This is a genomic window from Pseudomonas retamae (genome assembly GCF_043496865.1).
GTDB classification, from domain to species: domain Bacteria; phylum Pseudomonadota; class Gammaproteobacteria; order Pseudomonadales; family Pseudomonadaceae; genus Aquipseudomonas; species Aquipseudomonas retamae.
The window spans coordinates 56671-114341 of record NZ_JBIEIL010000003.1 but is presented as its reverse complement, the minus strand read 5'-3'; the positions used below and the strand labels follow the sequence as shown (position 1 = coordinate 114341).

The window sequence follows — 57671 nt, the reverse complement described above, 5'->3', positions numbered from 1 at the left end:
CAAGGAAGCCCCCTAAGTGAAATCCCTCCTTGCACTGTTTGCCCTCGTCGCCCTGCCGGTCATGGCCGCTGAGCCGACCCTGTACGGGCGTTACGAATACATCGCGCTGCCGGAAATCGGCGGTGAAGTGCTCAAGGCCAAGATGGACACCGGTGCGCTGACCGCCTCGCTGTCGGCCAAGGATATTGAAACCTTCACCCGCGATGGCGACGACTGGGTGCGTTTCCGCCTCGCCACCAAGGACGCCAGCAACAAGGTCTACGAGCACAAGGTCGCGCGCATCAGCAAGATCAAGAGCCGCTCGGACGAAGAGGACGAGGGCGAAAGCACCGACGTCGCCAAGCGCCCGGTAGTCGATCTGGAACTGTGCCTGGGCAACGTCAAGCGCACTGTCGAAGTCAACCTGACCGACCGCAGCCACTTCAACTATCCGCTGCTGATCGGTGCCAAGGCGTTGCGCGAGTTTGGCGCCGCAGTGAATCCGGCGCGGCGCTTCACCGCCGACAAGCCGGACTGCTAAGTGGTCTCATTGACGTAACGTCAGGCTTGGGGCACCGTTCGCGCACTTAACCCACAGGCTCGGATGCCATGCCCCATATCCTGATTGTCGAAGACGAAGCGGCGATTGCCGATACGCTGATTTTCGCCCTGCAGGGCGAAGGCTTCAGCACCACGTGGCTGAGCCTCGGCGCGGCAGCGCTTGAGCATCAGCGGCAGACGCCGGCCGATCTGATCATTCTCGACATCGGCCTGCCGGACATCAGCGGCTTCGAGACCTGCAAACAGCTGCGGCGCTTCAGCGAAGTGCCGGTGCTGTTCCTCAGCGCACGGGATGCCGAGATCGATCGTGTGGTTGGCCTGGAAATCGGCGCCGACGATTATGTGGTCAAGCCGTTCAGCCCGCGTGAAATCGCCGCTCGGGTGAAGGCAATCCTCAAACGCGTGGCGCCGCGCCCGGCGATCGAAGGTGCTTCGGCGCTGTTTCGCATCGATGCAGATCGGGTGCAGATCATCTATCGCGGCCAGACCCTGAGCCTGACCCGTCACGAATTCCGACTGTTGCAATGCCTGCTCGAACAACCCGAGCGGGTGTTCAGTCGTGAGCAACTGCTCGACGCCTTGGGCGTGGCAGCGGATGCCGGTTACGAGCGCAGCATCGACAGCCACATCAAAAGCGTGCGTGCCAAACTGCGCCTGGTGCGCGCCGACGCCGAGCCGATCCAGACCCATCGCGGCCTCGGCTACAGCTACAGCCCGGGGCACAGCTGATGTCGTTGGGGCTGCGGATTTTTCTGGTGTATGTGCTGTTCGTCGGCCTGACCGGGTATTTCGTGCTCAACACGGTGATGGAAGAAATCCGCCCCGGCGTGCGCCAGTCCACCGAGGAAACCCTGGTCGACACCGCCAACCTGATGGCGGAAATCCTGCGCGACGACTTCAAGGCCGGCACCCTCAGTGAAAACCGCTGGCCGCAACTGCTGCGCGCCTATGGCGAGCGCCAGCCGCAGGCGACGATCTGGGGCTTGCCGAAGAATCAGGTCAACCACCGGATCTACGTGACCGACGCCAAAGGCATCGTCGTGCTCGACTCCAGCGGCGTCGCGGTCGGCCAGGATTACTCGCGCTGGAATGACGTCTACCTGACCTTGCGCGGCGAGTACGGCGCGCGTTCGAGCCGCAGCGACCCTGACGATCCGAACTCCTCGGTGATGCACGTCGGCGCGCCGATCCGCGACAACGGCAAGATCATCGGCGTGGTTACTGTGGCCAAACCGAACAGCTCGTTGCAGCCTTACGTCGATCGCACCGAGCGGCGCTTGCTGGTTTACGGCGCCGCGCTGATCGGCCTCGGCCTGTTGTTCGGCGCGTTGCTGTCGTGGTGGCTGAGCCGCGCGCTGCACCGGCTGACCGGTTACGCCCAAGCGGTGAGCGAAGGCCGGCGTGTGGAAGTGCCGCATTATCGCGGCGGCGAACTGCAACAGCTTGCCACTGCAGTGGAGCAGATGCGCACGCAGTTGGAAGGCAAAGCCTACGTCGAGCGCTATGTGCATACGCTGACCCACGAGCTGAAAAGTCCGTTGGCGGCAATTCGTGGTGCGGCGGAGTTGCTGCAAAGCGATATGCCTCCCGTCCAGCGCCTGCGCTTTGTCAGCAACATCGACAGCGAAAGCGCGCGGATGCAGCAGCTGATCGAACGCTTGCTCAATCTGGCGCAGGTCGAACAACGCCAAGGCCTGGAAGAGCGTGTGGCAGTGCCGCTGGCGCTGTTGGTCGCAGAGTTGCTGCAGGCGCAGGCTGCGCGGATCGAGGGCAAGCAGATGCGTGTCGAGCAAGCGATTGGCGAGGATCTGTTGCTGATTGGCGAGCCGTTTCTGCTGCGCCAGGCGTTGGGCAATCTGCTGGAAAACGCTTTGGATTTCACTCCCGCGCAAGGGTTGTTGCGCTTGAATGCCGAGCGGGTTGGCGAGCAGATCGAGGTGCGACTGTTCAACGAAACCACGCCGATTCCCGATTACGCCTTGCCGCGTCTGACCGAGCGCTTCTACTCATTGCCGCGCCCGGACAGTGGGCGCAAGAGCACCGGGTTGGGGCTTAATTTCGTTGAAGAAGTGGTCAAGTTGCATGGTGGTGCGCTGCGTATCGGCAATGTCGAGAGCGGGGTGGAGGTAGTGTTGCGCCTGCCTTGAGACCGAGTCGCGGCCTTCGCGAGCAGGCTCGCTCCCACAGAGAAGTGCATTCCAAAGTGGGAGTGAGCCTGCTCGCGATAGGGCCGGTACATTCTCCACACAATCTCCATACTTTCCCCATAAACCACCCACACCGGCACAACAGACTCTGCCCATCCAAACAGGGAGAGTCCCATGAACCGAAATCTGACCATCAAGCTCGGCGCCATCGCCCTGCTGATCCTGCTGTTGCTGATACCGCTGCTGATGATCGACGGCGTCATCGACGAGCGCCAACAATTACGCGACGGTGTACTCGATGACATCGCCCGCAGCTCCAGCTACAGCCAGCAGCTGAGCGGGCCGGTGATGGTGGTGCCGTATCGCAAGGTGGTGCGCACCTGGAAAACCAACGAAAAAACCAATCAGCGTTTTGAGGAAGTCGGCGAACAACGTGGGCGCTTGTACTTCCTGCCGGAGCGTTTCGAACTCGACGGCCAGGTGGAAACCGAGCTGCGCAAGCGCGGCATTTATGAAGCGCGGCTGTTTCACGCGGACAACCGCATCAACGGTCATTTCGCCCTGCCAGCGCAATTGGGCATCAAGGAGAACTTCGCTGATTACCAGTTCGACGCGCCGTTCCTGGCGGTGGGCATCAGCGATATCCGGGGCATCGAAAATGCCCTGAAACTGGAAGTCGATGGCCAGCGCCTGGACTTTGTCCCAGGGTCGGAAGTGGGCTGGATCGGTGAAGGCGTGCATGTAACGCTGCCAGCGCTGGACACCGGCAAAACCACCCAACTGAGCTTTGCCTTCGACCTGCGCCTGCAAGGCACCGGCTCGCTAAAAGTGTTGCCTGTGGGCAAAACCAGCAGCGTCAGCCTCAAGGCCAACTGGCCGCACCCAAGCTTTGTCGGCAACTTCCTGCCGGCCAAGCGTGAAATCAACGATCAGGGTTTCAGCGCCGATTGGCAGACCTCGTTTTTCTCCACCAACCTGCAAGAAGCGATGGACCGCTGCATCGTCGGCGACTGCGATGGGCTGAACGGCCGCAGCTTTGGCGTCAGCTTCATCGACCCGGTCGACCAGTACCTGAAAAGCGACCGAGCGATCAAATACGCCTTGCTGTTCATCGTCCTGACCTTCGCCGGTTTCTTCCTCTTCGAAGTGCTCAAGAGCCTCGCGGTGCACCCGGTGCAGTACGCGTTGGTCGGTGTGGCGCTGGCGTTCTTTTACCTGTTGCTGCTGTCGCTGTCGGAACACATCGGCTTCGCCCTGGCGTATCTGCTGTCGGCCAGTGGTTGCGTGTTGCTGATCGGCTTTTACGTCTGCCATGTGCTGCGCAGCGTGCGTCACGGTTTGAGCTTCTCCACCGGGCTGGCAGCGTTGTATGGCCTGCTCTATGGATTGCTGAGCGCTGAGGATTACGCGCTGCTGATGGGCTCGCTGCTGCTGTTCGGATTGCTTGGGGTGTTCATGGTGCTGACGCGCCGGCTGGACTGGTATGCGATCGCGCAGAAACCGGCGAAGCCGCTGGAGTTTGATCTGGGGGTGGTGGAATGAGCGGGTTGAGAGCTGAGCGCAGGGAAGTGGCGGTTCTGCTGACACTGATTTTTGCAGCGCTGCCACCGAAACCGAGCTGGTGCATTCGCGAGCAGGCTCGCTCCCACATTGGTTTTATGTTGCTACCACCATGGCATGAACAACGCAATTCAACTGTGGGAGCGAGCCTGCTCGCGAAGAGGGCGGAACAGGCGCCGCCAATTTAGGGCTTGGGCATTGTCGCGACCATGGAAGGCCGCTGACTCACCTCAAAATACCAATCGCCCAGTTGTGGATTGGCCGCGCGCCAATCCATGTCCGGGAAACGCAGATCCAGATAACCCAGCGCACAGGCGACGCTGATCGCGGCCACGTCGAAGTGGCTGGTCAGTTCGGCAATCGCCTCGTTTTCCAGCACGGCGAGGGCGCGGCGGATCTTGTCGCGCTGCGCATCGAGCCACTGCTCCCAGTGTTTTTCCACCGGGCGCAGGACGGTTTCGTAACGCACCATCACCGAGGCGTCCATGATCCCGTCGGCCATCGACGCCAGCGTCAGCCGCCGCCAGCGCGCCGCACCTTCACGCGGGATCAGCGGATTGCCGACGTGCTGCTGGTCGAGGTATTCAAGGATCACGCGGCTGTCATGGATGACATTGCCATCGGCCAGACGCAGGGCGGGAATCTTGCTCAACGGGTTGTCGGCGATCAGCGCCGGGTCCGGACTGACCGGGCTGAGCACACAGTCTTGCAGCGCCACGCGATCCTGCTGCCCGGTTTCGTGGAGCAACACCATCACTTTGCGCACGAACGGGGAAAGGGTGTTGTGGTAAAGGGTCATGCTGGGAGCGGACATGGGCAAGGTCTCGATCAGGACAATGATGGCGCAGCATAGCCTGCTCGAGTCCAGCGCAGAACCCATGTGGGAGCGAGCCTGCTCGCGAAGGCGTCGGGACAGTCGACTTTGATGTTGAATGTCAGGGCGCTTTCGCGAGCAGGCTCGCTCCCACATTTGAAATACGTTCCCCTGTGGGAGCGAGCCTGCTCGCGAAGAGGCCTTGGCAGGCGATATAAAATCACCCGCGCTGCAGCAATCCCTTGAGCGCCAGAAATGCCGGCACACCCAGCCCGACCCAGCTCAACGCATCCCAGATGCCGTCCCCCAGCAATGCCGCAAACAACCCCGCCGCACTGAGCAGGGCGATCACGATCGGTGTGCTGAAGACCTTCCAGAAACTCGACTGACGCGGCTTCATGCCGAGGCCTCCGCGGTTTCCGTCACCCGGTTCGCCGCTTTGCGCCGCACTACCCACAGGTATACACCGCTGGCCAGCACGATGATGGTCAACACATCGAGCGTGGCCCACAGGATCTTCATCGGCATGCCGCCGTAGTCACCGAAATGCAAAGGCTGCGACATGCCCATGGCGTCCATGTACCACGGGCGTTCGGCCACGGCGGTAACCTGCAGAGTGGTGGCGTCGATCAGCACTGGCGTCAGCAGATGCGAAGTCAGGTGCGTGCCGCCCTTCATGAATACCGCGTAATGGTGTTCGCTGGAAAAGCGTGTGCCGGGGAAGGCGATGAAATCCGGCTTCATGCCTGGCGCGACTTCAGCGGCAATGTCGAGTAGGCGCGTGGCTGGCGCCAATTGCGTCAGCGGCGGCGCGTCGCGGTACGGCGCAATCAGCGTGGTCAGCGCGTCGTTGCGCCACGCCGCGATCAGCAGGTCGGCGCAGGCGCTGATCACTCCGGTCACGCCCACCACCAGGCACCACGTCAGCGTCACGATGCCGATCAGGTTATGCAGGTCGAGCCAGCGCAGCCGCGTGGATTTGTCCTGGCGCACGGTGCCGAATTTCAAGCGACGCATGAACGGCAGGTACAGCACCGTCCCGGACACGATCGCCACGACAAACAACAACCCCATGAACGCCAGCAGCAGTTTGCCCGGTAACCCGGCGAACATGTCGACGTGCAGGCGCAGGATGAACAGCATCAGGCCGCCGTTGGCCGAGGGTGTTTCCAGCGCCTCGCCGGTGCGCGCATCGAGCATGAAGGTGTGCGACGAGTTCGGTTCGGTGTCCGCGGTTTTCGCCATGATCGCGAACGCCGCATTCGGCTCTTCGTCGTCATAACCGAAGTACTGCATGACTTCGCCGGGCCGATGCTGCTGCGCGGCGTCGACCAGTTGCTGCAGGTTGAGCTGCGGCGTGTCGGCCGGCATTTCGCGCAACTCGGGAGCGTTGCCGAGCAGATGATCGATCTCGTGGCTGAAAATCAGCGGCAGACCGGTCAGTGCCAGCATCAGCAGAAACACCGTGCAGATCAGGCTGGTCCAGGTGTGAATGAACGACCAGCGGCGGATGGTTTTACTTTTCATTGCATGACCTTCAAAAACACCGAAGCCGTCCACCGCGGACGGCCTGGTAATGGGGCCCGTTTCAGCTCACGCGCTTACCACTTGTAGGTGGCGCTGGCGACGACGCTGCGTTGGTCGCCGTAGTAGCAATAGAAGCTGTCGCAGGTGGAAATGTAGTCCTTGTCGAACAGGTTGGTCGCGTTGACCGCCAGCGACGCGCCTTTGAGGCTGTTGTCGAGGCGACCGAGGTCGTAATGCACCGAAGCGTCGAACACCGTGTAGGCGTCGGCCTTGCCCAGCCAGGTGTTGGCCTTGTCGCCGTAGGTGTTGCCGGTGTAACGCACGCCGCCGCCAATGCCGAAGCCGTCGAGCACGCCGCTGTGCCAGGTGTAATCGGTCCACAGCGAAGCTTGCTGGTTAGGCATCAGTTGCAGGCGATTGCCCTTGTCGACGCCATTTTGCACTTCCGACTTGGCCAGGGTGTAGGCGGCGATGACTTTCAGGTTGTCGGTCACGTCGGACACCGCTTCCAGCTCCAGACCTTTGACTTTGACTTCGCCGGTCTGGCTGGTGATCGAGACGTTGTTGACGAAGGTGTTGACCGAGACGTTCTTCTGGGTGAGGTCATACACGGCGGCGGTCAGCAGGGTCTTGCTGCCCGGCGGCTGGTACTTGATGCCCAGTTCCCATTGCTTGCCTTCGGTGGGTTTCAGCGAACCGGTGGACGTGGCGTCGGCACCGGTGGTTGGCTGGAACGACTCGGCGTACGACAGGTACGGCACGAAACCGTTGTCGAACACGTAGCTGAGGGCCGCGTTGCCGCTGAATTTCTTGTCGCGCTGGGTATTGGTGGCATCGCCCTTGTTGATGAATTGCGTGCTGGTGTGCACCCAGTCTTCACGGCCACCGAGGGTCAGGCGCCATTGATCGAGGGCCATTTGATCCTGCACGTACAGGCCGGTCTGGTAGGTTTTCTGGTCGTAGTCGTAAAACGCCGTGGAGCGCGCCGGGCGGACGATCGGCTGGCCGTAGATCGGGTTGTTGACGTTGATGTCCGGCGCGGTGCCGAAAATCGACGTGTAGTTGGTGTTGCTGCGCTGGTGATCCAGACCCAGCAGCAGGGTGTGGCGGATATAACCGGTGGCGAAGTCGGCCTGGAAACTGTTGTCCACGGCGAACTGGCTGATGTCTTCATCGGCATTGGTGGTACTGCGACCGACGTTACCTTGCTCGTCCACGGTGAACCCGACAAACGATGGGTTGTAGCTGTTGACCGTTACGGTCTGGAACGACAGGTCGGACTTGGTATAACGCAGGTTCTGCTTGAACTGCCAGACGTCGTTAAGGCGATGTTCGAAAGCATAACCGAGCGCGTAATAGGTGCGGTCGTAATAGTCGTAGTCGGGGTCACCCAGGTTTTTATGGTGGGAAATCTCGCCGAACGGCATGTTGATTTTCGTGCCCTGGATTGGATAGAACTGGCTGGTGACACCGGTATCGTCACGCGTGAACTGGGTCAGCAGAGTGAGCCGCGTATCGTCGTCCATGTTCCAGGTCAGGCTCGGCGCGATGTTGTAACGCTTGTTGTCGATGTGGTCGATCTGCGTATCGCTGTCGCGTACCACGCCGCTGATGCCGTAAAGAAACTGCCCGGCATCATCGATCTTGCCGGTGCTGGCGAAGTTGATCTGACGGTGATTGTCGCTGCCATATTGCAGTTGGATTTCGTTGCTCGCTTCAGCACTCGGGCGGCGGCTGACCATGTCGAGCAGGCCGCCCGGCGGGGTCTGGCCGTACACCGAGGAGGCCGGGCCGCGCAGCAGGGCGAGGCGGTCGAGGTTCCAGGTTTCCTGTTTCGGGTTGGCGTACACGCCTTTGGGCAGCGGCAGGCCGTCGAGGAATTGGGTCGGTTCGAAACCGCGCACGCGCAGCCAGTCGGCGCGGGTGTCGCTGCCATAGCTGCTGGCGGTGATGCCCGGCATGTAGCGCACGGCATCGTCGAGGCTGTGCACGCTGCGGTCGTCCATTTGCTGACGGGTCGCCACCGAGATCGAGCGCGGTGCTTCGACCAGTGCGGTGTCGGTCTTGGTCCCGGCGGCGGTGCGCGTGGCGGTGTAGCCCTCGACCGGGCCCCAGGCGGTTTCCAGATTGTCTACGCCGATGACCGAAGTTTCCGGCAGGGCCAGCGTGCCTTCAGGCACAGCGACCAGGGTGTAGGTGCCGGCGCTGCTTTGTTCCAGTTGCAGACCGGTGCCACGCAGGGCGGCGCGCAGAGCGCCGGCGGCATCGTATTGGCCGTTGACCGGTGCCGAGGTCTTGCCCGCCGCCAGTGCCGGATTCAGCGACAACGCCAGGCCGCCCTGACTGGCGATCTGGTTCAACGTAGTCGACAGCGACGCCGCCGGCAGGTTGTAGGCGCGCACGCTGGACGCTTGCTCGGCGGCGAGCAACGGGCTGCTGATCAGCGGGGCGCCGAGCGCGATGGCGACGGCCAGCAGACTGGGGCGCAACAAGGTGTCTAGCGAACGGGACATACGGCGGCTCCTGAATGGAAATATTTCTCAATTGCCTGTGTGCCGGACGAGATTGGAAAAGTGATAGGGCTGGGTGGAAATTCTTTTTTTGCTGGATATGGTTGTGCGGCTGATGGCGCCTTCGCGAGCAGGCTCGCTCCCACAGGTGATCGCATGCCAAAGTGGGAGCGAGCCTGCTCGCGAAGGCGGCTTGCCTGCCGGCGCATTACTCAGGCTTGATATCAGCCTTCGCCACGGTGACCCAATATGGCGTATGCCGTTCGATCTGCACTGGCAGGGTCGGCAGCAATGCGCTCAGGGCCTTGTCGGTATCGTGCAGCGGGAAACTGCCGGTAATGCGCAAGTCCGCCACCTCCGGCGCCACGCCCAGATGCCCGCGACGATAGCGCCCGAGTTCATGCAGCAGATCGCCGAGGCGCGCGTTATCGACCACCAGCATGCCGCGTGTCCAGGCATCGGCGCCGGGATTGAGCGCGGCGACCTGGCCAAGGCCATCGCGGCGCAGCAGCACTTGCTGGCCTTCGCGCAGAATCTGTTCCTGCGGATTGGCTTGCCCATGGGCGGCCACCGCCGACTGCAACACGCTCAACCGCGTGCCGTCTTCTTCTCGCTTGACCAGAAACCGCGTGCCCAAAGCACGCATGCTGCCTTCGCGGGTTTCGACAATGAACGGCCGCGCATCGCCATGACCGGTTTCGACGAGAATTTCGCCTTCCTGCAAGACGATCAACCGGCGCTGGTCATCGAATCGCACATCCACCGCGCTGTGGGTATTGAGATTGAGCACGGTGCCGTCCGCCAGGCGCACGGTGCGCTGCTCGCCAGTCGCGGTGCGCTGGTCGGCCAGCCAGTAATCGAGCGGCAGAAAGCGTTCACTGGCGAACAGCCCCAGACCGACAATCAACGCCACACTGGCCAGACCGCTGCCGAGTTTGCGCACGCGCCGACGAATGCCCTCGCGCGATTGCAGCAGGGCACTGCGCGCCGGACCTTTGGCCACGCTGAAACGCTGGTCGAGCATGCCCAACTGGCGCCAGGCGCGAGCGTGTTCTTCATTCGCCGCGTGCCATTTGGCGAACTCCTCGCGCTCCAGCGGGCTGCTCGAATCGAGGGTCAATTGCCAGGCAATCGCTGCATCCAGCACATGCGCCGGCACCGGCCGAGAACTGGCCGGGCTCATGTTGGCTCACCGTACAGGGCGATGTAGCACTGACGAATGCCTTGCGCCAGATACTGACGCACCCGCGGCACCGAGACGCCGAGGCGGGTGGCAATCTCGGCATGGCTGAGGCCATCGAGGCGGTTATACAGAAACGCGACGCGGGCCTTGGTCGAGAGCTTGCCGAGCAAGCGGTCGATGGCCTTGAGATCGTCGAGGATCATTTGCTGTTCTTCCACCGACGGTTGTTCGGCTTCGGGAATCAGCATCAATTCGGTGAGGTAGGCCTGTTCCAGCGCGGCGCGACGGAAATAGTCGAACAGCAGGCCCTTGGCGATCGCCACCAGAAAGGCGCGCGGCTCGCGCGGTGTCAGCAATTCATCGCGACCGAGCAGGCGCACGAAGGTGTCCTGGCTCAGGTCTTCGGCACGCTGCGGACAAGCCACATTGCGCCGCAGCCACGCCAGCAGCCAACCGCGATGGTCGCGATACAGCGCACCGACAAGCTGACTGTGAGGGCTTGGGACTGACGACACCGGACATCACCGATTGGGAAAGATTAACTAACGCGAATTGTTCGCGATTCTGGCAGAGGTGGGAATGGTTAGCAATTGGCCACTGGTCAGGTGAGGTCTGGAAAATCGCGTTATCGTTCTTCGCGAGCAGGCTCGCTCCCACATTGGAATGCGCTTCCCTGTGGGAGCGAGCCTGCTCGCGAAGGGGACTGGGCAGGCGCCGAAAGGTTAAAAGGAGGGCACCTGCTGCCGCCGCTTCCACTGACTCAAGCGCTGCTGCAAATTGCGCGGGCTGTGAATCTGCTGCGTCCGCGCGCGGCTGAACAGGATCAACGCCAGTTCCGCTGTCGCCAACGCATCGGCACTGGCGTTGTGTCGTTCGAACACCTCAAGCTTGAACCACTCGATCCAGTCATCCAGCCCGGCCTCGCGAATCTGTGCCTGCGGGCAAACCAGCGGGGCAATATCGGCCACGTCGAGAAACACATGCTGGAGTTTGTGCCCCAGATGCTCCTTCAAGGCACGCCCGAGCATGTGCTGATCGAACGGCGCATGAAACGCCAGCACCGGGCTGTCGCCGATAAACTCCATCAGTTCCAGCAACGCCTCGGCCGGATCGCTGCCGGCGGCAATCGCGCTCGGCGCCAGACCGTGGATCAACACGCTGGGGCTGAGCTTTAGTTCGCGACATTGCAGCGTGCGTTCGAACTGCTGGGCGAAATCGATCGCGCCGTCTTCGATGACCACGGCACCAATGGATAACACGCGATCCTTGTTCAGATTGAGCCCGGTGGTTTCCAGATCCAGCACCACCCAGCGCTGTTCACGCAGCGTGCCTTCGCTCAGCTCGGTGATCACTGGCAGTTGCGCGAGGCGTTGTTGCACCTGCGCCGACACCGACGGCCCGGCCGGACGCAGCCACGAGAACAGGCTCATAGCTGATACCGCAAGGTCAGGCTGCTTTGCAGGCGCTGGGCCTGACGCAGGGATTCACGCAGGATACGCCGGTCGAGATGGTTGAGGCTGTCCGGGTCGACGCGGTTGGAGTACGGCAGATTTTCCCGAGTCTGCAGTTGATGCTGTTGCATGCGCGTTTGCTGAATGAAGTGATACGCCTCTTCATACGCCGCGCCGTCGAGGGGGTCGATGACTTCTTTCACCACCAATTGGCGGAAGCGTTCGAGAGTGTTGTTGGCGTCGATGCCGTTGGCCAGCGCCAGCAGGCGCGCGCCATCGACGAACGGCGTGAGACCCTGAATCTTCAGATCCAGCGTGGCTTTTTCGCCGTTCTTGCGCGCCAGCACAAACTCGCGGAAGCGTCCGACCGGCGGCCGATTGCGCAGGGCGTTCTCGGCCATCATGCGCTGGAACAAGCGGTTGTCGCCGACCTGTTCGAGAATCCCGCGGCGCAATTGCTCGCAGCTTTTCTCATCGCCCCAGACCACGCGCAGATCAAAATAGATGCTCGAGCCGAGCAGGTTCTCCGGCGTTGCTTCACGAATGAACGCCGCGAAACGCCGCGCCCACTCCGCCCGCGACAGACACAGCTCGGGATTGCCGGCCATGACATTGCCTTTGCACAGGGTGAAACCGCATTGCGCCAGGCTGTGGTTGATCTGTTGAGCGATCGGCAGCAGCCTGCCGCGAATCTCCGCCGCATGTGCAGCATCGCGGGCGTCGAACAGAATGCCGTTGTCCTGATCGGTGTGCAGGGTCTGTTCGCGGCGGCCTTCACTGCCGAAACACAACCAGCTGAACGGCACGCCGGGGTCGCCTTTTTCCGCGAGCGTCAGTTCGATCACCCGGCACACGGTGTGATCGTTGAGCAGGGTGATGATGTGGGTGATCTGCGTCGAGGAGGCGCCGTGAGCAAGCATGCGCTCGACCAGTTGGCCGATCTCGCCGCGCAGGCTGACCAGTTGTTCGACGCGCTGGGCGCTGCGGATGGTCCGCGCCAGATGCACCAGATCGACCCGTTGCAGCGAGAACAGATCGCGCTCGGAGACCACGCCGCACAAGCGCTGATCCTTGACCAGGCAGACGTGCGCGATGTGCCGTTCGGTCATGGCAATTGCCGCGTCGAATGCACTGTGATCCGGCGACAGATAAAACGGTGCGCGGGTCATGTGGCGCTCGATGGCCTCGTTGAAATCACCGATGCCTTCGGCCACCACATAGCGCAGATCGCGCAAGGTAAAAATTCCCAGCGGCGCCTTGTGTTGATCGACCACGACGATGCTGCCGACCTGCTGCTCGTGCATCAGCTTCACCGCTTCGCGCAGCGGCGCGTCGGGCGCGCACGTCACTGGATGCCGCATCGCCAGTTCGCCCAGACGCGTGTTCAGCGAATATTGGGTGCCGAGGGTTTCCACGGCTTTCTGTTGCACTTGCTGATTGACCTGATCGAGCAGGCTGCTGACACCGCGCAAGGCGAAATCGCGAAACGGGTTGGAGAGAGCGAACAGTTTGATGAATGCCAGTTTGTTCAATTGCAGGCAGAAGGTGTCTTCGCCGGCCAGGTGCTCGGTGCGCGTGGCCCGCTCGCCCAACAGCGCCGCCAGCGGAAAGCATTCGCCGGTGGTGATCTCGAAAGTGGTTTCGGTGCCGCCCTTGGCGGTGTGCGGGCGTTCGCCGACGACCCGGCCCTGTTTGACGATATGGAAATGTTCGACCGGGCCGTCGGCGGGCTTGATGATGCTCTCGCCCTGGGCGTAAAACCGCAGCTGACATTGCTCGACCAGATAGGCGAGGTGGGCGTGTTCCATCTGATTGAAGGGCGGGAAGCGCTGGAGGAATTGCAGGGTGCCCTGAATGTTCTGCAAAACCGCGGTTTTCCCTGCCTGGGTGAAGGCGTCCGCTTTACTCATAACCATTACCGCAGTCTTTTTCGAATTGTTGTTGTCGGATCGTTGCGGCCATGGTCGACCCCTGCGCGCGGGGTGCCCATTGGACGTAAGTCTAGGTTTTGCCATCATCGGCATGGTTTCGGAGATGCCCTACGCAAACAGTCGGAAATTACCCTGTTCAGCCTCTTGGAAAAAAATCCGACGAAGTGCACATTGAAGCGCTGCCGGGCGATGTCAGACGACTGTGCCAGGTGATTGATTCGAATACTTAGAGAGCGCCATGTCCGACCACGATATTTTGAGCGATGCCGAGCGTGAAGCGCTCAGCGCAGTGATGCTCGAACCTGATCTGCCACCGCAGCGCGTATTGATCGTCGATGACGACAAGGACGCTCGCGAGCTGCTGTCGGAGATTCTTGCGCTCGATGGCATCCGCTGCCTGACGGCGGCCAGTGGTGAAACCGCGCTGAAGATGCTTGAAGAGAGGCCTTCGATCGGGTTGGTGATTACCGATCTGCGCATGGGCAATGTCGATGGCCTGGAGCTGATTCGCCAGGTGCGTGAGTCGGTGCGGGCGGCGATGCCGATCATCATTGTTTCCGGCGATGCCGATGTGAAGGACGCGATCGAAGCGATGCATTTGAGCGTGGTGGATTTTCTGCTCAAGCCGATTGATACGGAGAAGTTGTTGGGGTTGGTGAAGCATGAATTGGGCATTGAGCCCTGAATATTTGAGGATCAGAGATCGTTCGCAAGCGCAGCAAAGGAATGCGTCAATGGACGCTCCGCGTCCGCTGTTATGGGACGCGGAGCGTCCCGGGCTGCATTCCCACGCGGGAGCGTGGGAACGATCAGAATCCAATACACACCTCGGTCGGCTCCCTCTCCCTCCGGGAGAGGGCTGGGGTGAGGGTAGCGATCTTGCCGTTGACGCTAAACCTTCGCCGATCAAATAAACAAAAAGGCCCTGATCTCTCGATCAGGGCCTTTTTAATTTCCAGCATCAGCGCAACTTACAAACCATTCGCAGCCTTGAACTCACGACGACGACGGTGCAGCACCGGCTCGGTATAACCGTTCGGCTGCTTGGTGCCTTCGATCACCAGTTCGACCGCCGCCTGGAAGGCGATGTTGCTGTCGAAATCCGGGGCCAGCGGACGGTACAGCGGGTCGTTGGCGTTCTGCCGGTCGACCACGGGCGCCATGCGCTTGAGGCTTTCCATCACTTGCTCTTGGCTGACGATACCGTGGCGCAGCCAGTTGGCGATGTGCTGGCTGGAGATGCGCAGCGTCGCACGGTCTTCCATCAGGCCGACGTCATTGATGTCCGGCACTTTCGAGCAGCCGACACCCTGGTCGATCCAGCGCACCACGTAACCGAGAATGCCCTGGGCGTTGTTGTCCAGTTCGTTCTTGATCTGCTCCGGCGTCCAGTTCGGCTTGACCGCCAGCGGAATGGTCAGGATGTCGTCCACCGAAGCGCGGGCACGTTTGGCCAGTTCGGCCTGGCGGGCGAACACGTCGACCTTGTGGTAATGCAACGCGTGCAGCGCAGCAGCAGTCGGCGATGGCACCCAAGCGGTGTTGGCACCGGCCAGCGGGTGGGCGATTTTCTGTTCGAGCATCGCCGCCATCAGGTCGGGCATGGCCCACATGCCTTTGCCGATCTGCGCACGACCTTGCAGGCCGGTGCTCAGACCGATATCGACGTTCCAGTTTTCGTAGGCGCCGATCCACTTCTCGGCCTTCATGTCGGCCTTGCGTACTACCGGGCCAGCTTCCATGGAGGTGTGGATTTCGTCGCCGGTGCGGTCGAGGAAACCGGTGTTGATGAATACCACGCGCTCGCTGGCGGCCTTGATGCAAGCCTTGAGGTTGACCGTGGTGCGGCGCTCCTCGTCCATGATCCCGACTTTCAGCGTGTTGCGTTGCAGGCCCAGCACGTCTTCGATGCGACCGAACAGCTCGTTGGTGAACGCCGCTTCTTCCGGGCCGTGCATCTTCGGTTTGACGATGTACACCGACCCGGTGCGCGTATTGCGCCGCGACGTATTGCCGTTGAGGTTGTGCATCGCCGCCAGGCAAGTGACCAGACCGTCGAGAATGCCTTCCGGCACTTCGTTACCGTCTTTGTCGAGGATCGCGTCGATGGTCATCAGGTGACCAACGTTGCGCACGAACAACAGCGAACGCCCGTGCAGAGTCACTTCCCCGCCGTTCGGTGCGGTGTAGGTGCGATCCGGGTTCATGGTGCGGGTGAACGTCTGGCCACCCTTGGACACCGATTCCGCCAGGTCGCCCTTCATCAGGCCGAGCCAGTTGCGGTAGATAACCACTTTGTCGTCGGCATCGACGGCGGCCACGGAGTCTTCGCAGTCCATGATGGTGGTCAGCGCCGCTTCCATCAGGATGTCTTTGACGCCGGCGGCATCGGTCTGGCCGACCGGGGTGCTGGCGTCGATCTGGATTTCGAAGTGCAGGCCATTGTGTTTCAGCAGAATCGCGATTGGCGCATTGGCGTCGCCCTGGAAACCGATCAACTGAGCGTCGTCGCGCAGGCCGCTGGTGCTGCCGCCCTTCAAGGTAACGAGCAGTTTGCCGTCAGCGATTGTGTAGCCGGTCGAATCAACGTGGGAGCCGGCGGCCAGTGGCGCGGCTTCGTCGAGGAACGCGCGGGCGAAGGCGATGACTTTGTCGCCACGCACCTTGTTGTAGCCTTTGCCTTTTTCCGCGCCACCTTCTTCGCTGATTGCGTCGGTGCCGTAGAGGGCGTCGTACAGCGAACCCCAGCGGGCATTCGAGGCATTGAGCGCGAAGCGCGCGTTCATCACCGGTACAACAAGTTGCGGGCCGGCGGTGCGGGCGATTTCGTCATCGACGTTTTGCGTCGTGGCCTGGAAATCAGCCGCTTCTGGCAGCAGATAACCGATCTCTTGCAGGAAAGCTTTGTAGGCCACGGCGTCGTGCGCCTGACCTGCGTGCTGCTGATGCCAGGCATCGATGCGTGCCTGGAAGTCATCGCGTTTGGCGAGTAGGGCTTTGTTCTTCGGTGCCAGGTCGTGAATGACCTTGTCAGCACCTTCCCAGAATTGTTCGGCGGTGAGGCCGGTACCGGGAATGGCTTCGTTGTTCACGAAGTCGAACAGGACTTTGGCGACCTGCAGGCCACCGACTTGAACGTGTTCAGTCATTGCTTGCCTCACTCTGCTCAGCTATTTCGCTTTTCAGCTCTTCAATTTAAACAATGAAGCCTCTGGCCATTTAAACCACAAACCTGCCGACCAGTACATGCCATTGCTGGCGGCTGGGCTAGGACCAATCAACGGCTTGAGGGCCTTGCTGACGGGGCTTTCAGGGTTGCGAACAGGCCTGGGCGGACATCGATCCGGCGTTATGTAGTGCGCGCTGCGGCATACTACATGATGACTTGCGCTTGTGAAAATCAGACTAATTACGTCGTTCTGCGACCTCATGACGCATTGCGGTCACGTCGCGGAACGGGATGTTCTCAAAAAAGCATTGGATTGTTCCAGTTAAATATCAAAAGTTGTACACGATTTCTTTGCTCGGATATGTCGCTGGTGCGGCTGTTCGCGAGCAGGCTCGCTCCCACATTGGCAATGCGATCCCCTGTGGGAGCGAGCCTGCTCGCGAAAGCGCCAGTCCATCCAACGCAAGACAAGCCCTTGCCTATACTTGCCCTTCGATAACAAAAGTCATGCACAGAGGGCTGCGCCATGGACCATCTCGTACTCACCGTTTTCGCCCCGGACAAGCCCGGACAGGTCGAGCGCATCGCCCAATGCATCGCCGAGCACGGCGGCAACTGGCTGGAAAGCCGCATGTCACGGATGGCCGGGCAGTTCGCCGGGATCCTGCGCGTGGGCGTACCGGCAGAGGCTTACGATGAATTGGTTGATGCCTTACAAGCACTGACGGCGCACGGTATTCGTGTACTGGTTGCCGAAAGCGGCATCGAGCAATCCTGTACCTGGAAGCCGATCGCCATGGAGCTGGTCGGCAATGACCGCCCCGGCATCGTCCGCGACATCACCCGGCTGTTGAGCGAGCAGGGCGTCAATCTCGAAAGGCTGGTCACCGAAGTGCGTCCGGCGCCGATGAGCAGCGAGCCGCTGTTTCACGCCGAAGCGATTCTGGCCGTGCCGTTGACGCTGTCGCTGGATGTATTGCAGGCGCGCCTGGAAACCCTGGCCGATGATTTGATGGTCGAACTGGTGTTACGCACCGACGTTTGAGCCGTGCGGGTTATCCAGTTTAAACGTGCACCTGCCTGTGGATAACCTGTAGAGACCGAGCGCCACGCCACGTCCGCCGTGGCTTCGCGGTGATTGATCAAAAAACCGCCAGTATTCAGTAACTTGCGCACAAACGGCGGGGATCACGCTGTGGATAACCTTGGGAAGGAACGATACAGGCCACGAGAACCATGGCCTGTAGAGGTTTTTGCGTTTTTTGATCAGCTGCGCCGGCGCAAACTTATCCACGCATCGACGCTGTACACCGCCAGGCCCGCCCAAATGAAGATGAACGCGACCAGCGTGCTCGATGACAAGTGCTCTCCAAACAACAGCACGGCTTGCAACAACACCAGGGTCGGCGCGATGTATTGCAGGAAGCCGATGGTGGTGTAGGGCAGATGCCGGGTTGCGGCGTTGAAACACACCAGCGGCACCAGCGTCACCGGGCCGGCGGCCACCAGCCACCAGGCTTGGGAAGTAGTCCAGAATTCCGGTTGTACGCTAGTCGCGGTCTGGTTGAACAGCAACCACGCAATCGCAATCGGCACCAGCATCCAGGTTTCCACCACCAGCCCCGGCAAGGCTTTCACAGGTGCCTGTTTGCGAATCAGGCCGTAGAAACCGAAGGTCAACGCCAGCGCCAGCGACACCCACGGCAGACTGCCGACCTGCCAGACCTGCTGCGCCACGCCAACCGCGGCGAGCCCCACCGCCAGCCACTGCATGCGCCGCAGCCGCTCACCGAGGATCACCATACCAAGCAATACGTTGATCAACGGGTTGATGTAATAACCCAGGCTCGCCTCGAGCATGCGCCCGTTATTCACCGACCACACATAAGTCAGCCAGTTGGCTGCGATCAGCGTGCCGCTCAAGGCCAGAATCGCCAGACGCTTGGGGTTGTCGAGCAATTCGCGCAGCCAGCCCGGGTGTTTCCACACCATCAGCAGCTGCGCGCCGAACAGCGCCGACCACAACACTCGATGGATGATGATCTCGACCGCTGGCACTTCGGCGATGGCTTTGAAATAGATCGGGAACAGGCCCCAGATGATGTAGGCACTCAGGCCCAGAATGTACCCGCGACGCGGGTTGGCGGCTTGCATGCAGGATCCTTGCTTTGGCAGCTGACAAAGGAGGGATTGTAAGGAGATTTGTCTACGAATGCCGTACCGCAATGGTCGGGAAATTGTGAACGGCGGACAATTGTGGGAGCCTGCTCGCGAAGGCGTCATTTCAATCGACATCAGTGTTGAATGTCAGTCCGTACTCGCGAGCAGGCTCGCTCCCACAAGAATATTGGTGAATCAGAAGAGCTTCAGCGGTTCTTCATTCAGCGCCGCCAGTTGCTCGCGCAGCGCCAGTACCTGATCGCCCCAATAACGCTCGGTGCCGAACCACGGGAAGCTGTGCGGAAACGCCGGATCGTCCCAGCGTCGCGCCAACCAGGCGCTGTAATGCATCAACCGCAGGGCACGCAGCGGTTCGATCAACGCCAGTTCACGCGGGTCGAAATCGTGGAACTCGTTGTAGCCGTCCATCAGTTCCGACAACTGTCCCAGACAGTCCTGACGATCACCGGCGAGCATCATCCAGATGTCCTGCACCGCCGGGCCCATGCGGCAGTCGTCGAGGTCGACGATGTGAAACATCTCGTCGCGGCACATCATGTTGCCGGGGTGGCAGTCGCCGTGCATGCGGATGTTCTGGTGCGGGGTATTGGCATAGGCATCTTCGACGCGCTTGAGCAGGTCGCGAGCGACGGACTCATAAGCCGGCAGCAGGCTTTTCGGAATGAAGTTGCCTTCGAGCAGGGTGTTCAGCGAGGCGTGACCAAAGTTCTGCACGGCGAGGGCTTCGCGGTGTTCGAACGGTTTGGTCGCGCCGACCGCGTGTATCCGCCCAAGCAACTGGCCGAGGCGATACAGCTGATCAAGGTTGCCCGGCTCCGGCGCGCGGCCGCCGCGACGCGGAAACAGAGTGAAGCGGAAACCGGCGTGCTCGTGCAGGGTTGCGCCGTTGTGAACCAGCGGCGCGACTACAGGGATGTCTACGTTGGCCAATTCAAAGGTGAACTGGTGTTCTTCGAGGATGGCTTCGTTGGTCCAGCGCTGCGGACGGTAGAACTTGGCGATCAGCGGCTCGGAGTCTTCGATGCCGACCTGATAGACACGGTTTTCATAGCTGTTGAGCGCCAGAATGCGTGCATCGCTGAGAAAACCGATGCTTTCGACAGCATCGAGGACGAGATCAGGTGTGAGGGTTTCAAACGGGTGGGCCATGCTGACTCCTGCGCGCAGCAGGCTGCCGCGTCCGGCCCGGCATGGTAGCGCAGATGGCGGCGGGGAAGTTGGTTGGTGTCCTTGCTAATGCCATCGCTGGCAAGCCAGCTCCCACAGGTTTTGCGCAAGACCTTGTGGGAGCTGGCTTGCCAGCGATGAGGGTTTTTCAGGCGCCGACGATCCCGCCATCCTCACAGGTAATCGCCATCACCGACGACCGTGGCTTGCCATTGGGCAGATGCTCGGGGAAGGTCGAACCGCCGTTTTCGCCCGGATGCTGGATCCCGACAAACAGGGTTTTCTGATCTGGCGAGAAGCTGATCCCGGTCACCTCGCAACCTACCGGCCCGACCATGAACCGGCGAATCTCACCGGTTTTCGGATCGGCGCAGAGCATCTGGTTGTTGCCCATCCCGGCGAAGTCGCCGGCATTGCTCGAATCGCCGTCGGTGAGAATCCACAGGCGGCCGGCCTTGTCGAAACCCAGGCCATCCGGGCTGTTGAACATGTTCTGCGGGGTAATGTTCGACGAGCCGCCCTTCGGCGTCCCGGCATGCACGCCGGGGTTGCCAGCGACCACGAACAGATCCCAGGCAAAGGTCTTCGAGGCGTGATCGTCGCGGTCGGTGCGCCAGCGCAGAATCTGCCCGTAGACGTTCTTCTCGCGCGGGTTCGGGCCGCCCACTGGTTGGCCGTCCTCGCCACGTTTGGCGTTGTTGGTCAGGGTGCAATAGACCTGGCCATCCTTGGGGCTGACGACAATCCACTCCGGGCGATCCATGCGTGTCGCGCCGACGACGCTGGCCGCCAGGCGTGCATGAATCAGCACTTCGGCCTGATCGGCGAAACCGCTGCTGGCGTCGATGCCGTTCTTGCCGTGGGTCAGTTCGATCCACTGGCCCTGGCCTTTCGGATGATCAGGGTTGCCGTCACCGGCATCGAATTTGGCCACGTACAGGGTGCCGTGATCGAGGATGTCACGGTTGGCTTTGGCATTGCGGTGGTTGATGCGGTCACGGCTGACGAATTTGTAGATGAACTCGCCACGCTCGTCGTCGCCCATGTACACCACGGCGCGGCCGTCGTCGGTCTCGGCCAGCGCGGCGTTTTCGTGTTTGAAACGACCCAGTGCGGTGCGCTTGACCGGGGTCGATTGCGGATCGAACGGATCGATCTCGACCACCCAGCCGTGACGGTTCAGCTCATTCGGGTTCTTGGCCATGTCGAAACGCGGATCGTACGGGTGCCAGTTGATCTCGCGGCTGGCGGCCGTTACGCCGTAGCGTTTTTGCGCGGCGTCGAATTGCTGCTGGGCATTGCTGCTGCCAAAACAGTCGGTGAAGTTTTCTTCGCAGGTCAGGTAGGTGCCCCACGGCGTTTTGCCGTTGGCGCAGTTCTGGAACGTGCCGAGGACTTTCTTGCCGTGCTTGTCGGCGGCGGTTTTCATCAAGTCATGACCGGCCGCCGGACCGCTGATGCGCAGCGGCGAATTGCCGTGGATGCGCCGGTTGTAGCGTGAGCCCTGGACGAACTGCCATTGGCCGTTCTTGCGCTGCACCTCGATCACCGAGACGCCTTCACAGGCCAGCGCCTTGCGCACGTCTTCAGCCGACTGCGGCATGCCGCCGTGCGGGTAGAGGTAGCGGTAGTTGGTGTATTCGTTGTTGATCGCCATCAACGCGCGGTTGCGGTCATCCGGGAAGGCGAACAGGCTCATGCCGTCGTTGTTGTCGCCAAACTGCACTTCCTGTGCGGCTGCGGTGCCGTTGCCGCTCGGGTCGAAGGCCGGGCCGTTCTTGTGCAGTGGCTGGCCCCAACTGATCAGCACCGAAGACTTGTAGCCTTTGGGCAGGCTGATCGCGTCGCTGGTTGCGGCGGGAATGCTTTCAAAACCGAGCAGACGGCTGTTGCCGGCGCTGACACTGGCCGCCATCACGCTGCGGCTCAGCAGGTTGCCGCCCAGAAACATCGCGGCACCGCACAACGCACCGGCGCTGATGAAACCGCGACGGCTGAGGCCGACCATTTTTTCCAGATCGGTGGATTGGTTTTCTTCTAACAGGCTCATCTCAGGCTCCCTGCATGGTTTTGGCAGCCACCTTAATGAGCAACGATGACGCTTTCGTGGCAACGCCCGATCAGAGCGGCGTGCCGATCAGCACGTTGGTCGGCGAAAACTGCACGCGCACCGGCTGGCCGACGCCCAAGCCGCGCTCGCGCAACTCCAGCGAATCGGCCAGCGCGCAAAGGGTGTGGCCGTTGGGCAAAGAAATGCGCACTTCGCTGGGGCCGTCTTCGGCATCGAGAATCGCCTCGATGATGCCGTCGAGCAAATTGTGTCCCGGCGTTGCGCCTTGCTCGCGCCCGAGCAATTCCAGCCAGCCAGCCTTGATCAGCGCGACCACTGGCGTGCCGATCTGCAGCTCCAGGTGCAGGGTGCTGTCGTGAGTGATTTGCGCATCCAGGCACAGGCCTTCGGCCAGTTCGAGGCGGATCAGGTCGTTGCGGCCCTGACTGCCGATCGCTACCACCTTGCCGTGCAACTGATTGCGCGCGCTGGTTCTGAGCATCAGGCGCCCGAGCAGGTCCAGATCACTGGCGTCTTCGGCGGCTTCGAGCACTTGCGCCTGCAGGGCCTGCAGCTTTTGATAGAGGCGCAACACCCGTTCGCCTTCGCTGGACAGTTTGGCACCGCCACCGCCCTTGCCGCCGATAACCCGTTCGACCAGTGGTTTGTGCGCCAGGTTGTTCAGCTCATCGATGGCGTCCCACGCCGCCTTGTAACTCAGGCCCGCGCTTTTCGCCGCGCGGGTGATCGAGCCCTGCTCGGCGATGTGTTGCAACAGGGCGATGCGCTGCGGACGGCGCACGATGTGTTGGGAGAGGAGGGTGGGTAGGGACATTTGAGAATGCTTGGTCGGGTGATGTAGACAGAAATTGGCGGCTTGGAACGTTTGAGTCAAGCCACACATAGAACCCTGTGGGAGCGAGCCTGCTCGCGAAGGCGGTGTGTCAGCCGACAGCTGTGTTGGATGTGCCGACGCTTTCGCGAGCAGGCTCGCTCCCACTGGTGGGGGGCTCAAGAGCCCGGTTTTGGCGTGCGCGCGAGACAATACACATCGACCCGCGTGGCCCCGGCGTTTATCAATAACCGGGCCAGCGCCTGGGCGGTGGCGCCAGTAGTCAGCACGTCATCGATCAGCGCGAAATGCCGGCCGTTTACCGCTGCGTTTGGCGCCAGATCGAAGGCGTTGCGCAAATTGTGTTTGCGCGCATTGGCGTCGAGAGCCTGCTGCGCATCGGTCTCTTTGACGCGACGCAAGATCTGTTCATCGCAAGGCAGATTCAGCGACTTGCCCAGCCACCGCGCGAGCATGGTCGCCTGGTTGAACCCGCGTTGACGCAAGCGTTTACGCGCCAGTGGCACCGGCACCAACGCGTCGGGCCTTGGCAAATCTTCATCGAAGCGATGTTGCAGGTATTGTCCGAGTACGTCGGCGAGCAGGTGGCCAAACGGCCATTTCGAGTTGTGTTTAAAGCGCGTTACCAGAGCGTCCACCGGGAAGCCATACACCCAAGGCGCAACGACCTGCGCAAAGGCCGGAGGCTCTAGCAGGCATGCTCCGCACGTCAGACCGTCGGCAATCAAGGGTAAAGCGCAGCGCTGGCAATGGCTGCCGAGCCAGGGCAACTCGGTTTCGCAGGCCACGCAGATGGGCATTTCTGCTTCTGCGGGCTCATCACACAACAAGCAGGTCTGTACGTTTTTTAAACAGATGTAAACCGCTCCTTCGTATCGTGGTTGACAGCGCATGACACTTCCTTAAATATGCCGAACATCCGTGTAGCGCCTGTGGGTATTCCGTTCCCCGGCGCCAGCCAAGCATAACCAAGGAATTGCCCATGAGCGCGAGCACCACCGCCACCCTGCGTCACGATTGGTCTCTGGCCGAAGTCAAAGCACTCTTCGTACAGCCATTCAACGACTTGCTGTTCCAGGCACAAACGGTGCACCGCGCGCACTTCAACGCCAACCGCGTTCAGGTCTCGACGCTGCTGTCGATCAAGACTGGCGCCTGCCCGGAAGACTGCAAGTACTGTCCGCAGTCCGGTCACTACAACACCGGTCTTGAAAAAGAAAAGCTGATGGAAGTGCAGAAAGTCCTCGAAGAGGCGGCGCGCGCCAAAGCCATCGGCTCGACGCGCTTCTGCATGGGGGCCGCGTGGAAGCATCCTTCGGCCAAGGACATGCCCTACGTGCTGAAAATGGTTGAAGGCGTCAAAGCCATGGGCCTGGAAACCTGCATGACCCTCGGCCGACTGGACCAGGAGCAGACCGAAGCGCTGGCCAAGGCCGGTCTCGACTACTACAACCACAACCTCGACACCTCGCCGGAGTTCTACGGCAGCATCATCACCACGCGCACTTACAGCGAGCGTCTGCAGACGCTGGCTTACGTGCGTGAGTCGGGCATGAAGATCTGCTCCGGCGGCATTCTCGGCATGGGCGAGTCGCTGGATGACCGCGCCAATCTGCTGATCCAACTGGCCAACCTGCCAGAGCATCCGGAATCGGTGCCGATCAACATGCTGGTCAAGGTCGCCGGCACACCGCTGGAAAATGCTGAAGATATCGATCCGTTCGACTTCATCCGCATGCTCGCCGTGGCGCGCATCCTCATGCCGCAATCTCACGTACGCCTGTCCGCTGGCCGCGAAGCGATGAACGAGCAGATGCAGGCGCTGGCGTTTTTCGCGGGTGCCAACTCGATTTTCTACGGCGACAAGTTGCTCACCACCGCCAACCCGCAGGCGGACAAGGACATGCAGTTGTTCGCACGTTTGGGCATCCAGCCGGAAGCGCGCGAAGAGCATGCCGATGAAGTGCATCAGGCGGCGATCGAACAGGCGTTGGTGGAGCAGAAGAGCAGCGAGCAGTTTTATAACGCTGCCGTCTAAAACGGCGGAGTCGCTTTGAAGCAATGCAACACCCTGTGGGAGCGAGCCTGCTCGCGAAGGCGGCGTGTCAGTCACCTTTGATACTGAAGTTGACGGCCCCTTCGCGAGCAGGCTCGCTCCCACAGGGAATCTGTGTCATATGAAAAATCGAGGCCTGCATGTCTTTCGATCTCGCCGCACGCCTTGCCGCCCGTCGTGCCGACAACCTCTACCGCCAGCGCCCGCTGCTTGAATCCCCGCAGGGGCCGCAAGTGGTGGTCGACGGCAATCCGTTGCTGGCCTTCTGCAACAACGATTACCTGGGCCTTGCCAATCACCCGCAGGTGATCGAAGCCTGGCGCGCCGGGGCCGAGCGTTGGGGCGTTGGCGGTGGTGCCTCGCATCTGGTGATCGGCCATAGCGGTCCGCATCACGCGCTCGAAGAAGCGCTGGCGGACCTGACCGGTCGGCCGCGTGCGCTGTTGTTTACCACCGGTTACATGGCCAATCTCGGCGCTGTCACAGCGCTGGTCGGGCAGGGCGATACAGTGCTCGAGGACCGGCTCAATCATGCTTCGCTGCTGGATGCCGGTCTGTTGTCCGGTGCGCGGTTCAATCGCTATCTGCATAACGACGCGCAGAGCTTGGCCAAGCGTCTCGAGAAAGCCACCGGCAATACGCTGGTGGTCACCGATGGCGTGTTCAGCATGGACGGCGATATTGCCGATCTGCCGGCACTGGCCCGTGAAGCCAAGGCCAAAGGTGCCTGGCTGATGGTCGATGATGCCCATGGTTTTGGCCCGCTCGGCGCCACGGGCGCGGGCATCGTCGAGCATTTCGGCCTGAGCCCGGACGATGTGCCGGTGCTGGTCGGCACCCTCGGCAAGGCGTTCGGCACGGCTGGCGCATTTGTCGCCGGCAGCGAAGAGCTGATCGAAACCCTGATCCAGTTCGCCCGCCCGTACATTTACACCACCAGCCAGCCACCGGCGTTGGCCTGCGCGACGCTGAAAAGCCTTGAACTGCTGCGCAGCGAACACTGGCGTCGCGAGCATCTGCAGGCGTTGATCCGCCAGTTCCGCCACGGCGCCGAGCAGATCGGCCTGCAATTGATGGACAGCTTTACCCCGATCCAGCCGATCCTGATTGGCGATGCCGGACGCGCAGTGCGCCTGTCGCAGATGCTGCGCGAGCGCGGGTTGATGGTCACGGCGATCCGCCCGCCGACCGTGCCCGCCGGCAGCGCACGGCTGCGCGTGACCCTGACCGCCGCCCACAGCGAGGCGCAGGTGCAGCTATTGTTAGAGGGACTGGCCGATTGCTTTGCTCGGCTTTCGTCGGAGCCAAACCATGCGTGATCGTCTGATTCTGTTGCCTGGCTGGGGCCTTGGCATCTCGCCAATGGAACCTTTGGCGGCCGCATTGCAAGGGCTGGACGAGCATCTGACGGTCAGCATCGAGCCGTTGCCGGAGCTGGATTCCAGTGACCCGCAGGACTGGCTCGATGAACTCGATGAACGTATCCCTCAAGATGTGTGGCTCGGCGGCTGGTCGCTGGGCGGCATGCTCGCCGCCGAACTGGCGGCGCGCCGTGGCGAGCATTGCTGCGGTGTGCTGACGCTGGCGAGCAATCCCTGTTTCGTTGCCCATGAGCAGTGGCCAAGTGCGATGCCGGCCGAGACGTTCGATGCGTTTCTGGCCGGTTGCCAGGCCGACCCGCGCGCGACTCTCAAGCGTTTTTCGCTGCTGTGTGCCCAAGGCGCACAAGATGCGCGTGGCTTGTCCCGATTGCTGCTCGGCGCGGCACCGAACACCTCGCCCGCAGTATTGATGGCCGGTCTGGAATTGCTCGCGCAGCTGGATATCCGCGCGGCGCTGCAGGCGTTTCGCGGTCCGCAGTTGCACCTGTTCGCCGGCCAGGACGGTCTGGTGCCCGCGGAAGCTGCCGGGGCGTTGTTTGCGTTGTTGCCGGATATCGAAATTGGCCTGATCGAACAGGCCAGCCATGCGTTTCTTCTGGAGGACCCCCACGGACTGGCGGGCGCAATCCAGGCTTTTCTACACGAGTGCGCTGATGACTGATTTGTCTCTTGTGCTGCCGGGCGGCTTGCCCGACAAGCGTCAGGTTGCCGCGTCTTTTTCCCGCGCGGCGGCCAGTTATGACAGCGTCGCCGAGCTGCAACGTGATGTCGGTACACAGTTGCTGGCGCGCTTGCCGCTGGATTTCGTCCCCGCTCGTTGGCTGGATCTGGGCTGTGGCACCGGCTATTTCACTCGCGCGCTGGGCTCACGCTTTACCGAAGGCCAAGGGCTGGCGCTGGATATTGCCCAAGGCATGCTCAACCACGCGCGGCCGCTGGGCGGCGCCGAGCATTTCATTGCCGGCGATGCGGAGCGCCTGCCGTTGCAGGACTCGACCTGTGAGCTGATCTTCTCCAGCCTCGCGGTGCAGTGGTGTGCGGATTTCGAGGCGGTGCTCAGCGAGGCGTTTCGCGTACTGAAACCAGGCGGAATTTTTGCATTTGCTAGTCTTTGCACAGGGACGCTGTTCGAGCTGCGCGAGAGTTGGCGACAGGTCGACGGGCTGGTGCATGTCAACCGCTTCCGCGAATTTGCTCGCTATGAGCAGGCGTGTGCGGCCAGTGGCCTGCGCACGCTGAGTCTGGCGAATCTGCCGCACGTGCTGCATTACCCGGATGTGCGCAGTCTGACCCATGAGTTGAAAGCGCTGGGCGCGCACAATCTCAATCCGGGACGGCCGGGTGGCTTGACCGGGCGCGTGCGGATTCTTGCGCTGGTCGAGGCTTACGAGCGGTTCCGCAAGGCGTCGGGATTGCCGGCGACTTATCAGGTGGTCTACGCCGTGTTGGAGAAACCCGTATGAGCGCAGCCTATTTCATCACCGGCACCGACACCGATGTTGGCAAAACTACTGTAGCCGCCGGTTTGCTGCACGCGGCGCGCTTGGCGGGCTTGAGTACGGCGGCGGGCAAACCGGTGGCATCCGGGTGCGAAGTTACGCCCAAGGGTTTGCGCAACGCCGATGCGCTGGCGCTGCTGGCCGAGTGTTCGCTGCCGCTGACGTATCAACAGGTCAATCCGCTGGCGTTCGAACCGGCTATCGCTCCGCATCTGGCGGCGCGCGAAGCGGGGGTGGCGTTGACCGTGCAAGCGTTGCTGGCGCCGATGCGCGCGATCCTCGCGATGAACGCCGATTTCACCTTGATCGAAGGTGCCGGCGGCTGGCGGGTGCCGTTGGCCGATCAGGATAATCTGTCGGATCTGGCGATCGCGCTGAAGCTGCCGGTGATTCTGGTGGTGGGTGTGCGGTTGGGTTGCATCAGCCATGCCTTGCTCACGGCCGAGGCGATAGCCCGCGATGGTCTGCAACTGGCCGGGTGGGTGGCGAACATCATTGATCCGAAGACCTCGCGGCTGGAAGAAAATCTGGCGACACTGGCTGAGCGGATCCCCGCGCCGTGCCTGGGCCGCGTGCCGAAACTCAAGGCACCGAGCGCCGAAGCGGTCGCCGAGCACTTGCAACTGGATCTGCTCGACTAAGCTTTTGTCTATGGGCAGGCACTGTGCCATTAGTGTTTTTGACGGGTGTTTTTCTGACGGCTCTGCTTCAATGGCGCCTATTGATCCTTTCCAGGGATGAGAACCGTTATGGAAATCTCCGGCAGTACCGCTTTTTATGCAGGCCTGAGCTCGATTCAGAGCGGGCAGAACCGCATCGATCAGGCCGCTAGCCAGATCGCCAACAACACCATCGAACGTTCGGTGACCAGCCAGTCGTCCGAAGTTCAGGTCGATCGTCTGCGCGGGGTGGATCGTGCCCAGCAATCGGATCTGGCCAGCAATATGGTCGAGATGGCCCAGGGCAAGATCCAGGCAGAGCTGGGCGTGAAGGTGGCCAAGGCTTCCGACGAAGTGCTCGGGACGATCATCGACACCTTCGCCTGATCGATAAAAGCACTCGGTTACGATCGCCACTTGCCTTCGCTCTTAACTTCAGTTAACCGAGCGCACGAACTGGCAAAGTCGTTGAGATCAGTTACCCACCCGTCCCCAGACCCTAGGGTAACGAGCACCCGTGAAGGACGCTCCACTGCTACCCGCAATGACCACACGCCCTGACGGCTGGATTGTTACATCGCTGCAGTCGCCGATACTGTTCCCCTTCCAGAAATTCTCGAGCTCACCCGTCTCGCTGATTCGCTCGTAACACTGCATGACGGTCCCAGCCATCAGGCTTCTGCCTACGGCTACGATTTTTCCGTCGGGCTGCAAGGCAAGCGCATTCAACGTCAAATCGTTCAACGGCCGCGAGACGAGTAACGGCGTGCCTGCATGGAAATCAGCATCAACAGTGCCATCAACATTCAGTCTTGCGAGCAATCCGCTTTTGCGTCCGTCTGCTCCTGGCGAGTAACCTGCAATGAGAATCTTGTCATCGCTCTGTATGACCAGTCGATTGACAATGTCTGCAAAATCCAGCGCCTTCGCTTTGCGGCTCGACTCGTCAGAAACAACGATGTCGGCATACCCCGCACGCCCGAACGTATTATCGAGAATGCCCTTTGGCGTGTAGCGTGCCACCGTGCGGGTTCTTTTTGATTTACCGGAGTATGTCCAGCTTCCCGCGACAATGATCTTTCCGTTGTGCTGGATTTGCACATCGGTTACATAGCTCGGCTGATCGTTAAGCATGATATTGATGAACCCGCCATCGGGGCCGAACGTTTCGTCAGGCTCACCGTTGCCCATCAGGCAATACACCCTGCTCAGCGGCACTTCCAGGGGCCCGGATTTATGGCACGCGCAAACAAGAATCTTGTTTCCGTGCTGCAGACAACCATCTACAAATTTGTAATTGAACCGTGGAGTTACGGTGTTATCGGGAACAGGGAGGACTCTTCGACCGAACACCAGATCAGGACTGCCGTTTGAATTGAACCGCGCTACAGCGGCTCTTTCGATCCCGTTTTTTAGAGACCTGCCGATCAAGACGATTTTGTTGTCTTCCTGCAATAGCACGCGAGTAGGCGTGGAAACATCTCCGTCCTCGAAACTCCAGTGCGTTTCCTCGAAGTCGGCATCTTTTTTGCCATCAACACCGTAGCGTGAAAGCACAAAACCGTTGTTTACCTGTAAGGCTATAAGGAGCCGGGCTTCGGAGTCAGATGCGATCGCATTGGCAGTACCTCTCTGCTTGATCTCTATCTGCCCTGCGGTGGCGAACGTTTTATCCAGTTCACCGGGTGAAGCGTCAAGGCGCGGCCCATTTTTTAACGGCATGTTTTCTCTCCCTTAGCGGCCCGGCTTCAGCCACCCCGGCTAAAGTGAAAACGGGCAAGGTCAGTTAACCCTCCGTCGAGAGAATAAACACCTGTCATAACTGACAGTCCTGGGCCCTTTGCAGGCCAAATCAGTAGCTTTGCGAGCCAGCTTCGTTAGCTGCAGTGCGACTTTGTAATGAATGACGAACGGCAAAAGATCGCCGCTTGACAAGATTTCGGCGTAAACGTATGTTTCAAACAACTGTTTGACCGTCAAAACAAATCAACGCGGTCGTTCATTCCCGGTTACATCAGCAGAGGTTTATCGCTATGCCTGACTACAAGGCCCCCTTGCGTGATATTCGCTTCGTTCGTGACGAACTGCTCGGTTACGAAGCGCACTATCAGAGCCTTCCGGCTTGCGCAGACGCAACTCCGGACATGGTTGACGCCATTCTCGAAGAAGGCGCCAAGTTTTGTGAGCAGGTACTGGCACCGCTGAACCGTGTGGGCGACCTGGAAGGTTGCACCTGGAGCGAGTCCGGCGTGAAAACCCCGACTGGCTTCAAAGAGGCCTACAAGCAATTCGTCGAAGGTGGCTGGCCAAGCCTGGCGCACGACGTGGCGCATGGCGGTCAAGGCCTGCCGGAGTCGCTGGGTCTGGCAGTGAGCGAAATGGTTGGCGAGGCCAACTGGTCGTGGGGCATGTACCCGGGCCTGTCGCACGGCGCGATGAACACCATCTCCGAGCACGGCACGCCTGAGCAGCAGGACGCCTATCTGACCAAACTGGTGTCCGGCGAATGGACCGGCACCATGTGCCTGACCGAACCGCACTGCGGCACCGACCTGGGCATGCTGCGCACCAAGGCCGAACCACAGGCCGACGGTTCCTACAAAGTCTCCGGCACCAAGATCTTCATCTCGGCCGGTGAACACGACATGGCCGACAACATCGTCCACATCGTACTGGCCCGCCTGCCGGATGCACCGGCCGGCACCAAAGGTATCTCGCTGTTCATCGTTCCCAAGTTCATGCCGAATGCTGACGGCACCGTCGGTGCACGCAACGCAGTGACTTGCGGTTCGCTGGAACACAAGATGGGCATCCACGGTAACGCCACCTGCGTAATGAACTTCGACGGCGCCACGGGTTACCTGATCGGCCCGGCGAACAAAGGCCTGAACTGCATGTTCACCTTTATGAACACTGCACGTCTGGGTACCGCGCTGCAAGGTCTGGCCCACGCCGAAATCGGTTTCCAGGGCGGCCTGAAATACGCTCGCGATCGCCTGCAAATGCGTTCCCTGACTGGCCCGAAAGCGCCGGACAAAGCCGCAGACCCGATCATCGTCCACCCGGACGTACGTCGCATGCTGCTGACCATGAAAGCCTTCGCCGAAGGTAACCGTGCAATGGTGTACTTCACCGCGAAACAGGTCGACATCGTCAAATACGGCGTCGACGAAGAAGAGAAGAAGAAAGCCGACGCACTGCTCGCGTTCATGACGCCGATCGCCAAAGCCTTCATGACGGAAGTTGGTTTCGAAGCCGCCAACCACGGTGTGCAGATCTACGGCGGTCACGGTTTCATCGCCGAGTGGGGCATGGAGCAGAACGTTCGCGACAGCCGCATTTCGATGCTGTACGAAGGCACCACCGGTATCCAGGCGCTCGACCTGCTGGGCCGTAAAGTGCTGATGACCCAAGGCGAAGCGCTCAAGGGTTTCACCAAGATCGTTCACAAGTTCTGCCAGAACAACGAAGGCAACGAAGCCGTCAAAGAGTTCGTCGCACCATTGGCGGCACTGAACAAGGAATGGGGCGAGCTGACCATGAAGGTCGGTATGGCCGCCATGAAAGACCGCGAAGAAGTCGGCGCGGCCTCCGTGGATTACCTGATGTACTCCGGTTATGCCTGCCTGGCGTACTTCTGGGCCGACATGGCACGCCTGGCTGCCGAGAAGCTGGCAGAAGGCACTGGCGACTCGGCGTTCTACACCGCCAAGCTGCAAACCGCACGTTTCTACTTCCAGCGCATCCTGCCGCGTACCCGCACTCACGTGGCCACTATGCTGTCGGGCGCGAACAACCTGATGGACATGAAAGAAGAAGACTTCGCACTCGGCTACTAAGTCCTGCCGCTGTCCGCTGAAACCGCTGCCCTGTGAGGGGTAGCGGTTTTTTTATTGCCGATTCGCTCAGATAGTCAGGGGTTCTGCCGTTACAGAGGGGCATGTGATCTGGATCACATTGTGAGTGCTTCGCAGGCATCATTGCAGGCACAATGCTATCTCTTTGCCATGACGGGTCGGAGCTTACCCTTGCCGCGTTCTTCCGCTGTACGTTTCAGTCATTTCCTCCCCTCACTGCTATTGTTGCTGGCGGGGTTGGCGGCTGCGTACGTCAAAGACCTGAGTGTGTTCTTTACCTCCTTGTTCAACGTGTTGCCGACCCTGGTACTGCTGTTGGGCGGCGCCTATTGCGCTGTTTACCGACGTCAGCGTGAACTGTTTCTGATGCTCACGGTGTACATCGCCTACTTCTTGCTCGATACCCAGACCGATTATTACCGCGACAACGGCAAGGTCCGTGAAGACGCGGCGGTGGTCTTTCATTTGGTGTGTCTGCTTTTGCCGCTGTTGTTCGGACTGTTTGCGGCGTGGCAGGAACGCACGCATCTGTTTCAGGACATGGTGGCGCGATTCGCCGTTTTGCTGGCCTTCGGCAGCGTGGCGCTGGGGCTCGAACAAAGTTACCCACAGGCGCTGCTGTTGTGGCTGTCGGAAATCCGCTGGCCGGCGCTGCACGGCGCGTGGATGAGTCTGATCCAGCTGTCCTATCCGGTGTTCATCTCGTCGTTCCTGCTGCTGGCCTGGCAGTACTGGCGCCATCCGCGCCCGCTGCACGCGGCGCAACTGGTCGGCTTGCTCGGCGTGTTCTGGATGCTGCCGAAAACCTTCATCCTGCCGTTCACCCTGAACATCATGTGCAGTCAGGTGATGTTGATGATCGCCGCCGCCGTTGCGCATGAGGCTTATCAAATGGCCTTTCGCGATGAGCTCACCGGTCTGCCGGGTCGTCGCGCGCTCAACGAACGCATGCAGCGCTTGGGGCGCAATTATGTGTTGGCGATGAGCGACGTCGATCACTTCAAGAAATTCAACGACACCCACGGCCATGACGTCGGTGACCAGGTATTGCGTCTGGTCGCCAGCAAACTGTCGAAAATCAGCGGCGGCGGCAGGGCGTATCGCTATGGCGGTGAGGAATTTGCCCTGGTGTTCGCAGGCAAGACCCTCGAGGAATGCATGCCGCATCTGGAGGTGATTCGCGAGTCGATTGCGACCTACAGTATCCAATTGCGCAACCAGGAAAACCGCCCGCAGGACGATCAGCAAGGTCGCCAGCGCCGCGCAGGTTCAGGAGCGTCTGCGGTGTCGGTCACGGTCAGTATCGGTGTCGCCGAGCGGCTCGAGCAGCGCACGCCGGAAGAAGTGCTCAAGTCCGCCGACCAGGCGTTGTACAGCGCCAAGGGCGCCGGGCGTAACTGCGTGATGGCGTTCGGGCAGAACCGCCGTGGCGCGGTGCGCATGGACGCCGCTGCGGGTTGAGTGATGACGGCGCATTCAGCGCCTGCACAATGATTGTCGGGTGGGGTGGCCGGCAGTAGGTTGAATCGATCTGCTGACGGAGAAGCCACCATGCCTGAGTACAAAGCTCCCCTGCGCGACATGCGCTTTCTGATCGACCACGTCTTCGACTTCCACAGCAATTACGCCGCCCTTGGCGCCCATGACGCCAGCCCGGACATGATCAACGCGATCCTTGAGGAGGGTGCGAAATTCTGTGAGAACGTGCTCGCGCCGCTCAATCGCAGCGGTGACGAAGAAGGCTGCAATTTCGACAACGGTGTGGTGACAACGCCTACAGGCTTCAAGCAAGCCTTCGCACAATACGTTGAGGGTGGCTGGCACGGCCTGGCCGCAGATCCGACCTACGGCGGCCAGGGCTTGCCAAGTTCGCTGGGATTGGTCATCAGCGAGATGGTCGGCTCCAGCAACACGTCCTGGGGCATGTACCCGGGCCTGACCCACGGCGCGATGTCGGCGATCCACGCCCACGGCAGCAGCGAGCAGAAAGACACTTACCTGAGCAAACTCACCGCCGGGCAATGGACCGGCACCATGTGCCTGACCGAAGCGCATTGCGGTACCGATCTGGGCATCATCAAGACTCGCGCCGTGCCGCAGGCCAACGGCAGCTACGCGATCACCGGCAGCAAGATTTTCATCTCCGCCGGTGAGCACGACATGAGCGACAACATCATTCATCTGGTGTTGGCCAAACTGCCGGACGCACCGGCGGGGACCAAGGGCATCTCGCTGTTCATCGTGCCCAAGTTTTTGCCCGATGCGGCGGGGGACGCGGGCGAGCGCAACGGTGTTTCCTGCGGTTCGATCGAACACAAGATGGGCATCAAGGCCTCGGCCACCTGCGTGCTGAATTTTGATGACGCCAAAGGTTTTCTGATCGGCGAGCCGAACAAGGGCCTGAACTGCATGTTCACCATGATGAACCACGCGCGCCTCGGCACCGGCATGCAGGGGTTGTGTCTGGGCGAGGCGAGTTTTCAAGGCGCGATCAAGTACGCCAACGACCGCTTGCAGATGCGCTCGCTGACCGGCGCCAAAGCGCCGGACAAAGCCGCCGACCCCATCATCGTCCACCCGGACGTGCGGCGCATGCTGCTGACCATGAAAGCCTTTAACGAAGGCAATCGGGCACTGACCTATTTCACCGCCCAGCTCCTCGATGCTGCGCATTTGAGCAGCGATGCCGAGGCGCGTCAGGAAGCCGAAGACCTCTTGGCGTTCCTCACGCCGATCTGCAAAGCGTTCATGACCGACACCGGGCTGGAAGTGACCAACCACGGTATGCAGGTGTTCGGTGGCCATGGTTTCATTCGTGAGTGGGGTATGGAGCAACTGGTGCGTGACTGCCGCATCGCGCCGATCTATGAGGGCACCAACGGTATTCAGGCGCTGGATCTGCTCGGGCGCAAGGTGCTCGGCAGCCAGGGCAAATTGCTGCGTGGCTTCACCAAAATCGTCCATAAATTCTGTGCCGCCAACGCTGAGCATGCGCAGTTGGGCGCTTTCGTAGTGCAGCTCAACGAGCTGAATCAGCAGTGGGGCGATCTGACCATGAAGGTCGGCATGGCCGCGATGAAAAATCCCGACGAAGTCGGCGCGGCCTCGGTCGATTATCTGATGTACAGCGGCTACATCATCCTCGGCTATCTGTGGCTGCGCATGGCCCTGGTGGCGCAGGCGCAACTGGACGCGGGCACAGGCGAGGCGGATTTTCTGTGCGGCAAACTGGCGACGGCCGAGTTTTACTTCAAGCGCTTGCTGCCACGCACCGCTGCACATCGCGCGGCGATCGAGGCGGGCAGTGATTGTCTGATGAAATTGCCGGCGGAGCTGTTTGCACTCTAAGGGTTTGCGGCCAAAAAGAGCCCGCTGATTGCGGGCTTCTTTTTTGAGTATCTGGCGATGACTAAAAATAACAAATCAGTCATGGCCTGACCCTATGTGTCGCAAAAGTTGTTGGGGTACACTCGGGCTCACAGAAAACATCATTCCACGAATCACCTATTCCAGATCCTGCGAGGTTTGCCATGGCCGACTACAAAGCGCCACTGCGCGATATGCGCTTCGTCCTCAATGAAGTGTTCGAAGTCGCCAAACTCTGGGCCGAACTGCCGGCGCTGGCCGAGACCGTCGACGCCGAAACCGTTGAAGCGATTCTCGAAGAAGCTGGCAAGGTCACCAGCAAGAGCATCGCGCCACTGAGCCGCGCCGCTGACGAAGAAGGCTGCCACTGGGCCAACGGTGCCGTGACCACGCCGGCCGGCTTCCCGGAGGCTTATCAGACCTACGCCGAAGGCGGTTGGGTCGGCGTCGGCGGTGATCCGGCCTATGGCGGCATGGGCATGCCCAAGGCCGTATCGGCTCAGGTCGAAGAAATGGTCAACTCCGCCAGCCTGGCGTTTGGTCTGTATCCGATGCTGACCGCCGGCGCCTGCCTGTCGATCAACGCCCACGCCAGCGAAGAGCTGAAAGCGGCGTACCTGCCGAACATGTACGCGGGGATTTGGGCCGGCTCCATGTGCCTGACCGAGCCGCACGCCGGTACCGACCTGGGGATTATTCGCACCAAGGCCGAGCCACAGGCCGACGGTTCCTACAAGGTCAGCGGCACCAAGATCTTTATCACCGGCGGCGAACACGACCTCACCGAGAACATCATCCACCTGGTGCTGGCCAAACTGCCGGACGCCCCGGCGGGGCCGAAGGGCATTTCGCTGTTCCTGGTGCCGAAGTTCACGGTCAATGCTGATGGCAGCCTCGGCGCGCGCAACCCGGCCAACTGCGGTTCGATCGAACACAAGATGGGCATCCAGGCGTCCGCGACCTGTGTGATGAACTTCGACGAAGCCGTGGGTTATCTGGTCGGCGAGCCGAACAAAGGCCTCGCCGCGATGTTCACCATGATGAATTACGAGCGTCTGGGCGTGGGTATTCAGGGTCTGGCGACCGGCGAGCGTTCGTATCAGAACGCGGTTGAGTATGCCCGTGACCGTCTGCAAAGCCGTTCGCCGACCGGTGCGCAGAACAAGGACAAGGTCGCTGATCCGATCATCGTTCACCCGGACGTGCGGCGCATGCTGCTGACCATGAAAGCCTCGAACGAAGGTGGCCGGGCGTTCTCCACATATGTGGCGATGCAACTCGACACCGCCAAGTTCAGCGAAGACCCGGCGACGCGCAAGCGTGCGGAAGATCTGGTCGCACTGCTGACACCGGTGGCCAAGGCGTTCCTCACCGATCTGGGTCTGGAAACCACCGTGCATGGCCAGCAGATCTTCGGCGGCCACGGCTACATCCGCGAGTGGGGCCAGGAGCAACTGGTGCGTGACGTGCGCATCACGCAGATCTACGAAGGCACCAACGGCATTCAGGCGCTGGACCTGGTCGGGCGCAAGATCGTCGGCAGCGGCGGCGCGTTCTATCAGTTGTTCGCCGATGAGATCCGCCATTTCACCGCCACCGCGAGCGCCGATCTGGGCGAATTCACCAAGCCACTGAACGACGCAGTCGACACGCTGGACGAGCTGACTTCATGGCTGCTGGACCGGGCGAAAAATAATCCGAACGAAATCGGCGCAGCCTCTGTCGAATATTTGCAAGCATTCGGTTACACGGCGTATGCCTACATGTGGGCATTGATGGCCAAAGCCGCGCTGGGCAAAGAAGCGCAGGATGATTTCTACGCCAGCAAGCTGGGCACCGCACGCTTTTACTTCGCCCGCTTGCTGCCGCGTATCCACTCGTTGAGCGCATCGGTGAAGGCCGGCAGCGAGTCGCTGTTCCTGCTGGATGCCGCGCAATTCTGATGCGATAGCGTCATGTAAGCATTCGCTTACATGACGTGCTGCTGTTCTCCCATAGTCGTCAATTGGATCCACGGCTAATCTACATTTCATGGACGTCGCGCAGGAAGCGCAAAGCAACAACACGGACACGTAGGATTCTGCCAGGGTGGCGGAGTGAAATGGATGTCAGGGAAACAGTCTGCAAAGCCCCGCTTCGGCGGGGTTTTCTTTTGCCTGAAGAAAAGTTTCAGGCCAGCGGATCCAGCGCCGGTTGCGCCTCGCGCGCCAGCACTTCCTCGAGTAAACCGCGCAGCAGCGCCAGCGACGCCTGCTGGCGTTGCACATCGCGACACACCAGGCCGACCTTCAGCGGCACTCGCGGTTCGCTCAGCGGTTTCCACAGCAGATCCTCATCGTCGTACTGCCGCTGTGATTGCCCCGGCAGCACCGTCGCCAGTCGGGTATGCGGCAGGCTGTCGAGAATCCCCACCATATTGTTCAACTCGGCTTGCACCTGAGGGCGCCGACCGAGGCTGGCCAGTTGCGCCTGCCAGATCTGGCGGATCTGAAATTCCTCACCCAGCAGCAACATCGGCAGTTCAGCGGCCTGGCGCATCGAGACTTTCTTGAATTCGCGCAACGGATGGTCCGCCGGAATCACCAGTGTCAGTTCATCCTCATAGAGCATAACGCCGTGCAGACCCGGTTGGCGCGGGGGCAGATAACTGATGCCGATGTCCAGCGAACCGTTGAGCAAACGCCGCTCGATTTCCAGTCCCGTCAGCTCGTAGATCTGCACCACCAGATGTGGTTGCGCCTTGCGTACCCGTTCAAGCATTTGCGGCACCAGGCTGGTGTGTACCGTTTGCAGCACGCCGATCGCCAGCGTGCGCAGAGCCTGGCCCTTGAAGTTGCCCAGCGCCTCGCGTGCCCGTTGCAAACCGTCAAGCAGCGGCAACGCGTGGTTGTACAAAGTGTGCGCGGCAAGCGTCGGCAGCAGGCGCTTGCTGCTGCGCTCGAACAAGGCGACGTCGAGGTTCTGTTCGAGCTGACGGATCTGTTGCGACAGCGCCGGTTGCGAGATCGACAGACGTTCGGCAGCACGGCCGACATGACCCTCTTCGTAGACCGCGACGAAATAACGCAGTTGTTTGAAATCCATAAGTAATGCTTATCGAAATGGCTGGTAAATCGAAATGGCCCGAAGCCTTCGGTGAGCCTAGTCTAACCGCATTCACAGGGCTTACAGGTCAGAAAGCGCCATGATCAGCGTTCGCTTCGACAGAGTTTGCATAGGCAGTTCAAAACACCTCGAATGGGGTGTTTTTCAATGAATCTGTTCAGTCTGCGGCGCCAGGCGCCGAATCTCGATGATCTCCTTATGGCTAACGACGCACCCGAGGCTGGCAGTGATCTCGGCGCTGAGCGTCTGATGCCCAGCGTTCAGCGTCCACAGCAAGTGTTCGTGCGCGGGCAGGGTTCATGGCTGTGGGACAGCCAGGACCGTGCCTACCTCGACTTTTCCCAAGCCGGCGGGGCCAATAGTCTTGGGCACAGTCCGTCGGCGCTGGTCAAAGCCATCGCCAACCAGGCGCAGGCGCTGATCAACCCCGGTTTCAATCTGCACAACCGCGGCATGCTCAGCCTCGCCGAGCGTCTGTGTGCCAGCACCGGCAGCGATCAGGCCTATCTGCTAAACAGCGGCAGCGAAGCCTGTGAAGCGGCGATCAAACTGGCGCGCAAATGGGGTCAACTGCATCGCGGCGGTGCTTCGCGGATCATCGTTGCCAGGCAGGGCTGTCATGGCCGGAGTCTGGCGACGATCTCCGCCTCGGACAGTTGCAATCTGGCAAACCGTTTTGCGCCATTGCTGCCAGGGTTCGATCAGGTACCGTTCAACGACCTGCCGGCGCTGCATGCGGCGGTCGATGCGCAGACCGTGGCGATCATGCTTGAACCGATCCAGAGCGATGCCGGAGTAATTGCGGCCAGCGAGCATTACCTCAAAGGTGTCGAACGGCTGTGCCGTGACTTGGGTATTCTGCTGATCCTCGACGAAGTGCAAACCGGCATCGGCCGCTGCGGCAGCTTGCTCGCCGAACAGTGCTACGGCGTGCGCGCCGATATCGTCGTGCTCGGCAAAGGCCTCGGCGGCGGTGTGCCTTTGGCGGCGCTGCTGGCCCGGGGCAAGGCTTGTTGTTTCGACGCCGGTGAGTTGGGCGGCACCCATCACGGCAACGCCTTGATGACGGCGGCGGGCCTGGTCGTACTCGACAGCGTGCAGGACCGCAGCTTTCTCGCCCAGGTCAAAGAGAATGGCCAGCACCTGCGCGAAGGCCTGGCGCGATTGGCGCACCGCTACGATCACGGCGACCTGCGCGGCCAAGGCTTGTTCTACGGACTGACCCTGTCAGACCACTGCGCCAACGCCGTGGTCCACGCCGCCCTGCACGAAGGCCTGCTGCTCAATTCGCCGCAAGCCAACTGCCTGCGCTTCACCCCGGCGCTCACCGTGAGCAAAACCAATATCGACGAAATGCTTCTGCGCCTGGGCCGCGCGTTCTCGCGAGTGCGCACGGCACAGCTGCAATGCCGCAAAGGAATTGCCGTTTGAGCTGACATTTCCCACCCGATTTTCAGAACCGTCTCGCGGTATAACGCACGCCCCACGCCTGATTGCTTTTGGCGTGGGGCGTTTTTTTTTGTGGCCGCGTATTGCCGATGGCTTTTCGTGCTTGAGGGATCGCCGTACTAGTGGTCTTTTAGAGACCACCGCAGGGAATGCGCGCTCACGCAGAGAAAACCGTAAAGCCGGTTTTTGTAATCTGTACCACTAGGTGTTATGCCTTCGGAAGGGATACCGATGTCATTTCGGCTGTTCAAAACCAAGGGTTTCGCTTCGCAGGCGAGCAAGGCCTGGATCACCGACGAGGAGCTTCAAGAAGCCTTTTGCCAAATGCTTGCGGGGCAGGCTGACAATATCGGTGGTGGCGTGTGGAAGAAACGCCTGAACGCCATTCGCCATCGTTCGATTGTGCTGGCGAAAGGCGGGCGCTGCTGGGTTTATCAGGTGCTGTTCGCCAAAAAAGATCGAAGCAATATCACCCCTGCTGAATTAAAGGATTTACGCAAATTAGCCAAAGCGTATGCACGACTGACTGAAGAACAAATTCGGGGGTTGTTGGCGATGCAAGAGTTTGTGGAGATAGGTCATGAGTAAGAAATTCAAAAGTGAAGTTTTTCAATCGATACACGAGTCGGCCAATGCTCTGTTCGCTGTCGGTGCGATTAGTAAGGCGACAATGCGCGAGTTTGATGATTCGTGTCTGGCGACGATCCCGGACGCTATACCGGCTGAGGAAATCAAGGCGTTACGCGAGCGCAACAACGTCAGTCAGCCGGTATTCGCACGTTATCTGAACACCAGCGCGTCGACGGTTAAGCAGTGGGAGTCCGGAGATAAACACCCCAGTGGGATGGCCTTGAAGCTGCTGAGCATCGTGCAGAAGCATGGCCTTAAAATCCTGGCTTGAGCAATCAGCCGCAGAAGCACTGAACCCTGACGAACGGCGCAGGTCGATTAGCTTGTATGGCTCAAGTGAGCCAACCCCCATTCAGGAGCTGCCCCATGGACTTTATTCGCATCATCATCGCTATTCTGTTGCCGCCACTGGGTGTCTTTCTGCAGGTCGGGTTCGGCGGGGCGTTCTGGTTGAACATTCTGCTGACGCTGTGCGGGTACATTCCGGGGATTGTGCATGCGGTGTATATCATCGCCAAGCGCTGAGTACTGCGGCGCCAGATAGATCGCCTTCGCGAGCAGGCTCGCTCCCACATTTGATCGTGTTATCAACACAAAACCTGTGGGAGCGAGCTTGCTCGCGATGGGGCTACTCGGTTTTGAACGGGGCGCGGTGATCAGTCCGCCAATCCCATCACCCGCCGATAAAACTGCCACTCCTTTTCCAGCGCATGCGCCTGATTAACGGCACGACGGAAACCGTGGCGTTCATCGGCATAGTAGTGTGCTTCGACCGGGATGCCGTTACGTTCAAGTGCAGCGACCATGTCGCGGGTCTGCTTCGGCACCACCACCGCATCCAGTTCACCCTGAAAGAAAATCACCGGCACGCGGATATGGTCTGCGTGTAGCAATGGCGTGCGGGCGGCATAGCGTTCGGCGTCCTGCTCGGGATCGCCGATCAGCCAGTCGAGATAGTCGCCTTCGAACTTGTGCGTCGCCCGGCCCAATGCCACCGGGTCGCTGACTCCGTACAAACTCGCGCCAGCGCGGAAGACTTGCTTGAACGCCAGCGCACACAACGTGGTGTAGCCACCCGCGCTCCCGCCCCGGATGAACGCGCGCTGCCCGTCGATCAAGCCTTGGTCGGCGAGATACGCGACGACGTTGCACGCATCCTCGACATCCACTTCACCCCAGCGCAAATGCAACGCTTGGCGATATTGCCGGCCGTAACCGCTGCTGCCGCGATAGTTGAGATCGGCGACGGCAAAGCCGCGTTGCGTCCAGTATTGAATGCGCGGGTCGAGCATCGGATAGCAGGCCGAAGTCGGGCCGCCGTGGATGAACACCACCAGTGGCGGCGTCTTCTCGGCGGCCATGGCCGGGTAAAAGAAACCGTGCGCCTCACCCGAACCGCTTGGGTAACGCAGGGTTTGCGGACGGCTGATGCGTTCGGCGGGCAACGGCGCTATACCGCCGGCCAACACGGTAACTTCGTTCGTCATTCGATCAATGGCAATGATCGCCGAGGGGCTGATCGGCGAGGCAGCAATGCAGTAGATGTTTTGCTGATCTGCGGCCAGATGACGGAAGCGGCTGTACTTACCAGTGAAATCTACATCGCCAAGAGTAAGGCGACCGAAACCGCCTTCGCTCCAGCTGGCCAGGAAAGCATCACCGAGCGGCAGCCAGGTGCAGCCACCGAGCTGCCACGGCGCCGGCGCATGGTCGGCCTGGGCGGCAACCAATGGTTCCAGACCGTCGATAGTTTCCGCCCACGGTTGCCAGAATCCACCGCGATCGGTCAGGCAATACAGGCGACCCTCGTCATCGAAGCGCGGTTGTTGAACCGACTCTTCAATGTCATCGCCGGCCACGCAGCGCGGCGAAGCGAATCCGCCATCGGGCAAGCGCTGGGCTGTCATCAACCGGGTTGAGGTCCACGGCTGATGCGGCCGGCTCCACTCGATCCACGCCAGGCGCTGCCCATCCGGGCTCAGAAGGGGCGATGCATAAAAATCTGCGCCCTCAGCCAATACGTGCCGAACACCGTCAGCCAGATCAACCGCCACCAATCGGTGTCGATCGTACTGCTCCTCAACCGCCAGAATCTGCCCGCCCGCATACTGCAAATCACCAAAGCGGCAATCGCCGGAGGTCAGTGGTTCAGGCGCACCATCGAGGGTCTGCCGATACAACTGCTGATCCGCCTCGTTGACGAAAACCACACAGTCAGGCGTCAGGCAAAACGCACCACCGCCATATTCGTACACGCGGCTGCGCACGCTGAAGCCATCCGGCGTCAGACATTGCGCCACACCATCGCGCCACTGCCAGATCCGGCACGCGGCATCCTGCGGGCGATATTCATTCCAGAACAGGCCGTTGGCGCCGAGCTGCAACTCGGCGAAATCCACGCCGGCGGCGACAGCTTGCGCGGCGCTGAAGGGCTCAGCCCTTGGCGATGAGGCGTGAGTTTCGTTCATTGCGAAAGGCCAGTTGTTCGATGGTCTGCGTGGCGCTCTCGGCTTCTTCGCGGGCCTTGAGGATCACGCCGTGATGTTCGGATTTGCTGCACACCGGGTCGGCGTTGCTCGCATTGCCAGTGAGCATGAACGCCTGGCAGCGGCAGCCGCCAAAGTCCTTTTCCTTCTCGTCGCACGAGCGGCACGGCTCGGGCATCCAGTCGTAACCGCGGAAGCGGTTGAAGCCGAACGAGTCGTACCAGATGTGCTGCATGCTGTGATCGCGCACATTGGGAAACTGCACCGGCATCTGACGCGCGCCGTGGCAGGGCAGGGCGGTGCCGTCCGGTGTCACCGTCAAAAAGATACTGCCCCAGCCGTTCATGCAGGCTTTCGGGCGCTCTTCGTAGTAATCCGGGGTGACGAAAATCAGCTTGCATGGATGCCCTTCGGCTTCCAGCTTCGCCCGGTATTCGTTGGTGATGCGCTCGGCGCGCACCAGTTGTTCCTTGGTCGGCAACAGGCCAACGCGATTGAGCTGCGCCCAACCGTAGAACTGACAAGTGGCAAGCTCGACAAAGTCGGCTTCCAGCGCAATGCACAGCTCAATGATGCGGTCGATCTTGTCGACGTTGTGCCGATGGGTGACGAAGTTCAGCACCATCGGGTAACCATGGGCCTTCACCGCGCGGGCCATTTCCAGCTTCTGTGCGAAGGCTTTTTTAGAGCCGGCGAGCAGGTTGTTCACTTGCTCGTCGCTGGCCTGGAAACTGATCTGGATGTGGTCGAGCCCGGCCTTCTTGAAGTCGCTGATTTTCTGCTCGGTCAGGCCGATGCCGGAGGTGATCAGGTTGGTGTAGAAACCCAGCTGCCGTGCTTCGTGAATCAGCTCGGCAAGATCCTGGCGCACCAGCGGTTCACCACCGGAAAAACCCAGTTGCGCCGCACCCATTTCCCGCGCTTCGCGAAAGACCTTGATCCACTGTTCGGTCGTCAGCTCTTTGCCCTGCTCGGCGAAATCCAGCGGATTGGAGCAATACGGGCATTGCAGCGGGCAGCGGTAGGTCAGCTCGGCGAGCAGCCACAGCGGCAGGCCGACTTCAGGTTTGGCCGGCAGATCAGCCAAGGGTGAGCCAGTGTTGCTCACGGGCAACCTCCATGAATTGCTCGACGTCGTCACCGAGTTCCGGCACGCCGGGGAACTGCGTGTCGAGTTTGGCGATGATTGCTGCGACATCACGTTCACCGTCAATCAATTTGCCAATCTCGCTTGCGCTCTCGTTGAGCTTGATCATGCCTTCCGGATACAGCAACACATGGCCTTTTTGTGCCGGTTCGAACTGGAAGCGGTAGCCGGGACGCCAGCTCGGGACTTTGCTGCGGTCGAAACTCATAAGCTGATTCCTTTATGCCAGACCCGTTGATCAGTAACGCTGTGATACGGCGGACGGTTCAGTTCGTAGGCCATGCTCATGGCATCGAGCATGCTCCAAAGAATGTCCAGTTTGAACTGGAGAATTTCCAGCATGCGCTCCTGGCCTTCACGGGTCTTGTAGTGTTCGAGCGTGATCGCCAGACCGTGTTCGACATCCCGACGCGCCTGACCGAGGCGGGTGCGGAAGTATTCATAACCGGCCGGGTCGATCCACGGGTAATGTTGCGGCCAGCTGTCGAGGCGCGACTGGTGGATCTGCGGTGCGAACAGTTCGGTCAGCGAACTGCTGGCGGCTTCCTGCCAACTGGCGCGGCGGGCGAAGTTGACGTAAGCGTCGACGGCGAAACGCACGCCGGGCAATACCAGCTCCTGCGAGCGCAGTTGATCCGGGTCGAGGCCGACCGCCTGGCCGAGACGCAGCCAGGCTTCGATGCCGCCGTCTTCACCGGGAGCGCCGTCGTGGTCGAGCAGGCGCTGAATCCACTCGCGGCGGATTTCCCGATCCGGGCAATTGGCGAGAATCGCCGCGTCTTTCAGGGGGATGTTCACCTGATAATAGAAGCGGTTGGCGACCCAGCCCTGAATCTGCTCGCGGGTGGCGCGGCCTTCGTACATCGCCACATGATAGGGGTGGTAGATGTGGTAATAGGCACCTTTGGCGCGCAGGGCCGCTTCGAATTCGGCGGGGGACAGCGGGGTGTCGGTCATTGCGGTTCTCCGGGGAACAACCGTTGGATTCAGTGTTGTCTGGCAGGACGCCATCGCTGGCAAGCCAGCTCCCACAAGGTTTGCGGTGTTCACAAGACCTGTGGAAGCTGGCTTGCCAGCGATGGGGCCATCAGCTACAGCACAATGCTCATGCCATCAAACGCCACTTCAACATTGCGCCGAGCGAGTTCTGCGCGCTCGGCCGAATCCTCGTCGAGAATCGGGTTGGTGTTGTTGATGTGGATAAGCACCTTGCGTTGCTCGGGAAGCTGTTCCAACACTTCGAGCATGCCGCCGGGGCCGTTCTGTGCCAAATGGCCCATTTCGCGACCGGTGCGGGTGCCGACGCCACGACGTTGCATTTCATCGTCGTTCCACAGCGTGCCGTCGACCAGCAGGCAGTCGCTGCCGGCCATGATTTCCAGCAGCGGCGCGTCTACTTTGCCCAGGCCCGGCGCGTAGAACAGCTTGCCGCCGGTGTTCAAATCTTCAACGATCAAACCGATGTTGTCGCCCGGGTGCGGGTCGAAGCGGTGCGGCGAATACGGTGGCGCTGCACTGCGCAGCGGCAGCGGCGTGAAACGCAGGTTCGGACATGCGGCGACGGTGAAGCTCCGATCGAGTTCGATGCGGTTCCAGTCCAGCCCGCCATTCCAGTGGGTGAGCATCTTGAACAGCGGAAAACCGGTGCTCAGGTCTTCGTGAACCATATCCGTGCACCAGACCTGATGCGGGCAGCCCTCGCGCAGGCTGAGCAGGCCGGTGGTGTGGTCGATCTGGCTGTCCATCAGAATGATCGCGCTGATGCCGGTGTCACGCAGGGCGCGGCCCGGTTGCATCGGGGCGAAGCTTTGCAATTGCGCGCGGATGTCCGGCGAGGCGTTGCACAGCACCCAGTTCACGCCGTCATCGGAAATCGCGATGGACGATTGGGTGCGGGACTTGGCGTTGAGGCTGCCGTCGCGAAAGCCTGCGCAATTGACGCAGTTGCAGTTCCACTGCGGAAAACCGCCGCCGGCGGCCGAACCCAGAATCTGGACGAACATGAACGCTCCATCATTTCAACGCGGAAAATAAAACGCCCCGGCGAGCCGAGGCGTTGCACTGCGATTCTGTGTAAGCAGAACTCAGCGGCTGGCGAAGTACATGGTGACTTCGAAGCCGATACGCAGGTCGGTGTAAGCAGGTTTGGTCCAGGCCATGAGATGTCTCCTTCTGTGGGTTGGGATAGCGCTATCCATAGGTATAGTCCACGGCAGCGCGGTGATGTTCCAATTAGTTAGGCGGCTATGTTACTCAAAATTTCAACGCCATGACCCGTGAATCTTTGAGAAAGCTCCTTGCAGCCTCGGTAATGATCATTTCACCACTTGCCATGGGGCGCCTGGAGCAGGAGCGCTGGCGAGGCAGAGCCAACCGCCTTCGGCGTCGAGCAGACGTCGGGCAGCACCGAGCAGTGTCGAGCGGTCCAGCGCGCCGATGGCAGCGACCAACCGTTCAAGATAATCCGACGAATGGCTGGCGAGCCGGGCCTGCCACAGCAACTCGGCCGCTTCTCTGAAGCCGATCTCAGCCGCGTCGAATTGATCGGCAAGGCTCTGCCGTTGTTGGCTGAGGCTGGCCTCATCCATCTGCTCAATCAGCGCTGGGAGGCTATTGAGGAACTGCCGGATATGCTCGAGCAGTTCGTCGGGCTGCGCGTTGGGCGATTGCACGCCAAACACCAGCGCGATGCGACCCTGGATCTGACGCAAGGCGCTGAACACCGCGTAGCCCAGTTGCAACTCGACGCGCAGACGCTGATAGAACGGCGTCTGAAGCAATTGAGCGAGCAAGCGCCAGGCGGCTTCATCTGAGAGGTCCTGGCTGGCGCTTGGGCAGTACAGCAACACGGCGTGTTCGCTGGACGTCGTATCGATGTGCTGCCAGAGGTATGGACCCTTGATGGCGCAAGGCGCAGACAGCTGATGATCCGGTTGGCCGGGGATGCGGCTCAAGGCCAGGCCCATGGCAGATTGGCTTTGCTGGTTGAAACCCAGCGCGAGGCCGTCCCAGCGCGCGGTTGCCCACAGATGCGCAGCGTCATCGGATGCGCCGACAGGCTCCAGGCAACGATCCGGCAATGCCTTGAGCAATTGGCGGATCGGTATCAACGGCGCTTCCGGCTCGACACGCGGGGAATCGGCTGAGACCGATGTCAGACATTTCAGCGCATGCTCCAGAACGCTGGGCATGGGCTCTTGCAGGCCGGTGAGTTTCAGCAGCCATTGGTTGCCCGTTGCGCTGAACGACACCTCGACGCCGGCCTCGCTGGCATCTTGCCGGATCTGCTGAAGGCTGCGTTGCAGTCGCGCTTGCAAGTCAACGCTGGCTGCGGCGTCGAGCTGCCAACGCAGATAGATCGCGCCTTCATCACCGTTACCCGGCACTGTCTGGCTGAATTGCATCGGCGAGCGTTCGCGGCGGCCGCGCGAGCGGTCCTGAGCGAACGTGCGCAGGCCGCGGTGCGCGCTGGTCTGGCCGCGAATCAGTCCGGCGTTGGCCAGCGGCTCGTTAGCGCGCAGGATGGGATTGGCGGCTGGCAAGTGCCAGTGCGCGGCGAAGTTATCCACAGCGCCGAGTTCGCGCAGAATGTTTTTCAGTGCTTCAGCGGCACAATCAGGCAGGCCGTTTTGCAATTGTTCACTGTCCAGCCGCGCCAGTTGCAGCGCACCGCTGATTTGCTGCCGCCGTTGCTGCACGGCTGCATATTCCTCCCGTAACGCCGCCCAGTCCTGCTGCGCGAAGAAGCTCAACCAGTCCAGCAACTGCTGGTGAATCACCTTCAGCGATTCGGCGCCTGCGTTGAAGTGCAGATGCAGCAGCGCCTGCCCGTCGAAGTGATAAAGCGGTGACGCCTTCAATCCCTCAGCGAGATTGTGCTGCCGCAAATGCGCCAGCAACCCACCGGGCTTGGCGCTATTGACCCAATGACAGAGAAACGCCAGCGCTTCGGCAGACGATTGCGGCAATGCATCAAACGCAAAGAGCAGATTCCCGTGCGGCCCGTCGACCTGTTGATAACTTTTCACCGCCAGCGGCACAAGCGCTGCCTGCGCAACTTTATCCCCAGCCGGTAGCGCAGCGGCGAACTGTTCGGCCAGCACGCGCAACTGTTCCAGGCTTTGCGGCCCGGTCAGGCTCAATGTCATCTGCCCGGTGCGATAAAAGCGCTGATGGAACTCTCTCAACGCCTGTTGAAACGCCGGCAGTTCGACTTTCAGGCTGTCGCGATTGCCGGCATGAAAACCCCGCAGCGGGTGTTCTGCCGGTAAACCTTCGTACAGGGCAAGCTGCTGTTGCGCTGACGGATCTTGCGACCAGGCGACATATTCCGCCTGCAATACGTCACGTTCACGCAATTGATCGTCCAGATTCAGACGCGGTTGCGCGAGCATGTCTGACAGACGCTCCAACCCACCGCTAAAGGCGCGCACAGGCAGCTCGAAGAAAAAGTCGGTGGTGCGTTCGCGAGTGCTGGCGTTCACTTGGCCGCCGTGGCTCTGCACGTAGGCCATCAGCCCTTCCGCCGCCGGGAAACGCTCGGTCCCGAGAAACAGCAAATGTTCGAGAAAATGCGCCAGCCCTGGCCACGCCAGCGGCACGTCGTGGCTACCGGCCGCCACGCGCAACGCGGCAGCGCTGCGTTTGAGGCCGGGCACATGACGCAAGGTCACGCGCAAGCCGTTGGCCAGAGTTACTGTGTGGGGGCGGGGGTGAGTCGGCGCGGGCATGGGCACTTCCAGAACAGTGAAGTGCCAATGCTAGCGGATTAGCGCTGGTTGAGCGCGGCGTAAAGCTCAGGACGGCGATCGCTGAGGTAGCGATTGGCGGCTCGTGAGTCGTTCATCAACTGACGATCCAGCTCGCCGACGATCAGCGCTTCGTCGAGACCGGCCAAGGCAATTTGGCTGCCGTCCGGTGCAGCAATGCTGCTTTGTCCGCAATACTGGATGTCGCCTTCGTGACCACAGTAATTGGCGTAGGCCACGTAGCATTGGTTTTCGAAGGCGCGCGACCGCACGGTGACATCGGCAACGAAATCGAACGGGATCATGTTGGCTGTCGGTGCCACGATCAGCTCGGCGCCAGCCAGCGCCAGACGGCGGGCGTTTTCCGGAAACTCCAGGTCGTAGCAGATGAGAAAGCCGAGCTTCCAGCCGTTCAGCTCGACCACCGGCAAATCCGCCTCTCCCGGACTGAACATCGACCGGTCGAGGTCGCCGAACAGATGCGACTTGCGGTAATTGGCCAAGCGCTCGCCCGTAGAGTCGATCAACTGTACGGCGTTGTAAATCTGCCCGTCCGCGGTGCGCTCGGGATAACCGTAAACGATCGCCAGTCCCGCAGCTTTGGCAATGCGGCCGATCTGCTGCGCCCATTCTCCGTTGTAGACCTCAGCCAGGGTGCTGACCGCTTCGGCGCCAATGTTGTAGCCGGTCATGAACATTTCCGGCAGCACCAGCAAGTCCGAACCGTTGGCTTCCATCGCCACCCGGTGCAAACGGTGCAGGTTGGCGGCGGGCTCCAGTGGCAGCGGCGGGCATTGGTAAAGGGCTACACGCATCGAAGAATCCTCTTACTCGGGCAGGGCGATAGGGCCGATGTCTTTGAACACATCACCCGGGCCCGGGTTCGCTTTATGTGTCGAACCGCCGAAATGCTTCATGATCCCCCACACCGCATTGAGCGAAGTCTGCACCGCGCCTTCGACCCAGGCCGGCGTCCACGAGACGTCGTCACCGGCGATGAAGATGCCGCGCTGTTCGGCCGGCATGTCGTCCTGCATGAAGTGCGCGTACATGCGCTGGTTGTATCGATAGTGGCCGGGCAGGGCGCCTTTGAAGGCACCAAGGAAATATGGGTCGGCTTCCCACGACACAGTGATCGGGTCGCCGATGATACGCGCGGCGATGTCGACTTTCGGGTAGATCTTTTTCAACGCATTCAACGCCAGCTCAACGCGCTTTTCCACCGGGTGCGGGAGCATTTTCAATGCGTCGCTCATCCACGAATACGACAGGCAAATCACCCCTGGCTTGTCGTCGCCGTTGTCGAACAGGTAGGTGCCACGGGTCAGGCGATCGGTGAGCGTCATGCTCATCAAGTCGCGACCGGTTTCCGGGTCCTTGTCCTTCCAGAACGGCCGATCGACCATCACGAAGGTTTTCGACGACTGCATGTAGCGCGTGCGGTCCAGCGCCATCCACATCTTCTGCGAAAACAGGGTTTCATCGCACTCGATCTGCGTGGTCAGCAGCCAGCTCTGGCAGGTGGTCAGCACGGCGGCGTATTCGCGGGTGTCGCCGTTGTTGTCAGTGACCGCGAAACGGCCCTGCGGTGCGTGAGCAATTTTCTTCACACCGGAACGCGGCGCGCCACGGTGCAGGGATTTCAGGCTGGTGCCCGCAGGCCAGTGAGCGCAGCGCTCCGGCACATGCCGCCAGATGCCTTGCGGCACTTGCTCGACACCGCCAACCACCAGGTGCTGGTGATCGTCGCAGTTGGTCATCACCACACGGAAGATTTCCAGCATCGAGTTGGGGAAATCGGAGTCCCAGCCGCCGGTACCGAAACCGACCTGACCGAATACCTCGCGGTGCTGGAACGACAATTTGGCGAAGGCTTTCGAGGTGGCGACGAAGTCGTAAAAGGTTCGGTCGTCCCACAGTGGCACCAGCTTGTTCCACAGCTCTTTAAGGCGCGGCACATCGCGGTCGCGGATGGCTTGCTGGATATCGGAGAACTGCGAACCGGCCTCCAGCGCATCCGCCCAGGCGTCAGCCACTTCCTGAAACAGTGGAGGAAGATCTTTCAGGCTTTCTGCGTAATAGGTTTCGCCTTCCAGGTCGATCACGGTGCTGCCGGAGGCGCCGGTCAACGGGTTGGGGAAAGGCTTGGTTTCAAGGCCGAGCTTGTCGACATAGTGATAGAACGCCGTGGACGACACCGGAAAGCGCATACCGCCAAGTTCCGCAACAATGGCGTCGGTACCGTTGAAGGCTTGCGAGCGCAGGCGACCGCCCAGTTTCGACGCCTCGTACACCACGGGCTTCAAACCGAGTTTCATCAGCTCGTACGCAGCCACCAGACCGGCAATGCCCGCGCCGACAATCGCCACTTCGGCACCGTGGCTTTGTTCAGGGATGCTGCCAAGGCCGGCCGGATGTTCGATCCAGTCATCAAAGGCGAACGGAAAATCCGGACCGAAAATGGTGACTGGTTTCTTACCGTCTGCAGGATGGCGATTGTTCTTGTTCATGGCTGACCTTGCTGGCGACCCGACGCGGAATCCGCGTCTGAGTATAGGAAAAGATGCCAGCCATTCTAGGGAGCATGGAACACGTTAATAAGGCGCAATGTGTCGTCGTTTTGCCAACAAGCTGAGCATAATGACGATACTCGGCTACACATAGATCATTGTGGGAGCCAGCCTGCTGGCGATGAGGCCTTGGCAGGCCGCGAAATCAAACCGGCTGCCCTCGATCAATCTTGCTACTCAAAATGATCGAAGTCGTAGTCTTCTCCACCCCGTCGACACTGCCGATCTGGTCCAGCAACTGATCCAGCTGCTCCGGGGAATCGGTCCGCAACCACGCCACATAATCAAACTCGCCACTCACCGCACACAACTGCTGCACCTGCGCCATCGCACTCAAGCGACGCAACACCTCCTTGCCGGACCGCGGCTGCACCTTGATCCCGACATACGCCTGCAACCCGCCATCAACCACACGCTGACCCAAGCGCACGCCATAACCGGTGATGACTTTGGCTTTTTCCAGACGTGCCAATCGTGAAGTCACCGTGGTGCGCGCGATGCCCAGCTGCCGAGCGAGCATGGCCACGCTCTCGCGGGCGTTGATCTGCAGAGCGGCGATCAGCTGGCGGTCGATTTCGTCGAGAGTGGGGCGGGTGTCTGGCAAAGGGGGCTCCATCGTAAGCAGGTAGGAATTGCACATGTTACAGACGCTGTCAGCGACATGCTGCGGGCTGTGGTTGAACAGTCAGCCGAGAGGTGGGCGTTATCCCTGCGCTGAAACAAAACATCGCATATTTGATTTGACTTGCCCCGCCTGTTTGTCAAGAATGCCTTCAAGAGCGCGAAATCTGCTGCCTTGCAGGGTGTTAGCGGACGTAGGTACCTCAGCGATGCTGCAACATCGGTGTAAGGTGAGACCTCTTCATCCCATTTCCTGAGGATGCCAATATCAGGATTCAAATATCAAGGGCAGCCAAATGGCTGCCCTTTTCTTTGTCTTCAATAATGTATCGCTTGAACAAAAGGTCACCCTGGCGGTGCTTGTTCATGGCTCTGGCCGGAGCATGCATAAAATTCCAGAGAATTTGTCCTTCTCGCACGTCGACAACTACAAGCATGTCGTTCTTTGCTTCGTAGGTGTTGATGAACGCCATTCGGTATCGACCGTTATCGTAAAGGACTTTCCATACTTCGAAACGTCCCTTCAACGTATCGATGGCATGTCGAACATAGCGCTCTCTAGAGTCGGAACGTTTTTCGACGATATGAGCCAATTTGTCTCTCATGACCGCGATGTTTCCGATCGGCGTGATGATAGTCACGGCCAGTAGGGACTCATCTACGAACCCGAAATGATCCAACAATATTTTGAGGGCGCTTTCTGCGTCGTCAGCCCTTTTTACTTCTTCTATTGCGGCCGACCGGAGTTCTCGAGATAACGTTCTAAGGTCGGGTAGCGCAAGATTGATCCATGTTTGTTGGTTGGCCGCTTCCTTTATCGGAGGCGCAATATTCACGAGCATGAAAAATCCTGTGCGGGCGGAGGCGTCTGGACATTACTCGTCTGATGAAATGGTCAACAAGAGAGTGGGAGGAGACAAAACATATCTTCAGAATTTGCCTACAGTCTTGGGGAAGTCTTCCGAGCTTTGCGTTTGTGAGGTAGCAGCCTGATCACCCGCCCACAAAAAAGCCGCGCATATAGCGCGGCTTTCAATTTGGTGGGCCCACACGGACTTGAACCGTGGACCAAAGGATTATGAGTCCTCTGCTCTAACCAACTGAGCTATAGGCCCTCAGTAGGTCGCGGATTATAGCGACGGTTTCTCGGCTGTGCTATCCGAAAAATCCGATACGGTTACACGCAGAAACGTTGCAGCGAATTCTTCCGGTGGCAGGGGCAGGCTGACGATGTAGCCCTGGATCTGTTCGCAGCCTTCGGCGGCGAGGAATTGTTGTTGTGCCTGGGTTTCGACGCCCTCGGCGATGACGGTGAATTGCATGCTTCGGCCCAGTGCGATGATGGCCCGCACAATGGCCGCATCATGGGGATCGTCGGGCAGGCCGCGGACGAATGACTGGTCGATCTTGAGAATGTCCAGCGGCAGACGCTTGAGGTAGCTGAGCGAGGAATAACCGGTGCCGAAGTCGTCGATTGCCAGTTGCACGCCAAGGTGTTTGAGCTGGTGCAGCACGGCCAGCGCCTCTTCGGCCTGACTCATGATGAAATTCTCGGTAATTTCCAGTTGCAGTAAATCCGGCTGGAGGCGGTTGTCCTTGAGCAGTTGTTCGATACGTCCGAGCAGGTTCGGCTGGCGCAACTGTGCGCCAGCGAGGTTTACCGACAACGGGCCGAGGCTGTCGTAGACCTGATTCCATTCGAACATCTGCCGGCACGCCGTCTCGAGCACCCAGTCACCGATCTGCAGGATCATGCCGTTTTCTTCGGCCAGCGGAATGAAGTGTTCGGGCGGTACGTCGCCGAACGTCGGGTGACGCCAGCGGATCAGCGCTTCGGCGCCGACCAGGCGATGGTCGGCGAGGCTGATCTTTGGTTGGTAATACAGGAACAGTTCGTCGCGCTCGATGGCGCGGCGCAGTTCGTGTTCAAGCGCAACGCGTTCGCTGGCCTGGGCGGTGAGGTCGCGGGTGTAGCTTTCAACACGGTTGCGGCCCTTGGCCTTGGAGCGATACATCGCCGCGTCGGCGTTCTTCACCAGTGTGGCAACATCGCAGCCGTCACGCGGATACAGGCTGGTGCCGATGCTGGCGCTGATAAAGAACTCGTGTTCACCCGCCTGGAACGGTGCGCCAAAGCAGTTGAGCAGCTTGCTGGCGATGTTGTCGGCATCACTGGCCTGTTGCAGGCCGGGCAGCAGGATGATGAATTCATCGCCGCCCAGGCGCGCAACGGTATCGATATCGCGCAGTTGCTCTTTCAAGCGAATGGCGATGCCCTTGAGCAGCAGGTCGCCGACCGGATGGCCGAGGCTGTCGTTGATGTGTTTGAAACGGTCGAGATCGAGAAACAGCACGGCGCCCTGACCGCCGTTTTCCTGTTGACCATTGAGCGCCATCTGCAAACGACTTTCAAACAATGTGCGGTTTGGCAGGCCAGTCAGCGGGTCGTGATGCGCCTGGTAATCGAGCTTGGCCTGGGCGTGCTTGAGGCTGGAAATATCAGCGAACACCGCGACGAAGTGAGTAATGAACTTGTCGCGATTGCGCACCGCACTGATGGTCAGCCAGCTCGGGTACAACTCGCCATTTTTGCGCCGGTTGGAGATCTCGCCTTGCCAGTGACCTTCGGCCGTCAACTGGTGCCACATCGCCGCGTAAAAGGCGCTGTCATGCAGGCCGGAAGCGAGCAGGCGCGGGGTATGACCAAGCGCTTCGCTTTCGCTGTAACCGGTGATCTCAGTGAAGGCGCGGTTGACCGCGCTGATGTGCTGCTGGGTATCGGTGATCAGCACGCCCTCGGCGGTGCTTTCGAATACGGTGGCGGCCTGCTGCAGTTTTTCCTGCATCAGATGGCGTTCGGTGATGTCGCGGGCGATGGTCAGCATGCAGTCTTCTTCGCCGATCGGCAGCGGACGACTGGACACTTCGCAAAGGCGAATCTGCCCGTCACTGCGGCGTATATGACAGGTGAAGTCGCGGACGAAGCCGTCGCGCTGCAGCAAGTCGAGCATCTGTTTGCGCTCATTGAGATTGACCCAGATGCCCAGATCAAGCGTCGAGCGGTCTACCGACATGGCGCTGTTAAAGCCGGTAATGCGGCTGAAGCCCTCGTTGACCTCCAGCAGCAGACCATCGCTCTGACGCGACAGCAGCAAGCCGTCCGGTGAAGCGTGGAAAGCCTTGGCGAATTTTTCTTCAGAGGTTTGCAACTGCTGCTGGGTTTCCTTGAGCTGAGTGATGTCGCGTACAACGACAACCAGCGCGGCAGTGGCGTCGAGATCGAATGGCTCGGCGGAAATCAGACCGGTGAACACTTGGCCGTTGTTTCGACGAAATGGCATCTCCAGATTGCGGATGCTGCCCGCCTGCAACCGCTGGAGCAGCCCCGGGCCGACGCCAGGAATTCCCCAGATATTAAGATCGGTCGCGGTCTGCCCGAGGACGTCCCTGGCTTTCAGTCCGATCTGCTCTTCAAACGCTTCGTTGACTTCCAGCAGGCAGCCATCGGACAGGCGCGCGATCACCAGAATATCCGGGCACTGTTCGAAGACCGAGGCGAATTTTTGTTCTGAAAGACGCAGCGCTTCTTCGGTACGCTTGATTTCGCTGATGTCGATCATCAAGCCGCGCATCACCGGTTCATGGCCATGTTCAATCAGGCTGACGATGTCGCGCACCCAGAGGCAGCGGCCGTCGGCGGTGATCACTCGATAATCGACGATGTGATCGCGGCCCTCTCTCAAGGCTTCTTTGCAGTAATTCTGTGTGCGCGTCAAATCGGCCGGGTGAATGATGTTGTGCCAGAAGCCTGGTATCAACCAGTGAGATTGCGGATAGCCAAGCAAGTCTTCGGCATGGGGCGAGACATAGCTGTAGGTGAAGTCGCTCATCCGCGCTTCCCAGGCAATGGCCGACAGGCTCTCCACCAGGCCGCGATAGTGATACTCGCTGCTGCGCAATTCCTGTTCGAGGTCGATGCGCCGGGCAATCTCCGAGCTCAAACGGCGATTGATGCGTATGACCACGGCAAGAATAGTCACGAGCAGCAGTAGTCCTGGCAAACCGTAGATCAACAGATCCGACCAGAATGTCCGGTGATCGAGTACGTTGCCGACCCATTGCTCCTGAATGCTGTTGATTTCATCCGGACTCATGTCGGCGAGGACTTTATCGAGAATTCCCACCAACACCTTGTTGTCACGTGGCACGGCCATTGCCAATTGATAGCGATAAGGGGTTTCACCGCTGACATAGAGGCCGTCGAGCTTGAGCTGGCGCAGGCTCCAGACACTGGATGCGAGATCGCCGACGACCGCGTCGACCTCATCGGTGGCCAGTGCCTGCAGCGCCGAGCTGACGTTGGGCATGGCTACCAGATTCAGATCCGGATGATGAGTGCGCAGGAGTTCGTGCGGAGCATAATTTTCAACCACAGCGATTTTCAAACCGTACAAGTCGCCGATTTTGCGCGGCTGTGCGCCACCAACATGGGCGAGGATGACGATCGGAAAGTCCAGGTAAGGGCGAGTGAACGATAGAAAGGTTTGGCGTTCGGGTGTCGACATGATGCCGGGCAGCAGATCGATCTTGCCGCCTTTCACCTGCTCCAGCACCACTGTCCAACTGACCGGCTCGATGGGCGTCAATTTGACCGCCAGGCGTTGGCGGATTACCTCGATATAGTCGGCCGCCAAGCCCTGATAGCGGTTCTGATCGTCACGAAACTCGAAAGGTGGCCACGACGCGTCGACACCCAGTCGCAAGTCCGGGTGCGCCGCCAGCCAGCTGCGTTCTTCATCGGTCAGAGTCAGCGCGTCAGCCGTTGCGGTCCAGATCATCAGTGACAGCAAAAAAAGCACGGGCGCCAATCTGTGCATAACGCTCTCGTTATGGCTCGGGGATGATTGGTTCGAGTGTAGACGCGGTAGGCGGGGGAGGGGCGGTGCGGAGAATTTAATCTGCCATATAAACAAAACCCCCGGCCTGGGCCGGGGGTTCTGGTATCACTCGTCG

The 57671-nt window shown here is 60.4% G+C and carries 49 protein-coding genes and 1 tRNA gene (1 of these 50 running past the window's edge); 20 read left to right on the top strand and 30 right to left on the bottom strand.

Annotated elements, in window-relative coordinates; all coding sequences use genetic code 11:
* The first annotated feature begins 16 nt into the window (after positions 1 to 16).
* The 4 genes from rloA2 to creD all read left to right on the top strand — a co-directional run bounded on the left by rloA2 (position 17) and on the right by creD (position 4229).
* A complete protein-coding gene (gene rloA2 / locus ACGSLL_RS05655; protein WP_090286958.1) occupies positions 17 to 520 on the top strand; it encodes a retropepsin-like aspartic peptidase RloA2 in 504 nt (167 codons plus the stop codon).
* Positions 521 to 588: 68 nt separating this feature from the next.
* On the top strand, positions 589 to 1269 hold the full coding sequence (creB, locus tag ACGSLL_RS05650) for a two-component system response regulator CreB (RefSeq protein ID WP_394503989.1): 681 nt from the start codon (positions 589 to 591) through the stop codon (positions 1267 to 1269).
* Complete coding sequence (gene creC / locus ACGSLL_RS05645) at positions 1269 to 2687, top strand: two-component system sensor histidine kinase CreC (RefSeq protein WP_394503987.1); 1419 nt, start codon at positions 1269 to 1271, stop codon at positions 2685 to 2687. The genes creB and creC overlap by 1 nt, the downstream gene beginning before the upstream one ends.
* 174 nt (positions 2688 to 2861) lie before the next feature.
* Positions 2862 to 4229, top strand: a complete 1368-nt coding sequence (gene creD / locus ACGSLL_RS05640; protein WP_394503985.1) for a cell envelope integrity protein CreD — start codon at positions 2862 to 2864, stop codon at positions 4227 to 4229.
* A 202-nt stretch (positions 4230 to 4431) separates the two neighbouring features.
* On the opposite strand, the gene ACGSLL_RS05635 is transcribed toward creD, so the two are convergent.
* From ACGSLL_RS05635 to ACGSLL_RS05600, 8 genes are all read right to left on the bottom strand, one after another.
* The gene (locus tag ACGSLL_RS05635; protein ID WP_394503983.1) at positions 4432 to 5061 is read right to left on the bottom strand and encodes a glutathione S-transferase; all 630 of its coding nucleotides are present in this window, start codon (positions 5059 to 5061) and stop codon (positions 4432 to 4434) included.
* Between the two features lie 220 nt (positions 5062 to 5281).
* The gene (locus ACGSLL_RS05630) at positions 5282 to 5461 is read right to left on the bottom strand and encodes a hypothetical protein (protein WP_394503981.1); all 180 of its coding nucleotides are present in this window, start codon (positions 5459 to 5461) and stop codon (positions 5282 to 5284) included.
* Positions 5458 to 6588: a PepSY-associated TM helix domain-containing protein gene (locus tag ACGSLL_RS05625; RefSeq protein ID WP_394503979.1), complete on the bottom strand. Its 1131-nt coding sequence runs from the start codon at positions 6586 to 6588 to the stop codon at positions 5458 to 5460. Before ACGSLL_RS05625 ends, ACGSLL_RS05630 begins: the two co-directional genes overlap by 4 nt.
* 74 nt (positions 6589 to 6662) lie before the next feature.
* Entirely contained in the window at positions 6663 to 9101 is a 2439-nt protein-coding gene (locus tag ACGSLL_RS05620; RefSeq protein ID WP_394503977.1) for a TonB-dependent siderophore receptor, read from the bottom strand.
* A 205-nt stretch (positions 9102 to 9306) separates the two neighbouring features.
* Positions 9307 to 10281, bottom strand: coding sequence for a FecR domain-containing protein (locus ACGSLL_RS05615; protein WP_394503975.1), 975 nt, complete (start codon positions 10279 to 10281; stop codon positions 9307 to 9309).
* A complete protein-coding gene (locus tag ACGSLL_RS05610) occupies positions 10278 to 10796 on the bottom strand; it encodes an RNA polymerase sigma factor (protein WP_394503973.1) in 519 nt (172 codons plus the stop codon). The genes ACGSLL_RS05615 and ACGSLL_RS05610 overlap by 4 nt, the downstream gene beginning before the upstream one ends.
* Before the next feature lie 207 nt (positions 10797 to 11003).
* The gene (locus ACGSLL_RS05605) at positions 11004 to 11711 is read right to left on the bottom strand and encodes a 3'-5' exonuclease (protein WP_394503971.1); all 708 of its coding nucleotides are present in this window, start codon (positions 11709 to 11711) and stop codon (positions 11004 to 11006) included.
* On the bottom strand, positions 11708 to 13648 hold the full coding sequence (locus ACGSLL_RS05600) for a DUF294 nucleotidyltransferase-like domain-containing protein (RefSeq protein WP_394503969.1): 1941 nt from the start codon (positions 13646 to 13648) through the stop codon (positions 11708 to 11710). The genes ACGSLL_RS05605 and ACGSLL_RS05600 overlap by 4 nt, the downstream gene beginning before the upstream one ends.
* 253 nt (positions 13649 to 13901) lie before the next feature.
* Here ACGSLL_RS05600 and ACGSLL_RS05595 point away from each other — a divergent pair, with 253 nt between their 5' ends.
* A complete protein-coding gene (locus ACGSLL_RS05595) occupies positions 13902 to 14348 on the top strand; it encodes a response regulator (RefSeq protein ID WP_394503967.1) in 447 nt (148 codons plus the stop codon).
* Positions 14349 to 14634: 286 nt separating this feature from the next.
* On the opposite strand, the gene ACGSLL_RS05590 is transcribed toward ACGSLL_RS05595, so the two are convergent.
* Positions 14635 to 16812, bottom strand: a complete 2178-nt coding sequence (locus tag ACGSLL_RS05590; protein ID WP_394503964.1) for a malate synthase G — start codon at positions 16810 to 16812, stop codon at positions 14635 to 14637.
* A gap of 546 nt (positions 16813 to 17358) precedes the next feature.
* Between ACGSLL_RS05590 and ACGSLL_RS05585 the strand changes: the two genes are divergently transcribed.
* Positions 17359 to 17877, top strand: a complete 519-nt coding sequence (locus ACGSLL_RS05585) for a glycine cleavage system transcriptional repressor (RefSeq protein ID WP_394503962.1) — start codon at positions 17359 to 17361, stop codon at positions 17875 to 17877.
* 221 nt (positions 17878 to 18098) lie between these two features.
* Here the strand turns inward: ACGSLL_RS05585 and rarD are convergent, their stop codons facing one another.
* From rarD to ACGSLL_RS05560, 5 genes are all read right to left on the bottom strand, one after another.
* On the bottom strand, positions 18099 to 18986 hold the full coding sequence (rarD, locus tag ACGSLL_RS05580; protein ID WP_394503960.1) for an EamA family transporter RarD: 888 nt from the start codon (positions 18984 to 18986) through the stop codon (positions 18099 to 18101).
* A 201-nt stretch (positions 18987 to 19187) separates the two neighbouring features.
* Positions 19188 to 20162, bottom strand: coding sequence for a serine/threonine protein kinase (locus ACGSLL_RS05575; protein ID WP_208939500.1), 975 nt, complete (start codon positions 20160 to 20162; stop codon positions 19188 to 19190).
* 166 nt (positions 20163 to 20328) lie between these two features.
* The gene (locus ACGSLL_RS05570) at positions 20329 to 22230 is read right to left on the bottom strand and encodes a PhoX family protein (RefSeq protein ID WP_394503957.1); all 1902 of its coding nucleotides are present in this window, start codon (positions 22228 to 22230) and stop codon (positions 20329 to 20331) included.
* Positions 22231 to 22300: 70 nt separating this feature from the next.
* Positions 22301 to 23065, bottom strand: coding sequence for a TOBE domain-containing protein (locus ACGSLL_RS05565; RefSeq protein WP_394503955.1), 765 nt, complete (start codon positions 23063 to 23065; stop codon positions 22301 to 22303).
* Between the two features lie 176 nt (positions 23066 to 23241).
* Positions 23242 to 23976 carry a ComF family protein gene (locus ACGSLL_RS05560; protein WP_394503953.1) on the bottom strand — a complete coding sequence of 245 codons (735 nt, stop codon included), beginning with the start codon at positions 23974 to 23976 and terminating at the stop codon, positions 23242 to 23244.
* A gap of 89 nt (positions 23977 to 24065) precedes the next feature.
* On the opposite strand from ACGSLL_RS05560, the gene bioB reads away from it, so the two are divergent.
* The 6 genes from bioB (at position 24066) to ACGSLL_RS05530 (ending at position 29066) form a co-directional block, all read left to right on the top strand.
* Positions 24066 to 25121 carry a biotin synthase BioB gene (bioB, locus tag ACGSLL_RS05555; RefSeq protein ID WP_090286921.1) on the top strand — a complete coding sequence of 352 codons (1056 nt, stop codon included), beginning with the start codon at positions 24066 to 24068 and terminating at the stop codon, positions 25119 to 25121.
* Positions 25122 to 25279: 158 nt separating this feature from the next.
* Positions 25280 to 26458 (top strand): 8-amino-7-oxononanoate synthase, encoded by a 1179-nt coding sequence (bioF, locus tag ACGSLL_RS05550; RefSeq protein ID WP_394503950.1) that lies wholly within the window; start codon positions 25280 to 25282, stop codon positions 26456 to 26458.
* On the top strand, positions 26451 to 27182 hold the full coding sequence (locus tag ACGSLL_RS05545) for an alpha/beta fold hydrolase (protein ID WP_394503948.1): 732 nt from the start codon (positions 26451 to 26453) through the stop codon (positions 27180 to 27182). Before bioF ends, ACGSLL_RS05545 begins: the two co-directional genes overlap by 8 nt.
* Positions 27175 to 27984: a malonyl-ACP O-methyltransferase BioC gene (gene bioC, locus ACGSLL_RS05540; protein WP_394503946.1), complete on the top strand. Its 810-nt coding sequence runs from the start codon at positions 27175 to 27177 to the stop codon at positions 27982 to 27984. The genes ACGSLL_RS05545 and bioC overlap by 8 nt, the downstream gene beginning before the upstream one ends.
* Entirely contained in the window at positions 27981 to 28661 is a 681-nt protein-coding gene (bioD, locus tag ACGSLL_RS05535) for a dethiobiotin synthase (RefSeq protein ID WP_394503944.1), read from the top strand. The genes bioC and bioD overlap by 4 nt, the downstream gene beginning before the upstream one ends.
* Before the next feature lie 108 nt (positions 28662 to 28769).
* Positions 28770 to 29066: a pyrroloquinoline quinone biosynthesis protein PqqE gene (locus ACGSLL_RS05530; protein ID WP_208939508.1), complete on the top strand. Its 297-nt coding sequence runs from the start codon at positions 28770 to 28772 to the stop codon at positions 29064 to 29066.
* 87 nt (positions 29067 to 29153) lie between these two features.
* On the opposite strand, the gene ACGSLL_RS05525 is transcribed toward ACGSLL_RS05530, so the two are convergent.
* Positions 29154 to 30401, bottom strand: coding sequence for a hypothetical protein (locus ACGSLL_RS05525; RefSeq protein WP_394503941.1), 1248 nt, complete (start codon positions 30399 to 30401; stop codon positions 29154 to 29156).
* A gap of 311 nt (positions 30402 to 30712) precedes the next feature.
* Between ACGSLL_RS05525 and ACGSLL_RS05520 the strand changes: the two genes are divergently transcribed.
* From ACGSLL_RS05520 to ACGSLL_RS05505, 4 genes are all read left to right on the top strand, one after another.
* Positions 30713 to 32518: a phenylacyl-CoA dehydrogenase gene (locus tag ACGSLL_RS05520; protein WP_394503939.1), complete on the top strand. Its 1806-nt coding sequence runs from the start codon at positions 30713 to 30715 to the stop codon at positions 32516 to 32518.
* 189 nt (positions 32519 to 32707) lie between these two features.
* A complete protein-coding gene (locus ACGSLL_RS05515) occupies positions 32708 to 33997 on the top strand; it encodes a GGDEF domain-containing protein (protein WP_394503937.1) in 1290 nt (429 codons plus the stop codon).
* A 90-nt stretch (positions 33998 to 34087) separates the two neighbouring features.
* The gene (locus ACGSLL_RS05510; protein WP_394503935.1) at positions 34088 to 35884 is read left to right on the top strand and encodes an acyl-CoA dehydrogenase C-terminal domain-containing protein; all 1797 of its coding nucleotides are present in this window, start codon (positions 34088 to 34090) and stop codon (positions 35882 to 35884) included.
* Between the two features lie 182 nt (positions 35885 to 36066).
* Positions 36067 to 37845, top strand: coding sequence for an acyl-CoA dehydrogenase C-terminal domain-containing protein (locus ACGSLL_RS05505; RefSeq protein WP_394503933.1), 1779 nt, complete (start codon positions 36067 to 36069; stop codon positions 37843 to 37845).
* A 226-nt stretch (positions 37846 to 38071) separates the two neighbouring features.
* Here ACGSLL_RS05505 and ACGSLL_RS05500 read toward each other — a convergent pair whose 3' ends face one another.
* Positions 38072 to 38986: a LysR family transcriptional regulator gene (locus ACGSLL_RS05500; protein WP_394503931.1), complete on the bottom strand. Its 915-nt coding sequence runs from the start codon at positions 38984 to 38986 to the stop codon at positions 38072 to 38074.
* Positions 38987 to 39154: 168 nt separating this feature from the next.
* Here ACGSLL_RS05500 and ACGSLL_RS05495 point away from each other — a divergent pair, with 168 nt between their 5' ends.
* The 4 genes from ACGSLL_RS05495 to ACGSLL_RS05480 all read left to right on the top strand — a co-directional run bounded on the left by ACGSLL_RS05495 (position 39155) and on the right by ACGSLL_RS05480 (position 41611).
* On the top strand, positions 39155 to 40438 hold the full coding sequence (locus tag ACGSLL_RS05495) for an aspartate aminotransferase family protein (RefSeq protein ID WP_394503929.1): 1284 nt from the start codon (positions 39155 to 39157) through the stop codon (positions 40436 to 40438).
* Positions 40439 to 40687: 249 nt separating this feature from the next.
* Positions 40688 to 41044, top strand: coding sequence for a type II toxin-antitoxin system RelE/ParE family toxin (locus tag ACGSLL_RS05490; RefSeq protein WP_394503927.1), 357 nt, complete (start codon positions 40688 to 40690; stop codon positions 41042 to 41044).
* Positions 41037 to 41357, top strand: a complete 321-nt coding sequence (locus ACGSLL_RS05485; protein WP_394503925.1) for a helix-turn-helix domain-containing protein — start codon at positions 41037 to 41039, stop codon at positions 41355 to 41357. The genes ACGSLL_RS05490 and ACGSLL_RS05485 overlap by 8 nt, the downstream gene beginning before the upstream one ends.
* 95 nt (positions 41358 to 41452) lie before the next feature.
* Positions 41453 to 41611 (top strand): YqaE/Pmp3 family membrane protein, encoded by a 159-nt coding sequence (locus tag ACGSLL_RS05480; protein WP_003228885.1) that lies wholly within the window; start codon positions 41453 to 41455, stop codon positions 41609 to 41611.
* Between the two features lie 131 nt (positions 41612 to 41742).
* Here ACGSLL_RS05480 and ACGSLL_RS05475 read toward each other — a convergent pair whose 3' ends face one another.
* From ACGSLL_RS05475 to rpoD, 14 genes are all read right to left on the bottom strand, one after another.
* On the bottom strand, positions 41743 to 43554 hold the full coding sequence (locus ACGSLL_RS05475; RefSeq protein WP_394503923.1) for a S9 family peptidase: 1812 nt from the start codon (positions 43552 to 43554) through the stop codon (positions 41743 to 41745).
* Positions 43520 to 44680: a pyrroloquinoline quinone biosynthesis protein PqqE gene (gene pqqE / locus ACGSLL_RS05470; protein WP_394503921.1), complete on the bottom strand. Its 1161-nt coding sequence runs from the start codon at positions 44678 to 44680 to the stop codon at positions 43520 to 43522. The genes ACGSLL_RS05475 and pqqE overlap by 35 nt, the downstream gene beginning before the upstream one ends.
* Complete coding sequence (gene pqqD / locus ACGSLL_RS05465) at positions 44652 to 44927, bottom strand: pyrroloquinoline quinone biosynthesis peptide chaperone PqqD (RefSeq protein ID WP_394503919.1); 276 nt, start codon at positions 44925 to 44927, stop codon at positions 44652 to 44654. The genes pqqE and pqqD overlap by 29 nt, the downstream gene beginning before the upstream one ends.
* Positions 44924 to 45676, bottom strand: coding sequence for a pyrroloquinoline-quinone synthase PqqC (gene pqqC / locus ACGSLL_RS05460; protein ID WP_090286883.1), 753 nt, complete (start codon positions 45674 to 45676; stop codon positions 44924 to 44926). The genes pqqD and pqqC overlap by 4 nt, the downstream gene beginning before the upstream one ends.
* Before the next feature lie 134 nt (positions 45677 to 45810).
* Positions 45811 to 46722 carry a pyrroloquinoline quinone biosynthesis protein PqqB gene (gene pqqB, locus ACGSLL_RS05455; protein WP_394503916.1) on the bottom strand — a complete coding sequence of 304 codons (912 nt, stop codon included), beginning with the start codon at positions 46720 to 46722 and terminating at the stop codon, positions 45811 to 45813.
* A gap of 81 nt (positions 46723 to 46803) precedes the next feature.
* Positions 46804 to 46878 carry a pyrroloquinoline quinone precursor peptide PqqA gene (gene pqqA, locus ACGSLL_RS05450; protein ID WP_003444522.1) on the bottom strand — a complete coding sequence of 25 codons (75 nt, stop codon included), beginning with the start codon at positions 46876 to 46878 and terminating at the stop codon, positions 46804 to 46806.
* Between the two features lie 156 nt (positions 46879 to 47034).
* Positions 47035 to 49449 (bottom strand): pyrroloquinoline quinone biosynthesis protein PqqF, encoded by a 2415-nt coding sequence (pqqF, locus tag ACGSLL_RS05445; RefSeq protein ID WP_394503914.1) that lies wholly within the window; start codon positions 49447 to 49449, stop codon positions 47035 to 47037.
* A 38-nt stretch (positions 49450 to 49487) separates the two neighbouring features.
* Entirely contained in the window at positions 49488 to 50282 is a 795-nt protein-coding gene (locus ACGSLL_RS05440) for a carbon-nitrogen hydrolase family protein (protein ID WP_394503912.1), read from the bottom strand.
* Positions 50283 to 50294: 12 nt separating this feature from the next.
* Positions 50295 to 51977 carry a flavin monoamine oxidase family protein gene (locus ACGSLL_RS05435; RefSeq protein ID WP_394503910.1) on the bottom strand — a complete coding sequence of 561 codons (1683 nt, stop codon included), beginning with the start codon at positions 51975 to 51977 and terminating at the stop codon, positions 50295 to 50297.
* A gap of 205 nt (positions 51978 to 52182) precedes the next feature.
* Positions 52183 to 52641, bottom strand: a complete 459-nt coding sequence (locus ACGSLL_RS05430) for an Lrp/AsnC family transcriptional regulator (protein ID WP_394503908.1) — start codon at positions 52639 to 52641, stop codon at positions 52183 to 52185.
* Between the two features lie 292 nt (positions 52642 to 52933).
* Complete coding sequence (locus ACGSLL_RS05425; protein ID WP_394503906.1) at positions 52934 to 53500, bottom strand: PBECR2 nuclease fold domain-containing protein; 567 nt, start codon at positions 53498 to 53500, stop codon at positions 52934 to 52936.
* Positions 53501 to 53696: 196 nt separating this feature from the next.
* A tRNA-Ile gene (locus ACGSLL_RS05420) sits at positions 53697 to 53773 on the bottom strand.
* A gap of 15 nt (positions 53774 to 53788) precedes the next feature.
* A complete protein-coding gene (locus ACGSLL_RS05415) occupies positions 53789 to 57535 on the bottom strand; it encodes a bifunctional diguanylate cyclase/phosphodiesterase (RefSeq protein ID WP_394503904.1) in 3747 nt (1248 codons plus the stop codon).
* Positions 57536 to 57661: 126 nt separating this feature from the next.
* A protein-coding gene (gene rpoD, locus ACGSLL_RS05410) for an RNA polymerase sigma factor RpoD (protein ID WP_394503902.1) crosses the window boundary here: on the bottom strand, positions 57662 to 57671 show its 3' portion. It continues 1838 nt past the right edge of the window; the window shows 10 of its 1848 coding nt (coding positions 1839-1848); its start codon lies beyond the right edge, outside the window; it ends in the stop codon at positions 57662 to 57664.

Bases quoted from the DNA above. Each gene is read 5' to 3' on its own strand.
- ACGSLL_RS05490 (WP_394503927.1), top strand. From the start codon at position 40,688: ATGTCATTTCGGCTGTTCAAAACCAAGGGTTTCGCTTCGCAGGCGAGC.
- pqqF (WP_394503914.1), bottom strand. From the start codon at position 49,449: ATGCCCGCGCCGACTCACCCCCGCCCCCACACAGTAACTCTGGCCAAC.
- ACGSLL_RS05560 (WP_394503953.1), bottom strand. From the start codon at position 23,976: ATGCGCTGTCAACCACGATACGAAGGAGCGGTTTACATCTGTTTAAAA.
- ACGSLL_RS05500 (WP_394503931.1), bottom strand. From the start codon at position 38,986: ATGGATTTCAAACAACTGCGTTATTTCGTCGCGGTCTACGAAGAGGGT.
- ACGSLL_RS05565 (WP_394503955.1), bottom strand. From the start codon at position 23,065: ATGTCCCTACCCACCCTCCTCTCCCAACACATCGTGCGCCGTCCGCAG.
- bioD (WP_394503944.1), top strand. From the start codon at position 27,981: ATGAGCGCAGCCTATTTCATCACCGGCACCGACACCGATGTTGGCAAA.
- ACGSLL_RS05625 (WP_394503979.1), bottom strand. From the start codon at position 6,588: ATGAAAAGTAAAACCATCCGCCGCTGGTCGTTCATTCACACCTGGACC.
- ACGSLL_RS05600 (WP_394503969.1), bottom strand. From the start codon at position 13,648: ATGGTTATGAGTAAAGCGGACGCCTTCACCCAGGCAGGGAAAACCGCG.
- ACGSLL_RS05620 (WP_394503977.1), bottom strand. From the start codon at position 9,101: ATGTCCCGTTCGCTAGACACCTTGTTGCGCCCCAGTCTGCTGGCCGTC.
- ACGSLL_RS05590 (WP_394503964.1), bottom strand. From the start codon at position 16,812: ATGACTGAACACGTTCAAGTCGGTGGCCTGCAGGTCGCCAAAGTCCTG.
- ACGSLL_RS05425 (WP_394503906.1), bottom strand. From the start codon at position 53,500: ATGCTCGTGAATATTGCGCCTCCGATAAAGGAAGCGGCCAACCAACAA.
- ACGSLL_RS05595 (WP_394503967.1), top strand. From the start codon at position 13,902: ATGTCCGACCACGATATTTTGAGCGATGCCGAGCGTGAAGCGCTCAGC.
- bioF (WP_394503950.1), top strand. From the start codon at position 25,280: ATGTCTTTCGATCTCGCCGCACGCCTTGCCGCCCGTCGTGCCGACAAC.
- creD (WP_394503985.1), top strand. From the start codon at position 2,862: ATGAACCGAAATCTGACCATCAAGCTCGGCGCCATCGCCCTGCTGATC.
- rarD (WP_394503960.1), bottom strand. From the start codon at position 18,986: ATGCAAGCCGCCAACCCGCGTCGCGGGTACATTCTGGGCCTGAGTGCC.
- ACGSLL_RS05440 (WP_394503912.1), bottom strand. From the start codon at position 50,282: ATGCGTGTAGCCCTTTACCAATGCCCGCCGCTGCCACTGGAGCCCGCC.
- ACGSLL_RS05520 (WP_394503939.1), top strand. From the start codon at position 30,713: ATGCCTGACTACAAGGCCCCCTTGCGTGATATTCGCTTCGTTCGTGAC.
- ACGSLL_RS05475 (WP_394503923.1), bottom strand. From the start codon at position 43,554: ATGAACGAAACTCACGCCTCATCGCCAAGGGCTGAGCCCTTCAGCGCC.
- ACGSLL_RS05525 (WP_394503941.1), bottom strand. From the start codon at position 30,401: ATGCCGTTAAAAAATGGGCCGCGCCTTGACGCTTCACCCGGTGAACTG.
- ACGSLL_RS05635 (WP_394503983.1), bottom strand. From the start codon at position 5,061: ATGTCCGCTCCCAGCATGACCCTTTACCACAACACCCTTTCCCCGTTC.
- bioB (WP_090286921.1), top strand. From the start codon at position 24,066: ATGAGCGCGAGCACCACCGCCACCCTGCGTCACGATTGGTCTCTGGCC.
- ACGSLL_RS05505 (WP_394503933.1), top strand. From the start codon at position 36,067: ATGGCCGACTACAAAGCGCCACTGCGCGATATGCGCTTCGTCCTCAAT.
- ACGSLL_RS05415 (WP_394503904.1), bottom strand. From the start codon at position 57,535: ATGCACAGATTGGCGCCCGTGCTTTTTTTGCTGTCACTGATGATCTGG.
- ACGSLL_RS05480 (WP_003228885.1), top strand. From the start codon at position 41,453: ATGGACTTTATTCGCATCATCATCGCTATTCTGTTGCCGCCACTGGGT.
- bioC (WP_394503946.1), top strand. From the start codon at position 27,175: ATGACTGATTTGTCTCTTGTGCTGCCGGGCGGCTTGCCCGACAAGCGT.
- ACGSLL_RS05605 (WP_394503971.1), bottom strand. From the start codon at position 11,711: ATGAGCCTGTTCTCGTGGCTGCGTCCGGCCGGGCCGTCGGTGTCGGCG.
- creB (WP_394503989.1), top strand. From the start codon at position 589: ATGCCCCATATCCTGATTGTCGAAGACGAAGCGGCGATTGCCGATACG.
- ACGSLL_RS05545 (WP_394503948.1), top strand. From the start codon at position 26,451: ATGCGTGATCGTCTGATTCTGTTGCCTGGCTGGGGCCTTGGCATCTCG.
- ACGSLL_RS05630 (WP_394503981.1), bottom strand. From the start codon at position 5,461: ATGAAGCCGCGTCAGTCGAGTTTCTGGAAGGTCTTCAGCACACCGATC.
- ACGSLL_RS05485 (WP_394503925.1), top strand. From the start codon at position 41,037: ATGAGTAAGAAATTCAAAAGTGAAGTTTTTCAATCGATACACGAGTCG.
- ACGSLL_RS05495 (WP_394503929.1), top strand. From the start codon at position 39,155: ATGAATCTGTTCAGTCTGCGGCGCCAGGCGCCGAATCTCGATGATCTC.
- pqqC (WP_090286883.1), bottom strand. From the start codon at position 45,676: ATGACCGACACCCCGCTGTCCCCCGCCGAATTCGAAGCGGCCCTGCGC.
- pqqB (WP_394503916.1), bottom strand. From the start codon at position 46,722: ATGTTCGTCCAGATTCTGGGTTCGGCCGCCGGCGGCGGTTTTCCGCAG.
- ACGSLL_RS05615 (WP_394503975.1), bottom strand. From the start codon at position 10,281: ATGAGCCCGGCCAGTTCTCGGCCGGTGCCGGCGCATGTGCTGGATGCA.
- ACGSLL_RS05575 (WP_208939500.1), bottom strand. From the start codon at position 20,162: ATGGCCCACCCGTTTGAAACCCTCACACCTGATCTCGTCCTCGATGCT.
- ACGSLL_RS05570 (WP_394503957.1), bottom strand. From the start codon at position 22,230: ATGAGCCTGTTAGAAGAAAACCAATCCACCGATCTGGAAAAAATGGTC.
- ACGSLL_RS05510 (WP_394503935.1), top strand. From the start codon at position 34,088: ATGCCTGAGTACAAAGCTCCCCTGCGCGACATGCGCTTTCTGATCGAC.
- creC (WP_394503987.1), top strand. From the start codon at position 1,269: ATGTCGTTGGGGCTGCGGATTTTTCTGGTGTATGTGCTGTTCGTCGGC.
- ACGSLL_RS05530 (WP_208939508.1), top strand. From the start codon at position 28,770: ATGGAAATCTCCGGCAGTACCGCTTTTTATGCAGGCCTGAGCTCGATT.
- ACGSLL_RS05585 (WP_394503962.1), top strand. From the start codon at position 17,359: ATGGACCATCTCGTACTCACCGTTTTCGCCCCGGACAAGCCCGGACAG.
- pqqD (WP_394503919.1), bottom strand. From the start codon at position 44,927: ATGAGTTTCGACCGCAGCAAAGTCCCGAGCTGGCGTCCCGGCTACCGC.
- ACGSLL_RS05435 (WP_394503910.1), bottom strand. From the start codon at position 51,977: ATGAACAAGAACAATCGCCATCCTGCAGACGGTAAGAAACCAGTCACC.